The following is a 56,001-nucleotide window of genomic DNA, read 5'->3' as shown; positions in this document are numbered from 1 at the left end:
TCGTGGCTGGTGTTCGCCCTGCTCTTCTTCGTCCCCGATCTGAGCTTCCTGGCGTACCTTGCCGACGCCAAATTCGGGGCGCTGGTCTATAATGCCGCCCACAGCTACATGGCGCCGGTGACGCTGCTGACGCTGGGCTTCGGCTTCGCCTCGCCCCTCACGCTGTCCATCGCCTTGATCTGGCTCGCCCATATCGGCATCGACCGGGCGCTGGGTTATGGCCTGAAATATTCCGCCGGGTTCGGCTTCACCCATCTGGGGCGGATCGGCCGCCAAAGCGGCGCCTGACCGCGGGTGCTTTGGCGGTGGGATTAAGGCCAGTTTGTCGGCCCTCGCCCGTTGACCGGGCCGGCCGATTCAGGCTTGCTCGTGGCTCAGCGATCAGGCGCCGAATGTTGCGTGAGCCCAGTCGGTACGGCGGCGGTCATCATTTCCGGCTGTAAGCATCACCTCATGTCCGCGACGGTCGTTCCCCTGCCGCCGACCTCATCGTCCGAAACCGTCGACTTCCTGCGGCGCATGGCCAGCATGGTGTCGGGGCGGAACGGCGAGATGCTGCTGCGCGCAGCAAGCCTGATCGAATCGCTGAGCCAGCGCGCGATGTCGGCCGAGCGGCTGTTTCACGAGGCGCAGGAGGAGAGCAAGCGTCGTGCCGCGCGGCACGAGGCCGCCGAGCTCGCCTCCGATGCCATGATCGGACAGATCGAGACGCTGCGGACGCAGCTCACTGAAGTGACCACGGCAGCCACGGCGGAGCGCATCGCGTTCAACGCCGAACGGACGAAGCTGTTGCTCCTGATGCAGGATGCGGAAAGCCATATCGGCAAGCTGACAACCGAGCTCGAGACGCTTCGCGCCTCCGTCGACAGTTTTAACGACACCGTGGTCTCCGTGCCGATCGAAGCGCTGCGGCTCGCACGCACTCAGTTCGACTACCTCTCGAAGGGCTTTGCCGGCAGAGGCGATGTCGTCTCGCAGGCGATGAGCGAGATCGGCGGCTTTGCGATCGACCAGGCGCTGACGCCGAAGAAGACGGCCGACAAGGCTTGAGGTCGTCGAGGTCGTGGATGGCCGGGACAAGCCCGGCCATGACGCCGAAGTCGATAGCCGCGCGGCAAATTGACAGCACACGGGCGGGTTGTTCTACTCCCTCAAAATCATAAGGGAGGATCCGATGCCGACGGCATTCCGCGTCACTGCCACGCTCATCGCGCTCGGCGTTTCAATTGCGCTCGCCAACGCGCAATCCCTGCCCAAGGAAGTCGCCACCCGCGCCGAGATCTACCCGATCCCCTCGCTCACCCTCTCCGACCAGCAATTCCTCAGCGGCGATGCGGCCGCCGGCAGGCCGGTGACGGTCGCGGGCGAATTCCGCGTGGCCCAAGGCACCGGCAAACTTCCCGTCGTGGTGCTGATGCACGGCTCGAGCGGCGTCGGCGCGACCACCGAGGCCTGGGTGCACGCCTTCAACGCCATGGGCATCTCGACCTTCGTGATCGACGGTTTCACCGGCCGCGGGCTGACGGTGGTCGGGCCGAACCAGGCCCTGCTCGGCCGGCTCAACCTGATCATCGACGTCTACCGCTCGCTGGAGATTCTTGCGAAGCATCCCCGCGTCGATCCTGACCGCATCGTGCTGATGGGCTTTTCGCGCGGCGGACAGGCCACGCTCTATGCGAGCCTCGATCGCTTCAACAAGCTCTGGAACAAGTCCGGCATCCAGTTCGCCGCTTACATCCCGTTCTATCCGGATTGCTCGACGACCTACGTTGGCGATGCCGAGGTCGCCGCGCGCCCGATCCGGATCTTCCACGGCACGCCCGACGACTACAATCCCGTGAAGAGCTGCAAGGCTTTCGTCGAACGGCTCAAGACGGCCGGGCGCGACGTGGTGCTGACCGAATACCCCGACAGCGCGCACGGCTTCGACGGCGGCCTGCTCGGCGTCAGCACCGTCGCGGTGTCGGCCAACGCGCAGACCGTGCGCAACTGCCGCATCAAGGAAGGCGACGGCGGCGTGCTGATGAACGGCGATACGAACGCGCCCTTCACCTACAAGGATGCCTGCGTCGAGCTGAACCCGCATGTCGGCGGCAATCCCACGACGGCCGCGGAGTCGCGCAAGGCGGTGGTGGAGTTCTTGCAGGCGCTGTTCAAGCTGGGGTGAGAATGCCTGCTCCGTACGTGCTGTCGTAGGGTGGGCAAAGCGAAGCGTGCCCACGATACGTCCATGGTTTCAGAAAGATGGTGGGCACGGCGCTGCGCGCCTTTGCCCACCCTACGGTATCGCAGTTTGTCGCGAGCTTCTCGCAATGAAGAGTCCTACGGCTCGCCCGGCTTGAACGGCTCCTGCTTGTCCGGCGGCACCGTCTCCTCGGCCATCGCCAGCAGCATCGCGACCATCACGTAATTGCCAGACACCGCGGTGAGATCGACGATCTGCTGATCGTTGAACACCTTCTTCGCCCGCGCGTAGGTCTCGTCGGAAACTTTCTTGGTCGTGGTGATCTCGGTGACGAAGTCGTAGACCACGGCCTCGTCCTCGGCCATCTTCGACGGCCGCTTGTTGGTCTTCAGCTCCGCGATGATATCCGCCGACAGGCCCGCCTTGGCCGCCAGCGGCGCGTGCGCGAACCATTCCACCTGCGAGCGCCACTGCCGCCCGATGATCAGGATCGCGAACTCGTTGAGCTTGGTCGGGACCGAGGTTTCCCAGCGCAGATAGTAGAACAGATCGAACAGGCGCTGGCCGAGCACCGGGCTGCGGATCATCGGATTGTAGGGCCCGCCGATGCCGACGCTCGACACCTTCATGATCTGCTCGCCGAGCGGCTTCTGCCGGGCGTCGAGCTGGTCCATGGTCAGCTGCGGAAAGCGCGGCTCCTTGCTGGTGGCGGGTGCCGCAAACATCGTGGCTGCGAGCCAGCCGCCGGCGGCGGCCAACGCGAGCGACGGCAGCCAGAGTGGCGTTGATTTCATTTTATCCTCCCGACCTTTTCTTTTATTTGGTCGGAAGGATGCTAGCAGGTTCGTACGCGCCAGCTAGATCGCGCCGATCTCGGCAAGGCAGGCTTGCGTCAGCGGCATGCGCTCGCCGACGAGACGCGGCTCCTTGCAATCCATGTTGAGTGCGAACACGGTGTGCGCCTCGCCCTTCTCGGCCCAGCCGACCATCCAGCCCAGCGACGGCTCGCCGCGCTCGGCCCCTAACAGCCCGGACTTGGCGCGGATGACGCTGTCGCCCACCTTGGTCACCGGAAGAATGTCAGCAACGAGATCCTGGCTGCGCTTGCTGATCGGCAGCGCGCGGCGGCGCAGCCGGTCGACGAAATCAATCTGCTCAACCGGGTCGATGCGCAAATTGCCGGTGAGCCAGAACTGGTCGATGCCGCCGCCGATATCGCGATTGCCGTAGTCGAACATGTCGACATACTTTTGCATCCGCTCTTGCCCGATCCGGCGCGCGATCTCCTGATAGACCGGCACAGCGCTGACCGCGATGGCGCTGCGCATCGTGTGGTCCTTGTTCCAGGCCTCGATCGGCCGCTTCACGCCGTCCCAGGGGAATACGTCCTTGTCGGGGTCGGCGACGACGCCGGTCTCCAGCGCAATCAGCGAGTTCGGAATCTTGAAGGTCGAGGCCGGCAGCTTCGCTTCGCCCGAACGCTCCTTGTCGCTGGCGACGATCAGATAGTCCTCGACCTTGTAGCCGACGAAGGTGCCTGCCGTGCCGAGGTCGGTGAAACGCCTAGCGAGGCTGTCGCGAATCTCGTTGCGCGGCGGCGCAACGTGGGCGAGCGCACGTGACGGCATGGTGGCGGCTGCGGCGAGAAGGCCAAGGGTGGAACGGCGGGTGAGCAAGGGCGGTGTCCGTCAAACGATGACAATGGCCGCGACCATGCAGCCGATATCGTGGTGAAACGATGACAGCGCGCTCAGCGTCCCCGGCCCGACAGCCGCAGCACGAACACCAGCACTTCCGCGACGGCCTTGTAGAGGTCGGGCGGGATCTCCTCGCCGAGCTCGACCTTGGAGAGCGCGCCGGCCAGAATCTCGTTCTCCTCGATCGGGATGTCATTGGCCTTGGCGATCTCGACGATTCTTTCGCCGATCGTGCCCTTGCCCTTGGCGACAACGACGGGCGCGTTGCTGCCCTTCTCGTAATGCAGCGCGATCGCGAGCTTGGTCTCGTCGCTCATGTGGCGCGATCCAGGAAGTGGCCGGCGCGGGCCGGTGCGGGCTGCGGCGGCGTGCCGTCGCGCACCAGGATGTCGCCGGGTTTGAGCTCGGCCCGCGTCAGCGCCTGATTGAGCTCACCGATCCCGGCGCGGAGCTGCTGCGCGGTCGCCGGCCGCTCCGCCCACATCCGCACGAAAGTCTTGTCGCCGTTGAGCGTGACCAACGCATGCACGGGACCGGCCGGCTCGACATTGAGCGTGAAGCGCGCACGCCAGGCGCGCTTGGCGGGATCGGCGGATTCGTTGCCGCCATCGCGCGAGATCTCGAACTGCGCCATCGCGGTGCCCTGCGGCGTTGCAAAGGGAATCTCGAAATTCCATTGCGGCACGGTCGGGTCGATGCGGTGACCGCTGGTGTCGACACGATCGGGAAGCGAGGCGACCTGCAATAATGTCTGCCGTGCAATCGCAGCGTCGGTGTCGTCGAGCAGGCGATGCACGGTCGCAGTCAGCGGCGTATCCGGCGCGAGCGATGGCGAGGCGATCGCCTGCGGCACCGGCAGCGCGCCACGGAACGGCGGTGGCGTCGCGCGCGCGGCGGCCTCGAAGAGGTGGCCATCCGGCACGGCCTTGTTCGAACCCGGCACATTGCCGGTCAGGCGCGGCAGGTTTTGCGTGACCTCCTGCAGCAGGCTCGCGGCAAGGCCGGCGGACATGGTCCTCGGCATCGCGGCCTGCGGAGCGTTGCCGGCGATGTCGGCGAGCACAGCGGCCGCAAGATTGGCGTTCCGCGGCATCTGTGGCGATTGGGCGATCTCGGGTCCGGTTGGCGACGCGGCCTGCACGGCCTCACCTGCTACCTGAGCCGGCACGGCGGCGACCTGCGGTGTCCCCGCCGTAGCGCCGGCGGGAATCGCGGTGCCCTGTGGAGCGGCGGTCTCGATCGTGGCCAGCGTCTGGCGCAGCACCAGCAGCGCGGCCTTCAAATCCGGCATCGTGCCGGAGGTCGGCGTCGCGCCCGAGGCCAGCGAAGCTTCAAGAAACAGGCCGGACTTCTGGAAGGCGGATTCGATATCGCCGCCATCGAGCCCGGTGTTGAGCGGCGTCTGCTGCGCCAGCACGTCCAGCACCGCCTGCTTCAGTCCCGCCGGCAGATCGCTGCCGGTCACGACGGAGGCCAGATTGGCGAACAGCGGCGCCTGGCTGCCCTGCTTGGTCACGGCATCGGATGAAGCCATCGTGACGGCGATCTGCTCCGATGGCGTCAGGGTATTGCGCGCCGCCGTCGCGGACGGCGCCAGCGGCGGGCTGTCCACGAGCGAGGCCGCGCGCGGCGTCAGCGTGATCTGATCGGCGGTCGCCTCGCCTGCCCCGGTCATGACGGCGAGCCGGATGGTGCCGTCGTTCTGCGACACCGCAAGCTGGAGATTTTGCCCTGGTGTCAGCGACACCTCAGACATCACATCCATCGACAGATTGGCGATCGCGATCCGCACCAGATTGTCGGCCATCACGCTGACGACCCTTGCGTCCACGATGCTGCCGGCCTGGAGCACAAGATCGGGCGTCGCCGCATCAGCCACAGGGCTGGCAGCACTGACGGGAACGATCGAGCTTATCGGCGTCGGCATCTGAAGGGGGCCCGGGGAACGCTAGCTCCCACCTTAAGGCCGCCCTCGTAAACCTCTCGTTAAGGACCTTTGGCCACCTGCGGCTTCACGGCTGCCAGAACCGTCACGGCAGCCTCGAAGTCCCTCAGGCGTGCGGCCCGACGTGCAGCGGCCTCCTCGTCCACGCCCCATTTCTCGGCGTTCCAGTCCTCGTCGACATGGGCGGCAGCCCAGACCTGGCCGGCATCGCACACGCCATGGGCTAGCGCCAGCGCCAGCAGCGCCGAGCCGGTCAGGGTCGTGACCACGTGGAGCGCCGCGACCGACCAGGCATCCTCGGGCAGAGCCGCGCGGGCGGCCTGAACCGCCTCCTCCGGCTGCTTCACATGCATGATGCCCTCGGACAGGATGAAATGCGCGCCCAGCGTCTGCGCAGCCCAGAACAGCACGGGGTCCCAATGCGCGGCCTCGCGGGCAACCAGCCCTTCGGGGTGGCCGGCGCGATAGAACAGCAGGTCAGTCTCGAAGTATTTTGCGAGGTCGTCGGCTACGAGCTCGACGCGATCGACGACACCCTCGACGACGCTGTTCGCGATCCGCGTCAGCGGCATGGTCACGGGATCGATCGTCTCGCCCTGAGCCGCCCATTCCGCGGCCACCGCATCGGCCAGCGTGCGCGAGGGGATCACCACCTGGCGGCTGGAGGGCGTGCGGATCGGCCTGCCGTCCAGCGTGATGGCGAAGCCGCCCTCGGCCTCGGCGGCGCCCGCCTCCTTGTAGAAGCGCTTGCGCTGCGGCGTACGCGTGGACTGGCGCACCGCCTCCTGCGGATCGAGCGGGGACCGCCCCGCAACCTCATCGAACAATTCGCGCATCTTGAGTCTTCGGGCTCCGCGGCTGAATGCTAGGGTTTAAGATAAGACGGGCGGCCGATAAAGCGGGCATGAGGGAACTTGCGGCCGTCTTCCGCACCCCGGTGGCGGGGGATAGAGGCGCACGAGCAGGTCCAAATCCCGCTAGTTCGCGCAACTGCGCGCATAGGTGCCGCGATCGGCGGGGCCCAGCCCTGCGGCTGCGGCATCATCGAGACACTTCAAGACGCGGTCGCTGAATGAATTGCGCGGGAGCGGCTGATAGTTGTAGTTCGGCGGCGCGTCGAACTGCGGGATCTTCGGCACCTCGATCTTTGGCGGCGGTGGCGGTGAAGGCGGCGGCAGATTGAACCGCGAGGCGCCCGGCAGCACATACTGCGCCTGGGCGCCCTGCCCCGCGAGCAGCGCCATCGCAACCACGAAGAGGATCGAGATCCGTTTCATGGAGTATGATGTTGTGCTTCTGCGTCTCCGTTCAACCTGACTATTCTTCAGGCGCGTTCTCGATTGGATCAAACCGGCTTGCGTCGAGCCCGAGCAGGTTCCACGACTGCTGCATATGCTGCGGCAGTGGCGCGGTGGCGTCGATCACGCCGCCGCGGGGATGCGGGATGACGATGCGGCGCGCGAGCAGATGCAGCCGGTTTTGCAGCCCGCCCGGCAGCTGCCAGTTCTCGATGTTGAAATATTTGGGATCGCCAACGATGGGGTGGCCGATATGCTCCATGTGGGCCCGCAGCTGGTGGGTGCGGCCCGTCACGGGCTTGAGCGACACCCAGGTCAGCTTGTTGCCGGCGGTCTCGACCACCGCATAGTAGGTCACCGCGTGGCTGGCACCGTCGTCGCCATGCTGGGCGATGCGCATGATGGTGTCGTCCTCGCTCTCTTCTTTCGCAAGGAAGGTCGAGATGCGCCCCTGCTTCGGCTTTGGCAGCCCCGGCACCAGCGCCCAGTACGTTTTTCGCGCCGACCGCGAGCGGAAGGCACCGGTCAGATGCGAAGCCGCAAAGCGCGTCTTGGCGATCAGCAGACAGCCCGACGTCTCCCGGTCGATGCGGTGCACGAGGCGCGGCTTCTGGCCCTTGGAATCGCGCATCACCTCCAGCATCTGGTCGATGTGCCGCGTCATGCCCGAGCCACCCTGCACGGCGAGGCCGGCCGGCTTGTTCAGGACGAGGACGTCGTCGTCCTCGTAGATCGTCATCTCCTTCAGCGCGGCGAGCGTCTTTTGCGCGGCCTCCGAGAGCTCGCCGACGGCCTTTGGCGTGTCGAGCTTCAGCGGCGGAATGCGGACGCTCTGCCCCACTTCCAGCCGGTCCTTGCTGTCGACGCGCTTGCCGTCGACACGCAGCTCGCCTTTGCGGACGACGCGCTGGATGTGGGAGAACGACAGGCCGGGAAAACGCGCTTCGAGGAAACGGTCGACGCGCATGTTGTTCTCGTCGGCCGTCACCTTGACGGTCTGTACCTTGGTTGGCAGCAGCGCCTCGACGGGCTTTTCCGGCGTAGGCCTTTCCTGTGCAACCTTGGGCGGACGCCGCTCGGCGCGCTCAGCGGCAAAGCGCGGCGGCTTGACGCCGGGCTTGCCGGCCGGCCGCGGCCCAGCTGACTTCGCGCCGCGTGCCTTGAACGGACGCGCGTCATCGCGCTCGTCACGCGAACGGGGCTTTGGGTTCATTCTTTTGATGCGGCGGCTCATGGTTGCCTGCCTAGCCCAAAAGAGCCCTTTCGTCACGACGAAATGGCGGTTTTGGCTTCAGCCGCCCCGCTCCTTACGCAACTTGGCCCAGTAATCCAGCCGCTTGCGGATCTCGCGCTCGAAACCGCGCTCGGGCGGGTCGTAGAAGGTCTGGCGGCCCAGGGCTTCCGGAAAGTAGTCCTGGCCGGAGAAGGCGTCGGGAGCGTCGTGGTCGTATTCGTAGGCCGCGCCGTAGCCCTCCGACTTCATCAGCTTGGTCGGGGAATTGAGGATGTGTTTTGGCGGCAGCAGCGAGCCAGCCTGCTTGGCGACCTGCATCGCCGTTCCGAAGGCCGTATAGACCGCGTTCGATTTCGGTGCGGTGGCGAGATAGACGACGGCCTGCGCGATGGCGAGCTCGCCCTCGGGATGGCCGAGGAAGTCGAAGGCGTCCTTGGCGGCATTGGCGATGACCAGCGCCTGCGGATCGGCGAGGCCGATGTCCTCGACCGCCATGCGTACGACGCGGCGGGCCAGGAACAGCGGGTCCTCGCCGGCATCGAGCATACGCGCGAGATAATACAGCGCGGCATCGGGATCGGAGCCCCGCACCGACTTATGCAGCGCCGAGATCAGGTTGTAGTGGCCGTCGGCCGACTTGTCGTAGATCGGCGCGCGGCGTTGCAGGATCTCCTGCAACTGCGCGGCGTTGAAAATCTCGTCCGCCCGCGCCGAACGCCAGACCTCTTCGACGAGCGTCAGCGAGGCCCGACCGTCACCGTCGGCCATCCGCACCAGCACCGCCCGCGCCTCCGCATCGAGCGGCAGCTTGCGGCCTTCGACCTCCTCGGCATGCGCGAACAGCTTTTCGATCGCGGCCGCATCGAGCGAGCGAAACACCAGCACGCGCGCGCGGGACAGAAGCGCCGCGTTGAGCTCGAAGGACGGGTTCTCGGTGGTGGCACCAACCATCACGACGGTGCCATCCTCCATGACGGGCAGAAACGAATCCTGCTGCGCGCGATTGAAGCGATGCACCTCGTCGACGAACAGCAGCGTGCCCTTGCCCATCTCGCGGCGGGCGCGCGCGGCGTCGAACGCTTTCTTGAGATCTGCGACGCCGGAGAACACCGCGGAGATCTGCTCGAAATGCAGATCCGTCGCATCGGCCAGCAGCCGCGCCACCGTGGTCTTGCCGGTGCCGGGCGGGCCCCAGAACACCAGTGATCCCAGCGTGCGCGTCTCCAGCATGCGCGTCAGCGCGCCGTCGGGACCGAGGATGTGGTCCTGGCCTACGACCTCCGACAGCGCGCGCGGGCGCAGCCGGTCCGGCAGCGGATGCGGAGCCTCGTGATCGAGCCCCGCCGCGGCAAAGAGAGTTGGCGTCTCCTGTGGTCGCTTCGGACTCATCCGCCCAGCGTGACGTTGATCTGCTGGCCGCCGCGCACCAACGTGATGCGCCAGATCCGTGGGCGCTCGCCTGCGGCCTTTTCGAGGTCGCCGGTCTTGCTGATCTTCTGGTTGTTGACGGCCAGAATGATGTCGCCCTTCTGGAAGCCGACACTCGCGGCCGCGCTGTCGCCGCCGAGATCGGTCACGACGACGCCTTCAGTGTCGGCGTCCAGATGCAGCTCGTCGGCGACCGCCGGCGTGATGGTCGAGATCTTCGCGCCCTGGAACGGCGAGCGCGCGGTAATGACGAGCTCGTTGCGGCCGGAGTCGGGCGCGGTCTCGAGCGCGATCGTGACCTTGAGCGGCTTGCCGCCGCGCTGCACGTCGATCTGCGCCGTGCCGCCGAGCGGACGCGTCGCGAACCGGTAGTCGAAAGCGTTGGGATCATCCACGGTCTGGCCGTCGATCCCGGTGATGAGATCGGAGGATTTCAGGCCGGCCTTGGCCGCGGGGCCGCTCGAGATCACGCTTGCGACCAGCGCACCGGTCGGCGAGCGCAAGCCGAGGCTCTCGGCGATCTCGGGCGTCACCGCCTGCAATTTGGCGCCAAGCCAGGGACGCTTCACCGCCTTGCCGCCGCTCTTGGCGGAGGTGACGACGACGCGCACCATGTTGGCGGGGATCGCAAAGCCGATGCCCTGCGAGCCGCCGGAGCGCGAATAGATCGCAGTGTTGATGCCGGCGAGCTTGCCGCTCATGTCGACCAGCGCGCCGCCGGAATTGCCGGGATTGATCGCCGCATCGGTCTGGATGAAAAACTGGTAGTCGGTGATGCCAACCTGCGTGCGCGCGAGCGCCGAGATGATGCCGTGCGTCACGGTCTGGCCGACGCCGAAGGGGTTGCCGATCGCCATCACGACGTCACCGACCAGCAACTCGTCGGAATTGGTGAAGTCGAGCGTCGGGAACTTCTCCTTGGTGTCCTTCAGGCGCAGCACCGCGAGATCGGTGCGCGGATCCTTCAGCAGGATCTCGGCCTCGAACTCCCGCTTGTCCGACAGCGACACTTTCACCTGGTCCGCACCCTCGATGACATGGACGTTGGTGACGACGAGGCCGGAAGCATCGACGATGACACCGGAGCCGAGCGAGCGCTGCATCTGCTCGGGCTGCTGGCCCGGCACGCCGAAGAAGCGGCGGAACATCGGGTCGTCAAGCAGTGGGTTGCGGTTCTGCACCATCTTGGCGGCGTAGACGTTGACGACGGCCGGCTGCACACGCTGCACGATCGGCGCATAGGACAGCCGCAGTTCGGCGGGCGAAGACGGGACACGGCGGTCCTGCGCGGCGGCCGGATTGAAGTGGGCTGAAAACGCTATGCACAATGCCGTGATGACGGCGGTCCGGGTCGATCGAAACATTCCTACCTCTCGGAAAAGACGCCGGAATATAGGCGCGATCGCCCGCCAATAGAAGGGCGCCGGGCGGCAATATTCGGCCCCTTCCCGGTGTGTCCCAAATGCAAGCCGGACGTACGAAATGGCAAATGGCAGGGTGCAATGGATTGGCATGATGCGCGTCATCCAGCATTCTACCCGGTGGCGGATTCGGTTGCGGCGAATTGGCATCAGTGGGAACCGTGCAACCGGGCGCAGCGTCGCGGGGCAGTCATCGATCGCTCTTAAGCTCTCCCGTTACGACTTGGGGAAGTTCGTCAAACGATGGAGTCAGACGTGAGCAGGACAAGAATTGCAGCCACGGCGATTGGTCTCGCCGGCGCGCTGGCGGCCTCGCAGGCCCAGGCCCAAACGGCAAGCAGCAGCGAGCAGGAGATCGCGCTGCTGAAGCAGCAGTTGAAGATGCTGGAGCAGAAGCTCGACAAGCTCCAGAGCCAGACCGCCGCGAACACGGCGGCCACTGCGAAGGCCAAAGCCGAAGCAAAGGCTGAAGCGAAGGCCGAGGCGCGTTCGGAGGCGAAAGCCGTCGTCGCCAATGCCAACGCGGCGATCCCGCTCAAGGGACCGGTGGCTCCGTCCGGCGTCGTCGTCACGATGCCGAACAACCGTCCGACCATCTGCACTGCGGACGAGCAGAACTGTGTCGCTATCACGAGCCGCGTGCACTGGGATGTCGGCGGGTATAATTATCGTCCGAACACGGCAGCGACGACGCCGCAACAGCTCGACAGCGGCGAAAACGTTCGCCGCGCGCGTATCGGCGTCGTCGGTAAGTTCTTCGGCGACTGGAATTACTCCCTGATCTACGACTTCGGCGGCACGTCCGACGGTTTTGGCGGCACCGGCGCCGCGGGTGGCACCGCGGTGGGCTTCCTGCCGGGCGGCGGGACATCGGGCATCGAAAATGCGTATCTGAGCTACACCGGTCTCAAACCGTTCGGCGGCAAGTTGGCGATCGAGGCCGGCATCATGGATGTGCCCTGGACTCTCGACGAAGCCACTAGCTCCAACGACATCATGTTCATGGAACGCGCCTCGTCTGGCCTCATCGCGCAGAACATCGCAGCCGGCGACTTCCGCTCGGCGATCGGCACCCGCTGGTGGACTGACCAGCTCTGGATCGGCGCCTATGTCACCGGACCGACCACAGGCCAGATCCACTCTGCTTCCAGCGTCTCTCCGCCAGGCACCAGCGAGCAATATGGCGCGGTCGTCCGTGTCGCCGGCAACCCGATCAGTGGCAACGGCTATTCCGTCCATATCGGCGCCGATGCGGAATGGCTGATCCAGCCGCCGCGAAATCTGCTGACGCAGGCGCAAACGCTCACGCTGAGCGACCGGCCCGAGCTGCGGATCGATCCGACGACATTGATCTCGACGGGCGCGATCGCCAACGTATCAGGCGCACAGGTCTACGGCGTCGAGGCGGCCGCGACCTATGGCTCGTTCATCGCGCAAGGCGAATACTACTGGTTCAATGTCGACCGCAGCGCGAATACCGGTCTGCCGCCGTTCGGCGCGCAGAGCCTGAAATTCGACGGCGGCTACGCGCAGGTCGGCTACGTGCTGACCGGCGAGAGTCGCGCCTACAATCCGGCGAACGCCTCCTACGGCGGCGTCAAGCCGGCGAATCCGTTCTCACTCACCGGCGGCGGTTGGGGCGCCTGGGAAATCGCGGGACGCGTGAGCACGATGAACCTGAACGATCAGCTTGCGACCGCGGCCGGCATCGCGGGTGGACGGCAGACCATCTACACCGCCGCGCTGAACTGGTACGTCAACAACAACGTCCGCTTCATGCTCGACTATCTGCACGGCGACATCTCCAAGCAGGCCAGCGCTACCTCCGCGGTGAACACGGGCTCGTCGTTCAATGCAGTGGCAATGCGCACGCAGGTCGCTTTCTAAAACTGTCCCGTCCGGGAGCGGCATGCCGCTCCCGGATATCTACGCCGCGCGCTTCTTCTTCACGACCACCGGCGGCGGGGCGCAGGACAGCCGCTGCTGGTGGCTCTCGCCCCAGGCCTTCAAAATGTCGATCACCGGCCGCAGGCTCTCGCCAAGCTCGGAGAGGCAATATTCCACGCGCGGCGGCACCTCGGCGTAGACCTTGCGGATGACGAGCTCGTCTTCCTCCAGCGCACGAAGCTGCTTTGTCAGCATGCGCTGGGTGATGCCGGGCATCCGGCGGCGCAGTTCGCCGAAGCGCTGGGTGCCGTCCTGCAGGTGGTAGAGGATCACGCCCTTCCACTTGCCGTCGATCAGGTCCAGCGTCGCCTCGACCGAGCAGCCGGGACGCCTGGTAAAATCTCGCCGTTTCATGCGTGCTTTCCCAATAGTATCCAAACAGGGACTATATCCCCGAATTTACAGTACTTGCCAAATCGGGGCCAGCGGGACAGTTAGCAGGCCGGGCGCACATCACAAGCTGCGCGCCATCTGATGGAGACAAGCCATGAAGGCCGTCGGCTACAAGAAATCGCTTCCGATCGAGGATCAGGACGCGCTGATCGATTTCGAGACCGCAAAACCGGAGCCCAAGGGGCGCGACATCCGCGTCGCCGTGAAGGCGATCTCGGCCAATCCGGTCGATTACAAGGTGCGCAAGCGCGCCGCTCCGCCTGAGGGCGAGACCAAGATCCTCGGCTATGACGCGGCCGGCGTGGTCGATGCCGTCGGGCCCGACGTCACGCCGTTCAAGCCGGGCGACGAGGTGTTTTACGCAGGCTCGATCCTGCGCCAGGGCACCAATGCCGAATTCCATCTGGTCGACGAGCGCATCGTCGGCAACAAGCCGAAGAGCCTGTCGTTCGCGCAGGCCGCAGCCCTCCCCCTCACCTCCATCACCGCCTGGGAATTGCTGTTCGACCGGCTCGGCGCGGTGCCGGGCAAGAGCGTCGATCCGCGCACGCTCCTGATCACGGGCGGCGCCGGCGGCGTCGGCTCCATCCTGATCCAGCTCGCGCGCCGCCTCACCGGCCTCACGGTGCTCGCCACTGCGACGCGGCCGGAGTCACAAAAGTGGTGCCTCGATCTCGGCGCGCATGCGGTGATCGACCACGGCAAGCCGATGAAGGAGCAGATCGAGAGGTTGAGGCTGCCGCCGGTCGCGCTGGTGGCGAGCCTTACCTTCACCGACCAGCACTACAAGGCGATCGCCGAGCTCATGGCCCCACAGGGCCGGTTCGGGCTGATCGACGATCCCCCGGAATTCACCATGAGCACCTTCAAGGGCAAAGCGATCTCGGTGCACTGGGAATCGATGTTCACCCGCTCCTCGTTCCAGACACCGGACATGATCGCGCAGCATCACCTGCTCAACGACGTCGCCGACCTCATCGACAAGGGTGTCTTGCGCACCACGCTCGACCAGACCTTTGGCACCATCAACGCAGCCAACCTCAAGCGCGCGCATGCGCTGCTCGAGAGCGGCAAATCGCGCGGGAAGATCGTGCTGGAGGGGTGGTAGTTCACGCTCGGTGCGTAGCGTAGGCAAAGGCGCACTTGCGCCGCGCCCACCGACTTCGCAACACTCAATCAAAGTGGTGGGCACGCTTTCACTTTGCCCACCCTATGATTTCGCGGTCAACTCAATATCCGCGACAGGGCCGACAACAGCCGGTCGGTCTGCTCGTCCGTGCCGACGGTGATCCGCAAATAGTCCGAGATGCGCGGCGCCGTAAAGTGCCGGACGATCACCGCCTGCTGGCGCAGCGCCGCCGCAAGCGCGGCCCCCTCATGCGCAGGATGGCGCGCGAAGACGAAGTTGGCCCGGGACGGCAACACCTCGAAACCAGCGCTCTTCAGTCCACGGGTCAGCCGCTCCCTGCCCTCGATCACGCGAACGCGGCTCTGCTGGAAATAGGCTTCGTCCTCCAGCGAGGCGATGGCGCCGGCCTGGGCCGGCCGACCGAGCGGATAGGAATTGAAGCTGTCCTTCACACGGGTGAGCGCATCGATCAGATCGGCGTCGCCGATCGCGTATCCGATCCGCAACCCGGCCAGAGCGCGGGACTTGGACATGGTCTGGACGACCAGAAGATTGCGATGGGAGGCAACCAGCGGGATCGCAGTTTCTGCGCCGAAATCGACATAGGCCTCGTCGATGACCACCGGCACGTCCGGGTGCTCCTCCAGGAGCGCAACGATCTCGCGGCGAGACAGCGCGATCCCCGTCGGCGCGTTCGGATTTGGCACGATAAGCGCACCGGCCGGCCGCCGATAATCGGCAATGCGGATCTGCATCGACTGATCGAGCGGCACGGTCTCGTAGGCGATGCCGAACAGGCGGCAATAGACCGGGTAGAAACTGTAGGTGATATCGGGAAAGAGCAGCGGTGCATCGTGCTTCAGCAGAGCCGCAAAGGCATGAGCCAGCACTTCGTCCGAGCCGTTGCCGACGAACACCTGTTCGGGCTGCACCCGGTGATAGGTTGCCAGGGCGACCCGCAGCGCGGTGGCCTGCGGGTCCGGATAAAGGCGCAGCGTATCGACCGCCTCGCCCCGGATCGCCTCCAGCGCGCGCGGAGACGGACCAAGCGGGTTTTCATTGGTGTTCAGCTTGACCAGTTCCGCGATGCGGGGCTGTTCGCCCGGCACGTAGGGCTTCAGATCATGCGTCAAGCTGCTCCAGAAACGACTCATTGCCCTGTCCAAACCCCGTCGATTCAAGCCGGCGCTAAGCTGCCTCGACGAATCCAAGCTTCGTAGGGTGGGCGAAGGCGCGTTTGCGCCGTGCCCACCATCTTCTCAATACACGCAAATCAAGGTGGTGGGCACGCTTCGCTTTGCCCACCCTGCGATACCTCGCCTAGGCGATCGTGTTGACGATGCCGCCTTCCGCGCGCAGGGCCGCACCATTGGTCGCGGACGCTTCCTTCGACGCGACATAGACCACCATGTTGGCGATCTCGTCGACGCTGGCGAAGCGTTGGATCAGCGAGCTCGGGCGATGCTGCTTGACGAAGTTGGCCGCGGCCTCATCGACCGACTGACCGTTTTGCCTGGCGAGATCCTTCACGAAGGTCTCGACGCCTTCCGACATGGTCGGACCCGGCAGCACGGAATTCACGGTGACGCCGGTGCCGCGGGTGAGCTGCGCGAGGCCCCGCGCAACCGAGAGCTGGGCCGTCTTGCTCATGCCGTAGTGGATCATCTCGACGGGAATGTTGAGGCCGGACTCCGATGAGATGAAGACAATGCGGCCCCAGTTGCGCTTGAGCATGCCCTTCAGATAGGCGCGCGACAGCCGCACGCCGCTCATCACATTGACCTCGAAGAAGCGGCTCCAGTCCTCGTCCGGGATCTCGAAGAAGTCCTTCGGCTCGAAGATTCCGGCATTGTTGATGAGAATGTCGACTTCCGGCAGCGCCGCCACAAGCGCCTTGCAGCCCGCTGCTGTCGAGACGTCGGCGGCGATGCCGCGCACCTTGGCGCCCGCCCCTTCCAGCTTGCGCACGGCGGCATCGACCTTGTCCTGGCCGCGACCGTTGATCACGACGCTCGCGCCCGAGCCGGCAAGGCCCTTGGCAATGGCGTGGCCGATGCCGGCGGTCGAGCCGGTCACGAGTGCGGTCTTTCCGGAAAGGTCGATGTTCATGCGTCGTCTCCATTGAGGTTGGCGGAAATATCGTGCGCTGCAAACGCGGCTTCAATCACCTCTCACCGAGGCGTGACGCAAAACTCCGAAACCGTAGCGCAGCGCAGGCCCCTTCAATCACCACCCTGCGACACTATTGCCGCGCCGGCAGTGTCCGGACAAACGCGACGATCGCATCGAGATCCTGGGCCGTCATGCTGGCATAGGCAGCATAGGCCATCGGCGGCTTGAGCTTGTGGCCGTCGCGCGCGATGCCTTGCGCAATCGCACGTTTGATTTCGTCGTCGCTCCACTGGCCGAGGCCCGCTGCGGGATCCGCGGTGATGTTGGGGGAGACGGCTTCGCCCCACGGCCCCTTGAATGTCCGGCCGCCCTTGCCGCTCGCGGCCGCGAAATCATGCACGGCGGACGGGCCCTCCGGCGTGTGGCATTCCAGGCAATGCGCGATGGTCAGCAGATAACGGCCGCGCGCGAGCTTGTCGGAGAGCTCAGCCTCGGCTGCCTGCCTGCCGGCATAGGTCGGCACCTCCGGCTTCAGCGCGATCCTGTATTCCGGCGCCGGCGTCTCGTGGCGCACCGGCGGCACTGAACGCAGGTAAGCCGCGAGTGCATCGAGATCGCGGGCCGTGAGCACCGTATAGAATTCGGTCGGCATGATCGGCGCCGCCTTGGTGCCGTTCGGCCTGACGCCGCTGACCAGAAACCGCTTCAGCTCGGCATCGCTCCAGTTGCCGATGCCTGTGTCCTTGTCCGGTGTGATGTTGGAGCCGGTGACCTTGAAGGCGGGCTCATCGAAGACCTGACTGCCGCCCGAGAGCGCGCGCGAGAGATCGAGCCCCTGCGGCCCGCGCGGCGTATGGCAATTGTGGCAGACCATCACGCTGTTGACGAGGTAGGCACCGCGCTCGACCAGCGTCTCGCCGGAGGCCGGCGAGATCAACAGCGCCAGCGCAATCCCAAACACTGTCCTCATCGAAAGCCCCCCGGCCGGAATCGCGTTCACGAAACGATGCGCGGCATGAGATACCCCCGCGCCATACAAAAAAGCGGCGCCCCAGGGGCGCCGCTTTCTGAAAACTGATGGACCGGTCGGCTTACGCCGCCTCGGCTTCCTTCTCCTGCACCGGACCTGAATCCTGGCCCTTGGCATCGACGTCGCGGTCGACGAACTCGATTACGGCCATCGCGGCGTTGTCGCCGTAGCGGAAGCCGGCCTTGATGATGCGGGTGTAGCCGCCCTGGCGGTCCTTGTAACGGGGCGCCAGCACGTCGAACAGCTTCTTGACCTGGTCCTTGTCGCGCATCTCGGAGATGGCCTGGCGACGCATGGCAAGGCCACCCTTCTTGCCGAGAGTGACGAGCTTCTCGACGATCGGACGGAGTTCCTTGGCCTTGGGCAGCGTGGTGACGATCTGCTCGTGCTTGATCAGCGCGGCGCACATATTGGCGAACATCGCGCGGCGATGCTCGGCCGTGCGGTTGAGCTTCCGATGAACCTTGCCGTGACGCATGTAACTATTCCTTAGTTTGAAACTGCCGCGACGGTTCGTCGGACATGTTGCTCAGGTGGGCTGCCTGCGTTCGCCCATTAAAAATCGTGGCCGGATATCTCCGGCCACGACAGTGAAGTCGATCAGTAATGATCCTCGAAGCGCTTGGCGAGCTCGTCGATGTTCTCCGGCGGCCAGCCCGGCACTTCCATGCCGAGATGCAGACCCATCTGGGCCAGCACTTCCTTGATCTCGTTCAGCGACTTGCGGCCGAAGTTCGGGGTGCGGAGCATTTCCGCTTCGCTCTTCTGCACGAGGTCGCCGATGTAGACGATGTTGTCGTTCTTCAAGCAGTTGGCCGAACGCACCGACAGCTCGAGCTCGTCCACCTTCTTGAGGAAGGCCGGGTTGAAGGCGAGGTCCGGGATGATCTCCTGGGCGACTTCCTTGCGCGGCTCTTCGAAGTTGACGAACACGTTGAGCTGATCCTGCAGGATGCGCGCGGCGTAAGCCACCGAGTCATCCGGCGAGATCGCGCCGTTGGTCTCGATCGTCATGGTCAGCTTGTCGTAATCGAGGATCTGGCCCTCGCGGGTGTTCTCGACCTTGTAGGAGACCTTGCGGACCGGCGAGTACAGGCTGTCGACCGGGATCAGGCCGATCGGCGCGTCCTCGGGACGGTTGCGCTCGGCGGGCACGTAGCCCTTGCCGGTGGCGACCGTGAACTCCATGCGGATCTCGGCGCCCTCGTCGAGCGTGCAGATCTGGAGGTCGGGGTTGAGCACGACGACGTCACCCACGGTCTGGATGTCGCCGGCGGTGACGACGCCCGGGCCCTGCTTCTTCACGACCATGCGCTTGGGGCCTTCGCCCTGCATCTTGATCGAGATGTCCTTGATGTTGAGCACGATGTCGGTGACGTCCTCACGGACGCCCGCGATCGAGGAGAACTCGTGCAGCACGCCGTCGATGTGCACCGACTGCACCGCCGCGCCCTGGAGCGAGGAGAGCAGGATGCGGCGCAGCGCGTTGCCGAGCGTCTGGCCGAAGCCGCGCTCGAGCGGTTCGGCGACGATGGTCGCGAAACGGTTCGAGTCGCTGCCGGGCGTGACCTGGAGCTTGTTCGGTCGAATCAGTTCTTGCCAATTTTTCTGGATCGTCACTGTTTCACCCATACAGGCCAGTCAATTTGACAGTTCAAATACTGGCGTTGGAGAAAGGCCGCAGATCATTCCCGCGGCTTCGCAAAAAGTCATTGCGGGCGCCGATGCGCCCGCAACTCGGTATCAAACGCGCCGACGCTTGCGGGGACGGCAACCGTTGTGCGGGATCGTGGTCACGTCGCGGATCGAGGTGACGGTGAAGCCCGCGGCCTGAAGCGCGCGGAGCGCCGACTCGCGGCCCGAACCGGGACCGGCAACTTCGACTTCCAGCGTGCGCATGCCGTGCTCCTGCGCCTTCTTTGACACGTCTTCGGCGGCAACCTGCGCGGCGTACGGGGTCGACTTGCGCGAGCCCTTGAAGCCCATCGTACCGGCGGAAGACCAGGCAATCGTGTTGCCCTGCGCGTCGGTGATGGTGATGGTCGTGTTGTTGAACGACGAGTTCACATGCGCGACGCCGGAGGCGATGTTCTTGCGCTCACGACGACGAACGCGGGTGGCTTCCTTGCCCATAGACTACCTTTCCTGAAGATCTCAAACGCCGCCGTAATGCCAGCGGCTACACCTGATGGAACGAAAGGCGTGCGGCGAACGGGATGTCCCCTGTTCGCCGCACGCCGCGACTGAATTCGAAAACTTACTTCTTCTTGCCGGCGATGGCCTTGGCCGGGCCCTTGCGCGTGCGCGCATTGGTGTGAGTGCGCTGGCCGCGCACCGGCAGACCGCGACGATGACGCAGGCCGCGATAGCAGCCGAGGTCCATCAGACGCTTGATGTTGATGCCGACCTCACGACGCAGGTCGCCCTCGACGAGATAGTCGCGGTCGATCACTTCGCGGATCTGGAGCACTTCGGCGTCGCTGAGCTGATTGACGCGACGGTCCTCGGGGATCTTGACCTTTTCCAGGATCTCACCGGCGATCTTCTGACCGATGCCATGGATGTACTGGAGCGCGATCAGCACGCGCTTGTTGGTGGGAATGTTCACGCCGGCAATACGGGCCACGGCCTTCTCTCCTGTCGCCGATCCTCGTCAGGACCGGGCTTAAGTGCTTGTGTTCTCGGGCAGGTGTTCACAAACGCGAACACGACGCCCACCCCCGGTCTTCCTGGGGCCCGGCATCGTCTGAAACTATCCGACTTGGATGCGGGGCTTATTAGGGGATTCAGGGGGCTTTCGTCAACCGCCGCTAGCGTTTGGCTCGCTTTTTTGTGACCTTTTTTGCGGCCTTTTTGGCACCCTTTTTGACGGCCTTCCTGGTGGTCTTTTTGGCCGTTTTCTTGGCCGTTTTCTTGGTTGCCTTCTTGGCACCCTTCACGGCCTTCTTGGCGGCCTTTTTAGCGGATTTGGCAGCCTTTTTGGCCGTTTTCGTCGGCTTTTTGGCTGCCCTGGACTTCTTGGCACCCTTCTTGGCCGGCGCCGCCTTGGCCGCGCTCCGCGCATGGGTCTTGCCATGCGCCTTGCCATGCGTCTTGGGCTCGACCGCCCCGAGCGCCAGGAGCTGGCGATGAATGGCGCGGGTGACCTCGTCGATGGCCATCATGCCATCGATGGTCGAGAGCTTCCGCCGCTCGGAATAGTAGTGAATCAGCGGCTCCGTCTGGCTGCGATAGCTGGCTAACCGCTTGGTCAGGACCTCCGGGGTGTCGTCGACCCGAACCTCCTCCCCGCGCTCCCGCATCTGGGCGACGCGAGTCTCGACGCGACTCAGCAGCGCGCTCTCGTTGACACGGAGCTCGACCACGGCGTCGAGCTTGAGATGTTTGTGCTTGAGCAGATCATCGAGCGCCTCGGCCTGCGGCACGGTGCGCGGGAAGCCGTCGAGGATGAAACCGTTCTTGGCGTCCGGCTGGTCGATGCGATCGGAGATGATCCCCACCACGACTTCGTCGGGCACGAGGCCGCCGCTGGCCATGATCTCCTTGGCCTTCAGCCCAACCGGTGTTCCGGCCGCAACGGCCGCGCGCAGCATCTCGCCGGTCGAGAGCTGGACGATGCCATAGCGCTGCACCAGCAGCTGCGCCTGGGTCCCCTTGCCCGACCCCGGCGGTCCCAGAAGTATAATTCTCATCGGCGTACGCCCCCCGATTGGTGAGCGATACGTCGCGCACCTGTGTTTGAACTCCAAGAACAGTGCAAATCATAATCGGCGTCGCACCGCTACCCATATCATAGGGGGGCAAATGCCAGGACGCCAAGAAGGCCTTTGAAATCAGTGATTGCGTCGCAGGGAGAGCCCTGCCGATGTGATGGGAATGCCCGACCGGTCGCCTCGGCGGGCGCCGCGCGTTGCCCGCGCGGCGAATCGGCGGCGCTGCCGCGCTGCCTTTGGAGAACGCCGCGCTTAGCGGCGGCGGCCGCGCAGCTTCGACTTCCGGATCAGGCCTTCATACTGATGCGCCAGCAGATAGCCCTGCACCTGTGCCACCGTGTCCATGGTGACGCTGACGACGATCAGCAGCGAGGTGCCGCCGAAATAGAACGGCACCGAGGCGTAGGAGATCAGGATTTCCGGGATCAAGCAGACGATCGCCAGATAAATCGCGCCGAGCACGGTGATGCGAGACAGCACGTAGTCGATATATTCCGCGGTGCGCTCGCCCGGACGGATACCCGGAATGAAGCCGCCATGCTTCTTCAGATTGTCCGCGGTCTCGGTGGGGTTGAACACGATCGCGGTGTAGAAGAACGCGAAGAACACGATCAGCGCGAGATACAGGATCAGGAACAGCGGACGGCCGTGACCGAGCTGGGTCGTGATCCACTGGAACCATTCCGGCCCGCTGCCGGCGTTGAAGTTGGCAACCGTGGTCGGCAGCAGCAGCAGCGAGGACGCGAAGATCGGCGGGATCACGCCCGAGGTGTTGAGCTTGAGCGGCAGATGCGAGGACTGGCCCTCGAACATCTTGTTGCCGACCTGGCGCTTCGGATACTGGATCAGCAGCCGGCGCTGGGCGCGCTCCATGAACACGATGAAGGCGATCACGGCGACCGCCATGATGATGACGACCAGGATGAGGCCGGTCGACATGGCGCCCTGACGGCCGAGCTCGAGCATGTTGGCGAGCGCCGCGGGCAGCTCGGCGACGATGCCGGCGAGAATGATCAGCGAGATGCCGTTGCCGATGCCGCGCGAGGTGATCTGCTCACCCAGCCACATCAGGAACATGGTGCCGCCGGTCAGCGTGATCGCCGTGGACAGGCGGAAGAACATGCCGGGGTCGCTGACGACGTTGCCGGCGCCTTCGAGGCCGACTGCAATGCCGTAGGACTGGAACGCGGCCAGGATCACGGTGAGATAGCGGGTGTACTGGTTCAGCAGCTTGCGGCCGGACTCGCCTTCCTTCTTCAGCGCCTCGAGCTGCGGCGAGACGGTGGTGAGGAGCTGGATGATGATCGATGCCGAGATGTACGGCATGATGTTCAGCGCGAAGATCGCCATGCGGTGGATGCCGCCGCCGGCGAACATGTTGAACATGCCGAGGATGCCGCCCGCCTGGGAGCGGAACACCTGCTCCCAGATGTTGGGATCGATGCCCGGAAGCGGGATGTAGGTCCCGAGCCGATAAACGAGCAGCGCACCCAGGGTGAACCAGATGCGCTTCTTCAGTTCGTCAGCCTTGGCAAACGCACCGAAATTGAGATTGGCTGCCAGTTGTTCCGCTGCAGAGGCCATCTTGGACTTTCTCCCGCCGCCTTTTGCGCCGTTATGCCCGCGGCCGGGCTACTTTAGCGGACGCCGGACATTATCTGGGGCTCGGCTTCGATAAGTCCACGTCCCGCATGCGTAAAGGCCCGCGAGCCGCGGGCCAATGACGCAGTTGTTACGCCGCCTCGCCTTCTTCCTTGGCAGGGGCAAGGATCTTCACCGAACCGCCGGCCTTCTCGACCGCGGCAATCGCGGTCTTGGTGGCGCCATGCACTTCGATGTTGAGCTTGGACTTGAGCTCGCCGCGGCCGAGCAGCCGCAGGCCGGCCTTGGCGCGGCGCAGCACGCCGCCCTTCACCAGGGCCTCGACGTTCACGACGCTGCCGGCGTCGATCTTCTTGGCATCGACCGCTTCCTGGAGCCGGTCGAGATTGATCTCGGCGAACTCGACGCGGAAGATGTTGTTGAAGCCGCGCTTGGGCAGACGGCGATGCATCGGCATCTGGCCGCCTTCGAAACCCTTGATGCGCACGCCCGAACGTGCGGTCTGGCCCTTGCCGCCGCGGCCGGACTGCTTGCCCTTACCCGAACCGATGCCGCGGCCGACGCGCATACGCTTTTTGCGCGAGCCGGCGTTGTCGGCGATATCGCTGAGCTTCATCGCCCTGCTCCTTGTTTCTTGCGCATGATCTTCGCCGAAAACGGGTGCCCGTTTTTCGGGATCCTGCGCCTTTGCTTACTTCTCGTCGACGATGCGAACGAGATGGTGAACCTTCTCGATCATGCCACGAACCGCCGGGGTGTCCGGCAGTTCGCTGGTGCGGCCGATCTTGTTGAGCTTGAGCCCGATCAGCGTCGAACGCTGCGAGTGATGGCGGCGGATCGCGCTGCCGGTCTGCTCGAGCTTGATCGTCTTTGCGGCCTTGGCCATGGGAGTCTACTCCGAAAAGCTTCCGTTAGTCGGCAGCCGCCTCGGCGTCACCGCCGATACGGCGGGACTGGAGGGTGGACACCTTGATGTTGCGGCGGGCTGCGACCGAACGCGGCGAATCCTGATGCTTCAGCGCGTCGAAGGTCGCGCGAACCATGTTGTACGGGTTCGACGAGCCGATCGACTTCGCGACCACGTCCTGGACGCCGAGCGTCTCGAACACGGCGCGCATCGGACCACCGGCGATGATGCCGGTACCGGCCGGGGCTGCACGCAGGTAGACACGGCCCGCGCCGTGACGGCCGGCGATGTCGTGATGGAGCGTGCGGCCCTCGCGCAGCGAGACGCGGGTCAGGTTGCGCTTGGCGGACTCGGTTGCCTTGCGGATCGCCTCAGGCACTTCGCGCGCCTTGCCGTGACCGAAGCCAGCGCGGCCCTTCTGGTCGCCGATCACGACGAGCGCTGCGAACCCGAAGCGCTTGCCGCCCTTGACGACCTTGGCCACGCGGTTGATGTGGACGAGCTTGTCGACGAACTCGCTGTCGCGCTCCTCGCGCTCCCTGCGTTCACGTCCGCCGCCGCGTTGATCGCGTCCACCACGTTGTTCGCGTTCAGCTGCCATGGTTTTTCCAATCCTTCAGAGGCTTGCGCCTCAATCCTCAAATTCTGTTAGAAGCTCAGCCCGCTCTCACGTGCCGCATCGGCAAGAGCCTTGACGCGCCCGTGATAGAGATAGCTGCCGCGATCGAACACGACTTCCTTGACACCCTTCTCGGCCGCGCGCTCGGCCAGCAGCTTGCCGACCGCCTTCGCCGCATCGATGTCGGCGCCGGTCTTGCCGCCGTCGCGCATCGACTTCTCGAGCGACGAGGCAGAGGCCAGCGTCTCGCCCTTCAGGTCGTCGATGACCTGGGCGTAGATGTGCTTGGACGAGCGGAACACCGACAGGCGCGGACGGCCACCACCGGAGCGGCGCAGCTTCAGCCGCACACTCCGCTTGCGCCGGGCATTCGTAACCTTGGCTTTCGACATGACCGGCTCCGTTACTTCTTCTTGCCTTCCTTGCGGAAGATGAATTCGCCAACATACTTCACGCCCTTGCCCTTGTAGGGCTCCGGCGGACGATAGGAGCGAATCTCGGCGGCGACCTGGCCGACGCGCTGGATGTCGCTGCCGGTCACCGTGATCTCGGTCGGCTTCGGCACGGTGATCGTGATCCCTTCCGGGATCGCGTAGACCACGTCGTGGCTGTAGCCGAGCGCGAGCTGCAGGTTCTTGCCCTGCATCGCGGCGCGGTAACCGACGCCGGTGATTTCGAGCTTCTTCTCGAAGCCCTTGGTGACGCCTTCGACCAGATTCGCGACCTGGGCGCGAGCGGTACCGTAAAGGGCCCGCGCGCGGTTGGTCTCAAGCCGCGGCTTGACCTTGATCTGGCCGCTCTCGAGCTTCACCTCGACGTCGTCATGGACGACGAACTGAAGCTGGCCCTTCGGCCCCTTCATCTTGACGGTCTGCCCATCGACGGTCGCGGTAACACCCGACGGAACCGCCACAGGCCTTTTGCCAACACGTGACATGGATCAAAAATCCTTCTCAGAACACCGTGAAGAGGACTTCACCGCCCACATTCGCGTCGCGCGCGCTGTGGTCGGCCATGATCCCCTTCGGCGTCGACAACACCGAAATGCCGAGCCCGTTGTTGACCCGCGGCAGGTTCTTCACCGAGGCGTAAACGCGACGCCCGGGCTTGGAGACACGTTCGATCTCGCGGATGACGGGCTCGCCGTCGAAATACTTCAGCTCGATCTCGATCTCGCTGCGGCCCGAGGAGTGCTCGAGCGTGGCGTAACCGCGGATGTAACCCTCGGACTTGAGGACCTCCAGCACGTTCTCGCGCATCTTCGAGCCAGGCGTGGACACCTTGGTCTTGGAGCGCATCTGCGCGTTGCGGATGCGGGTGATCAGATCGCTGATTGGATCGTGCGTAGACATCTAAACGACCCTCCTTACCAGCTCGACTTCACGAGGCCCGGGACCATGCCCTTGGAGCCAAGGTCGCGCAGCGCGATACGCGACAGCTTGTTCTTGCGGTAGTTCGAGCGCGGGCGGCCCGACAGCTCGCAACGCAGACGGATGCGGGTCGCCGACGAATTGCGCGGCATTTCCGCAAGCTTCAGGGTCGCGGCGAACCGCTCCTCCATCGGCAGCGTCTTGTCGGCGATGATCGCCTTCAACCGCTCGCGCTTCGGGGCGGCGTTCTTCACCATCCGCTTGCGCCGGTTGTTCTTCTCGACTGAACTCTTCTTTGCCATGCTTGGCTCCTGGGTATCCGCGTTTGAGAGGCTTTAGGTCAGCGTCTCACTGCCGGAACGGGAAATTGAAAGCGGTCAACAAGGCCCTCGCCTCTTCGTCGGTCTTGGCCGTGGTGCAGACGGTGATGTCCATACCGCGGGCTTCCGTGACCTTGTCGAAGTCGATCTCAGGGAAAATGATGTGCTCCTTGATGCCGAGCGAGTAGTTGCCGCGGCCGTCAAAGCTCTTCGGGTTCAGGCCGCGGAAGTCGCGGACGCGCGGCAGCGCGACCGTCACCAGGCGATCGATGAACTCGTACATGTGGGCCTTGCGCAGCGTGACCTTGCAGCCGATCGGCTGGTTCTCACGCAGCTTGAAGGTCGCGATCGCGATACGCGAATAGGTCACGATCGCCTTCTGGCCGGCGATCTGGGTCAGCTCGGCAGCGGCGGTCTCGGCCTTCTTGCGGTCGTTGACGGAATCGCCAACGCCCATGTTCAGTACGACCTTGTCCAGGCGCGGAACCTGCATGACGTTCTCATAACCGAACTTCTCGGTCATGGCCGTGCGGATCTTCGCATCGTATTCCGCGCGCAGGCGCGGCGTGTAAGCGGCCTCAGCCATCGATCTCAGCTCCCGAGCTCTTGGCGATGCGGACCTTCTTGCCGTCCGCCAGAATCTTGAATCCGACGCGGGTCGGCTTTCCGTCCTTGCCGACATACGCGATGTTGGACAGTTGGATCGGCGACTCCTTCGAGATGATGCCGCCCTCCTGGGCCTGCGTCTGCTTCTGGTGACGCTTGACCATGTTGATGCCGCGCACGAGCGCCGTGCCGGCGTCGGGACGCACTTCGAACACCTCTCCGGTGCGGCCCTTGTCGCGACCGGTCAGCACGATGACCTTGTCGCCCTTGCGGATCTTCGCAGCCATCACAGCACCTCCGGCGCGAGCGAGATGATCTTCATGTGGTTCTTGGCGCGCAGCTCGCGCGGCACGGGCCCGAAGATACGGGTGCCGACCGGCTCGGACTGGTTGTTGATCAGGACGGCGGCGTTGCGGTCGAAGCGGATGACCGAGCCGTCGGCGCGGCGGATGTCCTTGCGGACGCGCACCACGACGGCCTTCATGACGTCGCCCTTCTTCACCTTGCCACGCGGAATCGCTTCCTTGATCGAGACGACGATGATGTCGCCGATCGTGGCGTAGCGGCGCTTGGAGCCCCCGAGCACCTTGATACACATGACACGGCGTGCGCCAGAATTGTCGGCCACGTCGAGGTTGGTCTGCATCTGAATCATTGATGCACCTCGTCCTCTTTCTCTTTGCGCCAGCCCAGCCGGCGCTCAACATTTCCCTGAAGTCAGTCGGCTAAAGCCAACAGATCAGGCGCTTTTCTTGTGTTCGCCCCGGATCACGACCCAGCGCTTCAACTTCGAAATCGGCTTCGATTCCTCGATCCACACCATGTCGCCCGGCTTGAACTCGTTGCTCTCGTCGTGCGCGTGGTAGTTCTTCGAACGGCGGATCGTCTTCTTGTAGATCGGGTGCGTGAAGCGGCGATCGACGCGCACCACGATGGTCTTGGCTTGCTTGTCGCTGACGACCACGCCCTGCAAAGTACGTTTCGGCATCTTCGTAAGCCTCTTACTTCTTCTTCGCGCGCGTCTGCGCGGCGACGGTCTTGATCCGGGCGATGTCACGGCGAGCCTCGCGCAGGCGCGAGGTGTTCTCGAGCTGCCCGGTGGCGCGCTGGAAGCGCAGGTTGAAGCGCTCCTTCTTCAGATTCAGGATGGCGTCATCCTGCTGGTCGGGGCTCATCGCGCGGATGTCTTCGATCTTCATCTGTGCCATGGCCATTACTCCGCAATGCGCTCGACGAAGCGCGTCTTGATCGGCAGCTTGGCGGCCGCCAAGGTCAGCGCCTCACGCGCCGTCTGGGTGTTGACGCCGTCGATCTCGAACAGCACCCGGCCCGGCTTGACGCGCGCCACCCACAATTCCGGCGAACCCTTGCCGGAGCCCATGCGGACTTCGGCCGGCTTCTTCGACACCGGAACGTCGGGGAACACGCGGATCCAGACGCGGCCGGCGCGCTTCATGTGGCGGGTCAGCGCGCGGCGAGCGGCTTCGATCTGGCGCGCAGTGACGCGCTCAGGCTCGGTCGCCTTCAGGCCGAACTGGCCGAACGCCAACGTCGCGCCCGAAGACGCAACGCCGTGGATGCGGCCCTTGTGCGCCTTCCGGAACTTCGTTTTCTTAGGTTGCATCATGGCTTTAAGCCCTCAAATTCCTGTGCTGGCTCAGGCCGCAGCCGTATCGCGGCGCTGACGGCCACCACGATCACCACTGCCACCCGTCTCGCCTTCGGCCATTCTCTTGTCCTGGGCCATCGGATCGTGCTCGAGGATCTCACCCTTGAAGATCCAGACCTTGACACCGCAGGTGCCGAAGGTCGTGAACGCGGTCGCGACGCCATAGTCGATGTCGGCGCGCAGCGTGTGCAGCGGCACGCGACCTTCGCGGTACCACTCCATGCGCGCGATTTCCGCACCGCCCAGACGACCCGAGCAGTTGATGCGGATGCCTTCCGCGCCGAGACGCATCGCCGACTGAACGGCGCGCTTCATGGCGCGGCGGAACGCAACGCGGCGCTCCAGCTGCTGCGCGATCGACTCGGCCACCAGCGTCGCATCGAGCTCCGGCTTGCGGATTTCGACGATGTTGATGACGACGTCGGACGAGGTGATGTCCGCGACCTTCTTGCGAAGCTTGTCGATGTCGGCGCCCTTCTTGCCGATCACCACGCCCGGACGGGCCGAGTGGATGGTGACGCGGCACTTCTTGTGCGGACGCTCGATCACGATGCGGGCGACGGCCGCCTGCTTGAGCTCCTTGTGCAGGATCTCACGGATCTTGACGTCCTCGTGCAGCAGCTTGCCGTATTCCTGCTTGCCGGCGAACCAGCGGGAATCCCAGGTTCGGTTGATGCCGAGACGCAGACCGATCGGATTGATCTTTTGACCCATCGTGTGCTCCTGCGTCCCTTAGGCCGCTGCTTCGGCTTCGACCTGACGAACGATGATCGTCAGCTGCGAAAATGGTTTGTAGACGCGGCCCGAGCGGCCACGGCCGCGGGCGGCAAAACGCTTCATCACGAGGCCGTTGCCGACGAAGGCCTGCGCCACGACGAGATCGTCGACGTCGAGGTCGTGGTTGTTCTCGGCGTTTGCGATAGCCGATTCCAGACACTTCTTCACGTCAACCGCGATCCGCTTGCGCGAAAACTGCAGGTCGGCGAGCGCAGCAGCCGCCTTCCGGCCGCGAATGAGCTGGGCGACCAGGTTGAGCTTCTGCGGGCTCACCCGCAGCATCCGGGCGACCGCCTTGGCCTCATTCTCGGCGAGGCTCCGTTCGCGCTTAGGTTTGCTCATCGTTTAATCCTCAAGCCTTCTTGGCTTTCTTGTCGCCGGAGTGGCCATGGAAGGTCCGGGTCGGCGAGAACTCGCCGAACTTGTGACCGACCATTTCCTCGTTGACGGCCACCGGCACGTGCTTCTGACCGTTGTAGACGCCGAAGGTCAGGCCGACGAACTGCGGCAGGATCGTCGAGCGACGGCTCCAGATCTTGATGACGTCGTGACGGCCGGACGCGCGCGCGGCATCTGCCTTCTTGAGCAGAGAACCCTCGACGAACGGGCCTTTCCAGACTGAACGAACCATGTCCGGCGTTCCTTACTTCTTCCGCTTGTGGCGGCTTAGGAGAATGAATTTGTTGGTCGACTTGTTGGAGCGGGTCTTCTTGCCCTTGGTCGGCTTGCCCCACGGAGTGACCGGGTGGCGACCGCCCGAGGTACGACCTTCACCACCGCCGTGCGGATGGTCGATCGGGTTCATCGAAACGCCGCGATTGTGCGGCTTGCGGCCCAGCCAACGGTTGCGGCCGGCCTTGCCGATCGAGGTGTTCATGTGGTCCGGGTTCGACACCGCGCCGATCGTGCCGCGGCAACGGCCGTGCACGAGACGCTGCTCACCCGAGTTCAGGCGGACGATGACGTAATCCTGGTCGCGGCCGACGAGCTGGGCGTAGGTGCCCGCGGAACGAGCCAGCTGGCCCCCCTTCCCGATCTTGACCTCGATGTTATGGATGATCGTGCCGACCGGCATGTTGCCGAGCGGCATGACGTTGCCCGGCTTCACGTCGACGTAGTTGCCGGCGACGATGGTGTCGCCCACGGCCAGGCGCTGCGGCGCCAGGATGTAGGCCTGCTCGCCGTCCTGATACTTGATCAGCGCGATAAACGCAGTGCGGTTCGGATCGTATTCCAGCCGCTCGACCGTCGCGGGTGCATCGACCTTGTCGCGCTTGAAGTCGACGATGCGCAGCGTCTGCTTGTGACCGCCGCCGCGGAAACGCACGGTGATGCGACCGGTGTTGTTGCGGCCGCCCGAGGAGTGCTTGCCCTCGGTGAGCGCCTTGACCGGCTTGCCCTTGTAGAGGGCCGAACGATCGACCATGACCAGCTGGCGCTGGCCCGGCGTCGTGGGATTGAATGTCTTCAGTGCCATCGTCGTGCGACCTTACAGACCGGTGGTGACGTCGATCCGGTGGCCCTCTTCGAGGGTCACGATCGCGCGCTTGCTGTTCGACTGCGAGCCGAGATTACCGCGGAAGACCTTGGTCTTGCCCTTGCGGACCAGCGTGTTGACGCTCTTGACCTTGACGTCGAACAGCTTCTCGATCGCTTCCTTGATCTGCGGCTTGGTCGCCTTGGCGGCCACCTTGAACAGGACCTTGTTGTGCTCCGAGGCGATCGTGGCCTTTTCGGTCACGACCGGCGACAGGATCACGTCGTAGTGGCGAGGCTCGATGTTCTTCGTCATTTGAAGCGCGCCTCCAGCGCATCGATGGCGGCCTTGGTCAGAACGAGCTTCTGACGGCGCAGGATGTCATAGACGTTGATGCCCTGGATCGGCAGCACGTCCATGTTCGGGATGTTGCGGGCCGCGGCGGCAAAGCCGTTGTTGAGCTCGGCGCCGTCGATGATCAGCGCGTTGGTCAAGCCGAGACCCGAGAAGTGACCGAGCAGCGCCTTGGTCTTCGCGGCTTCCAGCGCGGCCTTGTCGATCACCAGCAGATCGCCGTCCTTGGCCTTGGCCGAGAGCGCATGCTTGAGAGCAAGCGCGCGGACCTTCTTCGGCAGGTCGGTGGCGTGCGAACGCACCACCGGACCGAAGGCACGGCCACCGCCGCGGAACTGCGGCACGCGGGCCGAGCCGTGACGAGCACCGCCGGTGCCCTTCTGCTTGTACATCTTCTTGCCGGTGCGCCAGATCTCGGCGCGGCCCTTGGCCTTGTGAGTGCCGGCCTGACGCTTGTTGAGCTGCCACTGCACACAACGCGCAATGATGTCCTGGCGCGGCTCGAGGCCGAAAATGGCGTCGGAAAGCTGGACCGAGCCGGCTTCCTTACCTTCGAGGGTCGTGACCTTCAATTCCATCTCACGCCTCCTGCGCAGCCGGAGCGGCTTCCGCTTCGCCAGCAACCTTGAACTTGCCGGGCTTCGGAGCTTCCTTCGGCAGCGGCTTCTTGACGGCGTCGCGCACGCGGATCCAGCCGCCCTTGGAGCCGGGAACGGCACCTTCGACGAGGATCAGGCCGCGCTCGACATCGAGCTGAACGACTCGAAGGTTGAGCGTGGTGATGCGGTCGACACCCATGTGGCCGGGCATCTTCTTGTTCTTCCAGGTCTTGCCGGGGTCCTGACGGCCACCGGTCGAACCGATCGAGCGGTGCGAGATCGACACACCGTGCGTGGCGCGCAGACCGCCGAAGTTCCAGCGCTTCATACCGCCGGCGAAGCCCTTACCGACCGAGGTGCCGGTGACGTCGACGAACTGGCCGACGACGAAGTGATCGGCAAGGATCTCGGCACCAACGGGGATCATGGCATCCGCGGAGACGCGGAATTCCTCGACCCGACGCTTCGGCTCGACCTTGGCGACCGCGAACTGGCCGCGCTCAGCCTTGGGCATGTAAACGGTCTTGCGGCTGCCAGAACCAAGCTGGAGCGCGACGTAACCGTTCTTCTCTTCAGTGCGGTGGCCTACGACCTGGCAATTGCCGAGCTTCAGCACGGTCACGGGGATATGTTCGCCGGCCTCCGTAAAGACCCGCGTCATCCCGACCTTTTGTGCGATCACTCCGGAGCGCATCGGCGTGCTTCCTGTTCTTTCTGTCCGCTAGTCGCGAACGTGATCCAAAAATCTTAGAGCTTGATCTCGACGTCGACACCGGCGGCCAGGTCGAGCTTCATCAAAGCATCGACGGTCTGCGGGGTCGGATCGACGATGTCGAGCAGGCGCTTGTGAGTGCGCATCTCGAACTGCTCGCGGCTCTTCTTGTCGACGTGGGGCGAACGGTTGACGGTGAACTTCTCGATGCGGGTGGGCAGCGGAATGGGTCCGCGGACCTGCGCGCCGGTGCGCTTCGCCGTGTTCACGATCTCGCGGGTCGACGTATCGAGGATACGATGGTCGAACGCCTTGAGACGGATACGAATGTTTTGGCCGTTCATTGCCGTGGTCTCTCTTCAGTGGGGGGTGGCGAATAGCGAATAGCGAATGTCACCACTCGCTACGCGCCAATCCCTATTCTCGTAATTACTCGATGATCGAGGCGACGACGCCGGCGCCGACGGTGCGGCCGCCTTCGCGGATCGCGAAGCGGAGCTTCTCTTCCATCGCGATCGGCACGATCAGGTGCACTTCCATCGCGATGTTGTCGCCCGGCATCACCATCTCGGTGCCTTCCGGCAGGTGCACGACACCGGTCACGTCGGTGGTGCGGAAGTAGAACTGCGGACGGTAGTTGGTGAAGAACGGGGTGTGGCGGCCGCCCTCTTCCTTGGTGAGGATGTAGGCCTCAGCCTTGAACTTGGTGTGCGGCTTGACCGAACCCGGCTTGCACAGCACCTGGCCGCGCTCGACGTCCTCGCGCTTGGTGCCGCGGAGCAGCGCGCCGATGTTGTCGCCGGCCTGGCCCTGATCGAGCAGCTTGCGGAACATTTCGACGCCGGTGACCGTGGTCTTCTGCGTGGCACGCAGACCGACGATCTCGATTTCCTCGCCGACCTTGACGATGCCGCGCTCGACGCGGCCGGTCACGACGGTGCCGCGGCCGGAGATCGAGAACACGTCTTCAACCGGCATCAGGAACGGCTGGTCGACCGGACGCTCCGGCTGCGGGATGTACGAGTCGACGTTCTTCATCAGCTCGATGATGGCGTCGTGGCCGAGCTTCTTGTCGGAATCTTCGAGAGCGGCGAGCGCCGAACCCTTGATGATCGGGATCTTGTCGCCCGGGAAGTCGTACTTCGAGAGCAGCTCGCGGACTTCGAGCTCGACGAGCTCGAGGAGCTCCGGATCGTCGACCATGTCGCACTTGTTGAGGAACACGACGAGCGCGGGCACGCCGACCTGACGGGCGAGCAGGATGTGCTCGCGGGTCTGCGGCATCGGGCCGTCAGCGGCCGACACGACCAGGATCGCACCGTCCATCTGGGCGGCGCCGGTGATCATGTTCTTCACGTAGTCGGCGTGGCCGGGGCAGTCGACGTGGGCGTAGTGGCGGTTCGGCGTCTCGTACTCGACGTGCGCGGTCGAGATGGTGATGCCGCGCGCCTTCTCTTCCGGCGCCTTGTCGATCTGGTCGTACGCGGTGAACGTCGCACCGCCGGCTTCGGCGAGAACCTTGGTGATCGCCGCGGTCAGCGACGTCTTGCCATGGTCGACGTGACCGATGGTGCCGATGTTGCAGTGCGGCTTGTTACGTTCAAACTTTGCTTTGGCCATTTGACTCTCCGTTCAATCGTCAGCTCTAGACCGACGACAATCAGGCAAACTTCTTCTGGACTTCTGCCGACACGTTGGCCGGCGCTTCTGCGTAGTGGTCGAACTGCATGGTGAAGGTCGCGCGACCCTGGCTCATCGAGCGCAGGTTGTTCACGTAACCGAACATGTTCATGAGCGGCACCATCGCGTTGATGACGTTGGCGTTGCCGCGCATGTCCTGACCCTGGATCTGACCGCGCCGGGAATTCAGGTCGCCGATGACCGAGCCGGTGTAGTCTTCCGGGGTCACCACTTCGACCTTCATGATTGGCTCGAGCAGGACGGACTTGCCCTTCTGCAGCGCTTCGCGGAACGCCGCGCGCGATGCGATTTCGAAGGCGAGCGCCGACGAGTCGACGTCGTGGTACTTGCCGTCGACGAGCTGAACCTTGACGTCGACCACGGGGAAGCCCGCGACGACACCGGAGCTCATCACGCTGTTGAGGCCCTTTTCGACGCCGGGGATGTATTCCTTCGGAACCGCACCGCCGACGATCTTGGACTCGAACTCGTAGCCCTTGCCGGGCTCGTTCGGCTCGACCACGATCGACACTTCCGCGAACTGACCGGTACCGCCGGTCTGCTTCTTGTGGGTGTACTTGACCTCGGCCTTCTTGGTGACGCGCTCACGGAACGCAACCTGCGGCGCGCCGATGTTGGCGTCGACCTTGTAGGTACGCTTGAGGATGTCGACCTTGATGTCGAGATGGAGTTCGCCCATGCCCTTGAGGATGGTCTGGCCGGACTCCTGGTCGGTCGACACGCGGAAGGACGGATCCTCCGCGGCGAGCTTTGCCAGCGCCACGCCCAGCTTTTCCTGGTCGGCCTTGGACTTCGGCTCGATCGCGATCTCGATGACCGGCTCGGGGAATTCCATTTTCTCCAGGATCACCTGCTTGTCGGGATCGCACAGCGTGTCACCGGTGCGCGCTTCCTTCAGGCCGGCCAGCGCGACGATGTCGCCGGCATAGGCTTCCTTGATGTCCTCGCGGTTGTTCGCATGCATCAGCAGCATGCGCCCGATGCGCTCCTTCTTCTCGCGCGTCGAGTTCACGACGCCGGTGCCGCTCTGGAGGATGCCCGAATAGATGCGGCAGAAGGTGATGGTGCCGACGAACGGGTCGTCCATGATCTTGAACGCGAGCAGCGCCAGCGGCTCCTTGTCGTCCGCCTTGCGCACGACCTCGTTGCCGCGGTCATCGGTGCCCTTGATCGCGGGCACGTCGATCGGCGACGGCAGATAGTCGACGACGGCGTCGAGCAGCGGCTGCACGCCCTTGTTCTTGAAGGCCGAGCCGCACAGCACGGGATAGAACGCGCCGGTCAGCACCGCCTTGCGGATCAGCCGCTTCAGCGTCGCTTCGTCCGGCTCGTTGCCGTCGAGGAAGGCGGCCAATGCGTCGTCGTCGAGCTCGACGGCGGCTTCCACCATCTTCTCGCGGTATTCCTTGGCCTGCTCGACCAGATCTTCCGGGATGTCGACATAGTCGAACTTCGCGCCGAGCGATTCATCGTTCCAGACGATGCCCTTCATCTTCACGAGGTCGACGAGACCCTTGAAGTTGTTCTCGGCACCGATCGGAAGCTGGATCGCGATCGGCTTGGCGCCGAGACGGTCGACGATGTCGGACAGGCACTTGAAGAAGTCGGCGCCGGTCTTGTCCATCTTGTTGGCGAAGACGATGCGCGGAACCTTGTACTTGTCGCCCTGGCGCCAGACGGTCTCGGTCTGGGGCTCGACGCCCTGGTTCGAGTCGAGCACACAGACGGCGCCGTCGAGCACGCGCAGCGAACGCTCGACTTCGATGGTGAAGTCGACGTGGCCGGGAGTGTCGATGATGTTCAGGCGCTTGCCGGCCCAGAAGGCGGTGGTCGCAGCCGAGGTGATCGTGATGCCACGCTCCTGCTCCTGCTCCATCCAGTCCATCGTCGCGGCACCTTCGTGCACTTCGCCGATCTTGTGGCTCTTGCCGGTGTAATAGAGGATGCGCTCGGTCGTCGTCGTCTTGCCGGCGTCGATATGCGCCATGATACCGAAGTTACGGTAGTCCTCGATGGCATGTTGGCGGGGCATGGGGTGTTCCTTGCGAGTCCGTTTGTTTCGCCGTTACCAGCGATAGTGCGAGAAGGCGCGGTTGGCTTCCGCCATCCGGTGCACATCCTCACGCTTCTTCACGGCGTTGCCACGGTTGTTCGATGCGTCCAGGAGCTCGGCCGAGAGACGCTCGGTCATCGTCTTCTCGTTGCGCTCGCGCGCCGCCGAAATCAGCCAGCGGATGCCCAGAGCCTGACGGCGGGTCGAACGAACTTCGACCGGGACCTGGTAGGTCGCGCCACCGACGCGGCGGGAGCGCACTTCGATCGTCGGCATGACGTTCTCGAGCGCCTGCTCGAACACGCCGAGCGGGCTCTGCTTGGTCTTGGCCTCGATGATACCGAACGCACCGTAGACGATGCCTTCGGCGACCGACTTCTTGCCGGCGTACATCACCGAGTTCATGAACTTCGTCACGATGATGTTCCCGAACTTCGGATCGGGAAGAACTTCGCGCTTTTCCGCTGAGTGGCGACGAGACATTGAGCTGGTTCCCGCTTACTTCGGACGCTTCGCGCCGTACTTCGAACGACGCTGCTTACGGTTCTTGACGCCCTGGGTATCCAGAACGCCGCGGAGGATGTGGTAGCGCACGCCGGGCAAGTCCTTGACGCGGCCGCCGCGGATCATGACCACCGAGTGCTCCTGAAGGTTATGGCCCTCACCCGGGATGTAACCGATCACCTCGAAGCCGTTGGTCAGGCGCACCTTGGCGACCTTACGAAGCGCCGAGTTCGGCTTCTTCGGGGTCGTGGTGTAGACGCGGGTGCAAACACCACGCTTCTGCGGCGACTGCTGCAGCGCCGGCACCTTCTTGCGCGACTTCTGCACTTCACGCGGTTGAGCGATCAGCTGGTTGATCGTCGGCATCCTGGCCTTACCCTTTGTTCTGCCGCGAACCCTTCCGGATCCGCTGTCTTGCTGCGGCCCGTTGTCGGGACCGCAAATTCTTTCGAGCCACCCGCCCGATTGGGCCGCCCTGCACGGAACAATCCGCACAAAGCGAAATTGCGCCAACCGCTCCATCAACGAGCGGAAAGCGCTTCGACGCCACAGAGGACCGCAGTATTGGGACCGATCAGCGTAAAGCCGCGGCCCGCGCACCGAGGTCATGCATCCGAATTCGATCTCGAGAGAACAAGCTCAAGAGACCTAAAATCGCACTGGCATTGCCTAGCTATGATCGACAGCGTTTGAGCGGCATTCGTCGAGGTTGGTGCCCGTCTTAGCGACCCCTGGGGGTCAACGGGTGGCCCGTTCCGACGCTGGCGATGCTCACCGCCTGTCGTTAAGTGAGGCGCTTTCTATAAGTGAGAATCGGTCAAGTCAAGGTGAAACGACAGTCGGAAAACGCTTCTGGCACCTGACGAAATCGCTGTTTGCCCGCACTCACCGCGCATGCCGGATATGGGTACCGGACATCTGTTCCGCCAGCCCAAAAACATTTTATATCCGGGCAAAATGTACTTTTATGACCCTTGCTAAGGCTTTTTTTCCTCTTGATGCGTCAATCTGCCGCCTTCGGCAGAGATTTGCACCATGCGGTACACCGACGTTGCCATTATCGGCGGGGGATTGTCCGGCTCGACCGCCGCCGCAATGCTCGGCCGCGCCGGCATTTCGGCGGTGTTGATCGACCCGCATGAGAGCTATCCGGCCGACTTCCGGGTCGAAAAACTCAGTGGTCGCGTACAGGTCGAGCGATTCCTGAGGACCGGAATCGGAGAATCGGTGCTCCGCCGCGCGACCTTTGCCGGCGAAAACTGGATCGCCCGCTTCGGCCACTTGCTCGACAAGGCGCCGAGCCGGCAGTTCAACATCCTCTACGATTCCCTCGTCAACGCCGTCCGCGACGAGATCGCTGCTGACGTCGAACGCATCTGTGCCAAGGCGGTCTCGCTCGAGACGAGCCCGAAGCGGCAAAAGATCACGCTCTCCAATGACGAGACGATCTCCGCCCGCCTGGTCGTGCTCGCCAACGGCCTGAATGTCGGCCTGCGTCACCAGCTCGGCATCGCGCGAAAGATCATCAGCGCCTGCCATTCGATCTCGATCGGGTTCGACGTGGTGCCGGCGGGGCGGAGTTCATTCGACTTCCCGGCGCTGACCTATTTCTCGGAACGGCCGAGCGACCGCATCCCCTACATCACGCTGTTTCCGGTCGGGACGCGGATGCGCGCCAATCTGTTCGTCTACCGCGGCTTCGACGATCCCTGGCTGCGCGAGCTGCGCCGTGCGCCGGCCGAGACATTGAACGCCGCCCTGCCCCGGCTCAAGCTCATCACCGGCGCCTTCGACATCCCCGGCGAGATCAAGATCCGCCCGGTCGATCTCTACGTGAATGACGCAAGCGACCGGCCCGGCCTCGTGCTCGTGGGCGATGCCTTCTCGACCTCCTGCCCCGTCGCCGGCACCGGCTGCGACAAGGTCTTCACCGACGTCGAGCGGCTCTGCAATGTCTACATCCCGCAATGGCTCGCTTCCGACGGGATGGATGCGGACAAGATCGCCGCGTTCTACGCCGATCCGGTCAAGCGAGGTTGCGACGAATGGTCGGCGGCGAAGGCCTTCGACTTCCGCTGCGTCTCGACCGCGACGAGCCCATACTGGACGGCACAGCGCTGGGCGCGCTTCATCGCATGGTCGGTCCAGGGACTATTGCGGCCGTTCGGAGGAGCGCTTCATCTGGAACCGAATTTCCTCGGTCACTCCTCCTCGTCGTCCTCGTCCTCATCATCCTCGAGGTCGTCTTCATCCTCGTCGTCATCGTCGTTGTCGTCATCGGCCTGAGCCACAGCGCCATGCGGCTGGTGGATCTGGTCGTTCCACAGCTTGCGATAGGTGCCGTTCCTGGCGAGCAACTCGGCGTGCGAGCCGCGCTCGATCGCCCTGCCCCCTGAAATCACGATGATCTCGTCCATTTCGACCACCGAGGTCAGGCGGTGGGTCGACCAGATCATGGTGCGGCCCTTGGCGACCTTCAGCAGCGTACGGTTGATCGCCGCTTCCGTGGTCTGGTCGAGCGCCGAGGTGGCTTCGTCCAGCAGCAGCACGGAAGGGTTGCGGATGATCGCGCGCGCGATCGCGATGCGCTGGCGCTGGCCGCCCGAGAGCGTATCGCCGCGCTCGCCGACCGCCGTGTCGTATCGCTGCGGCAGACTCATGATGTAGCGGTGGATCTCGGCCTTCTTGGCGGCGTCCTCCACCTCCTCGTCGGTCGCGCCTTCCTTGCCGAGCCGGATGTTCTCGCGGATCGACATGTTGAACAGCATGTTCTCCTGGAACACCACCGCCATGCTCCGGCGCAGCGAATCCAGCGTCACCTTGCGGACGTCGACGCCGTCGATGGTGACGCGCCCCTCGTCGGGCACGTACAGCCGCAGGATCAGATTGAGCAGCGTGCTCTTGCCCGAGCCCGAGGGGCCGACGATGGCGATGCGCTTGCCGACATTGAGCTTGAGGCTGAGATTGTCCAGCACCGGCGTCTGGCTGCCTTCGTACTGGAACGTGACGTGGTCGAAGGTGATGTCGTTGGTGATGCGCGGCAGATCGGGCGCGCCGGGACGATCGGCGCCGCGCGTCGGCTCGTCCAGCAGCTCCTGCATGTGGCGGATCGCGGCGGCCGAGGAGATCGACACCGGGATGAAGTGCATCACGTGGGCGATGTTGTAGGAGACCTCCCAGAACGCGCTCTCGAAGGTGACGAAGGTGCCGATGGTGATCTGGCCCTTGGTCGCGAGATAGGCGCCGATCGCGAGCACGACGAGGTGCAGCAGCAGCACCGAGATGGTGACCGTCCGCTCCACCATGGTCGAGAGGAACGCGGCCGAAGCGATCTTGTGGCGCGTCTCGGTATTACGGAAGGTGAAGAAGCCGAACATCTTGCGCTGCAGGCTGAACGCCTTGATCACGGCCTGCGCGGCCACGTTCTCCTGCACCATGCCGAGCAGCGCGCTCTCGTTCTGCTTCTGCTCGTAATTGGCCTGCACCGCCTTCGGGGTGAGGATGCGAGGCCCGATCAGCGTGATCGGGAACACCAGCAGCGCGACCGCGGCGAGCTGCCAGTTCAGGAACACCATCAGGATGATGCCGGCGATCAATTCCAGAAACGGCAGCGCTGCACTGTTGGCGAAGGTCTTGACCGAGCCCTCGAAGGCCGAAAGATCGACGGAAAAGCGCGACAGGATCTCGCCGCGCTTGGTGCGGCCGAAATAGGCCGCCGGCAGGTCCTGGACGTGCTCGAACAGGCGCTTGCGGACGTCGGAGATGATGCAGGCAGCCAGCCGGGCGTCCCAGCGCTCGTACCAGACCGCGACGATCGAGGTGAAGATGCCGGCGACCGCGAGCACGCCGAGGATCTTGTAGAGCGCCTGGAAATCCTCCTCGCCGAGCGCGTCGTCGATCAGGTACTTCAGGCTGAGCGGCATGATGACGTTGAACAGCGTCTCGACGAAGACGCCGAACGCCACGAATGACAGCATCCGCTTGTAGTTGGACAGGAAGGGCTTGACGAAACCCAGGATGGTCGCGAGCGCGCCGGCGGCTTCGCGCGCAGTGAAGACGACGAGGTCCTCGTCCTCATCGTCGTCGTCGAGCTCCAGCTCGTCATCCTTCTCGTCTTCGTCGTCCTCGTCGTCTTCGAGGTCAGGCTTGGCGGCGACAAGCTTGTCGTCGAGCTCGGCCGCCTCTTCCGCGGAGAGCTTCTGTTTGTCGGGCGGGAGGGGCTTGGACGCCATGAAACCAACCGATGCTGACGGCCGGCATGACCGCGGAGAAAGCAGGAAATAGCGGCAACCGCTATCGCACCGATTCTATGCGATCATGATGAATTCGGCAAAGCAATTGGCTAGGCCGGTCCGATCCTGTCTCTAGTCGTCGTCCTCATCCTCGACCTTGTCGAAGAAGGAATAACGCAGGCTGTCGGCGTCGGCGTACCACTGGCCCGGACCCTTGTTGGCGGCAAGCGTCGCCTCCCAGAGCGCATCGGTGCAGTCCTTGCGGTGCATCGACAGCTCGAAGCCGTTGCCGAAGAACAGCTCGGACCATTCCCACCAGGTGCCGAGCTTCTTGACGCCGCGCAGCAGGTCGTAGCGGTCGATCACCACTGAAGCCATGTCCGAGGTGATCGAGCCGAACACGAGGCCGGTCTTGACCACGCGATTCAGTTCGCGGATCGCGCGGACCACCTGCTTCGGGGAAACATGGCAGAGGCTGGTCTCGAACACGAAGTCGAAGGCGCCGTCCTTGAACGGCATGTCGGTGATCGAGCCGAGCTTGTTGTACTTCTTCAGCGCCTTCGGCGTCCTGGCGTGGATGGCGCGGTTGCTCTCGATGCCGAAGGCATCGATGCCGCGATCGCGCAGCGCGCCGACCAATTCGCCGCTCGCCGAGCCCGCGACCAGGAGCTTGGCGCCCCTGGCCTTGCCCCAGACGATGCCGATCAGCTTGGTGAGATAATCGGGATCGGTGAAGTGGCTCCAGGCCTCGCTGTAGGGACCGAGGCCGCGATAATTCTCGAAATAGTCGCGGTCGATCTTGTCCGAGACCGGCTTGCCCTCCTCCTGTGCGCGCTCGCGGCGCAGGCGCATCATCTCGGTCAGGATGATGTCGGTCGCCGCGTCCGAGGAGTCGAGCAGACCGTTCAGCGTGGAGTCGAACAGATAGTCGCCGACCACCACGATGCCGGGATGCTCCTTCGGCTCCGGCCGGTGATTGGTCATGACGTCACGCACGGGCAGACCGCCCGGGATAGCATTCACCGACGACAGCCAGCGGTGGATCTTGCCTTCCACGAAATGCGAACGCGCATCGCCGAGCGAGGCCGGCAGCGATTTCAGCGCGGCGTCGATCAACTCCTGGTCCGACAGATTGGCGAAAGCCAGCGCGTCTGAGCCGGGAATGAGCCAGTTCAGCACGCCGTGCTTGCCGACGTCATGGCGCGCGCCCTCATTGTAGACGCAGCAGCCGCCGAAGGCTTCCGACATGAACCAGGCGCCGGAAATCTTCTCGCCCCAGAACGGGGTGTCGAACAGGATCGAGACGCGCAGATAATGCGCGGGACGATCGAAATACGAGACGTGCTTGACCATCGACTTGCGGAGCTGCTCTCCTTCCCAGCCCATGGTCGCGAGCCAGGAATGCGGCAGGCAGACCAGCACCAGGTCGAAGTCGCGCGTCTCCGGCCCCTTGCCGTTCATCATCTTGAGCTGGTAGCGGCCGGTCGGCGCCTTGCCGACGGTCAGCACGCGATGATTGAGCTGGATGTCGGCGTTGACCTCCGACTGGAGGCAATCGATCAGCTGCTCGTTGCCGTTCTGGATGGAATAGAGACCGATATAGCCGTCGACATCCATCAGATAGTTCTTGAGCGCGTTGAGCCCGTTGGTGTTGTGGCTCTCGGTCGCGATGTCGGAGCGCGCCATCACCTTGAAGAAACGCTTTGCGGTTTCGTCCTCGACCTCCTCGTCGAGCACCTGCTCGGCGGTCTTGTAGGCCCAGGGATTCTCGTTGTCGTGCGCGCCGACGCCCTCGTAATATTCGATCGGCGACATCGCCTCGGCGCAGCGCGTGCGGAAACCCTCGATCGCCGCCGCGGTCTTGGCGCCGAATTTGCGGCGCATGCCTGCGACGTCGTTGAGCAGCTCGCCGCCGAACTGCACCTGCTCGGCGTCCATCGGAATCGTCTGCAGTCCGAAATGCTGGATCAGTTCGCGCAGCGGATCGGGACCGGTCATCGAGTAGTCGTAGATCTCCGCAACGCCGGCCTCGTACATCGCCGGCGCGGAATCGAATTTGCGCGTGACGATCTTGCCGCCGAGCCGGTCGGAGGCCTCGTAGATGGTGACGCGGCAGAGGTCGCCGAGCTTACGCTTCAGGTACCAGGCGCTCATCAGCCCGCCGGGGCCGCCGCCTACGATTGCGAGATCAAGCATATGAGTTCCGTGGTCTCCGGCCCTGCCCCCGTCACGGGACCACCGGTCTAAGTTCCCTTAGCAGAAGCGCTTTTGCGCCTGAAGGAAAGATGAACAAAGGTTGATCGTGCACCGCAACAGGGAAACAAAGCAGCAAAAAGGCCGGCTTTCGCCGGCCTTTTCGTTGTCCTCGGTATTCCTACGGATGAACGATCATTCCGCGGGCGGCAGCGCGGGAAGCTCGGCTTCCGGCGCGGGCGACACGACGGCCGCCTGCTTCTCGCGTTCGTCCAGAATCAGCTTGTCGCGCTTCATCGCGACTTCGCGGATCTTGGCCATGGAGGCGCCGGTGCCCGCCGGGATCAGCCGGCCGACGATGACGTTCTCCTTGAGGCCTTCGAGCGGATCGACCTTGCCGTTGACCGCCGCTTCCGTGAGGACGCGTGTGGTCTCCTGGAACGAGGCCGCCGAGAAGAAGGAGCGGGTCTGGAGGCTCGCCTTGGTGATGCCGAGCAGAACCGGCGTTCCCGTGGCGATCTTCTTGCCCTCTTCCTTGGCCTTCTCGTTGAGCGCGTCGAACTCGATCTTGTCGACCTGCTCGCCGGAGATCATGTCCGTGTCGCCCTGGTCGGTGACTTCCACCTTCTGGAGCATCTGACGGACAATCACCTCGATGTGCTTGTCGTTGATGAGCACGCCCTGGAGCCGGTAGACCTCCTGGATTTCGTTGACCAGATAGGCCGCGAGCTCCTCGATGCCCTTGACCGCAAGGATGTCGTGCGGCGCCGGGTTGCCTTCCACGATGAAGTCGCCCTTTTCGACGACGTCGCCGTCCTGAAGGTGGATGTGCTTGCCCTTCGGGATCAGGTACTCGCGCGGCTCGTCGGTCTTGTCCATCGGCTCGATCGAGATGCGACGCTTGTTCTTGTAGTCGCGCCCGAACCGGATGGTGCCCGCGATTTCGGCGATGATCGCCGCATCCTTCGGACGCCGTGCCTCGAACAGTTCCGCCACCCGCGGCAGACCGCCGGTGATGTCACGCGTCTTGGCGCTTTCGGTCGAGACACGGGCGAGGATGTCGCCCGGATTGACCTTGGCTCCGACGTCGACCGAGAGAATGGCATCGACCGACAGCATGTAGCGGGCATCGCCGCCACGGGCGAGCTTGAGCACCTTGCCGTCCTTGCCCTTGACCACGATGGCCGGACGCAGGTCCGAGCCGCCGCGGGTCGAGCGCCAGTCGATGACCACGCGCTTGGCGATACCGGTAGCCTCGTCGAGCGTTTCCGAGATCGACTGCCCCTCGACCAGATCCTCGAAGCCGATGGTACCTTCGACTTCGGTGAGGAGCGGACGGGTGTAGGGATCCCACTCGACGATGCGCTGGCCGCGCTTGACGTTGTCGCCCTCGTCGACGTGCAGGCGCGAACCGTACTGAATACGGTGCGTCGCACGCTCGGTGCCGTCGGCATCGACGATCGCCACCACCATGTTGCGGACCATCGCGACCAGGTGACCTTCGCTGTTGCGGGCGATGGACTTGTTCCGGATCACGATCTTGCCGTCGAAGTTGGATTCGACGAACGACTGCTCGTTGAGCTGCGCCGCACCACCGATGTGGAAGGTGCGCATGGTCAGCTGGGTGCCCGGCTCGCCGATCGACTGCGCCGCGATGACGCCGACGGCCTCACCGTGGTTGACCGGCGTGCCGCGGGCGAGGTCGCGGCCGTAGCACATGCCGCAGATGCCGTTGACGAGCTCGCAGGTCAGAGCCGAACGGATCTTCACCTCCTGCACACCACCCTGGTGGATGGCATCCAGATGGCTCTCTTCCATCAGCGTACCGCGCTTGATGATCACCTTGCCGGAGCTGTCACGCACGTCTTCGCAGGCCGTACGGCCTAGGATGCGCGAGCCGAGCGAGGCGACCACGGTGCCGGCATCGACGATGGCGCGCATCTTGATGCCGAGCTTGGTGCCGCAGTCGTTCTGCGTGATGATGCAGTCCTGCGCGACGTCGACGAGACGACGGGTCAGGTAGCCGGAGTTCGCGGTCTTCAACGCGGTGTCCGCGAGGCCCTTGCGGGCGCCGTGGGTCGAGTTGAAGTACTCGAGCACCGAGAGGCCTTCCTTGAAGTTCGAGATGATCGGCGTCTCGATGATCTCACCCGACGGCTTGGCCATCAGGCCGCGCATGCCGGCGAGCTGGCGCATCTGGGCCGGCGAACCGCGGGCACCGGAGTGAGCCATCATGTAGATCGAGTTGATGTCGGCGTCGGCTCCGCTCGCCGTCTTCTTGGTGGCGGAGATCTCCTTCATCATCGCCTTGGCGATTTCTTCCGTGGCCTTCGACCAGGCGTCGACGACCTTGTTGTACTTCTCACCATGGGTGATCAGACCGTCGTTGTACTGCTGCTCGAAATCCTTCGCCAGCGTACGGGTGGTGTCGACGATCTTCCACTTGCCGTGCGGCACGACCATGTCGTCCTTGCCGAACGAGATGCCGGCCTTGAACGCGTTGTAGAAGCCGAGCGCCATGATGCGGTCGCAGAAGATCACCGTCTCCTTCTGGCCGCAGTGGCGGTAGACCTGGTCGATGACGCCGGAAATCTCGCGCTTGGTCATCAGCTTGTTGATGATCTCGTACGAAATCCGCGGATTCTTCGGCAGCAGATTGCCCAGCATGACGCGGCCAGCGGTGGTCTCGATCCACCGCGTCGAGACCTTGCCGGTCTCATCCATGCCTTGCCACCGATACTTGATCTTGGTGTGGAGGTGGATGACCCTCGCATGCAGCGCGTGCTCGAGCTCGGCCATGTCGCCGAAGATCTTGCCCTCGCCGGGCAGGCCTTCGCGCATGATCGAGACGTAGTAGAGACCGAGCACGATGTCCTGCGACGGCACGATGATCGGCTGGCCGTTCGCCGGATGCAGGATGTTGTTGGTCGACATCATCAGGACGCGCGCTTCGAGCTGCGCTTCGAGCGACAGCGGAACGTGCACGGCCATCTGATCGCCGTCGAAGTCGGCGTTGAACGCGGCGCAGACCAGCGGGTGAAGCTGGATCGCCTTGCCCTCGATCAGCACGGGCTCGAACGCCTGGATGCCGAGGCGATGCAGCGTCGGTGCGCGGTTGAGCAGCACCGGATGCTCGCGGATGACCTCGTCCAGGATGTCCCAGACCTCGGGCCGCTCCTTCTCGACCAGCTTCTTGGCCTGCTTCACGGTGGTGGACAGGCCCTTGGCGTCAAGCCGCGAATAGATGAACGGCTTGAACAGCTCGAGCGCCATCTTCTTCGGCAGGCCGCACTGATGCAGGCGCAGCTCGGGACCGACCACGATCACCGAACGGCCCGAATAGTCGACGCGCTTGCCGAGCAGGTTCTGGCGGAAGCGGCCCTGCTTGCCCTTGAGCATGTCGGCGAGCGACTTCAGCGGACGCTTGTTGGCGCCCGTGATGACGCGGCCACGGCGGCCGTTGTCGAACAGCGCATCGACCGCTTCCTGAAGCATGCGCTTCTCGTTGCGGATGATGATGTCAGGCGCACGCAGCTCCATCAGCCGCTTCAAGCGGTTGTTGCGGTTGATGACGCGGCGGTAGAGGTCGTTGAGGTCCGAGGTCGCGAACCGGCCGCCGTCCAGCGGCACCAGCGGACGCAGGTCCGGCGGGATCACCGGAACCACGGTCATGATCATCCATTCCGGCTTGTTGCCGGAGTGGCGGAACGCTTCCACGATCTTCAGGCGCTTGGCGAGCTTCTTGTGCTTGATGTCGGAGTCGGTCTCCTGCATCTCGAGGCGCAAGGTGGCTTCGAGCTTCTCGAGGTCCATGCCCTTGAGCAGCTCGCGGATCGCTTCCGCGCCGATCATGGCGGTGAAGCTGTCCTGGCCGTACTCGTCCTGTGCCTTCAGATACTCGTCTTCCGACAAGAGCTGACGGTCCTTCAGCGCGGTGAGGCCCGGCTCCAGCACGACGTAGTATTCGAAGTAGAGGATCCGCTCGAGATCCTTCAGCGTCATGTCCAGCAGAAGGCCGATGCGCGAGGGCAGCGACTTCAGGAACCAGATGTGGGCGACGGGGGCTGCGAGCTCGATATGGCCCATGCGCTCGCGCCGGACGCGCGACAGCGTGACCTCGACCGAGCACTTCTCGCAGATGATGCCCTTGTACTTCATGCGCTTGTACTTGCCGCACAAGCACTCGTAGTCCTTGATCGGCCCGAAGATGCGGGCGCAGAACAGGCCGTCGCGCTCGGGCTTGAAGGTACGGTAGTTGATGGTCTCCGGCTTCTTGATCTCGCCGTAGGACCAGGACAGAATCTTCTCTGGAGACGCGATCGAGATCCGGATCTGGTCGAAGACCTGAGCCGGCGTCGTCGGGTTAAAAAGATTCATAATTTCTTGGTTCATCGTCTTCTCCTCGCGTGCCGGTCGCCTACGGCCGCAAATTCGAAAATCACTCAAGCGGGGCGCCCTGCCCTCAAGGCCTCGGGAGGGGCGCCAATGCCCGGCCGTGAAGGCCGGGCATGAAAGGTCGAATTACTCGGCCGCTTCCGACGTCGGCGCCGGACCCATCTTGGAGTTGTGCAGGTCGACGTTGAGGCCGAGCGAGCGCATTTCCTTGACCAGCACGTTGAACGATTCCGGAATACCGGCCTCGAACGTGTCGTCGCCGCGCACGATCGCCTCGTAGACCTTGGTGCGGCCGGCGACGTCGTCCGACTTCACCGTCAGCATCTCCTGGAGCGTGTACGCCGCGCCGTAAGCCTCGAGCGCCCACACCTCCATTTCGCCGAAGCGCTGGCCGCCGAACTGCGCCTTGCCGCCCAGCGGCTGCTGGGTGACGAGCGAGTACGGACCGATCGAGCGCGCGTGGATCTTGTCGTCGACCAGATGGTGCAGCTTGAGCATGTAGATGTAGCCCACCGTCACCTTGCGATCGAACGGATCGCCGGTGCGGCCGTCATAGACGGTCGACTGCCCCGAAGCGTCGAGACCGGCAAGCTTCAGCATCTCCTCGATGTCGGCTTCCTTGGCGCCGTCGAACACCGGCGTCGCGATCGGCACGCCGCGGCTCAGATTGTGGCCGAGCTCGATCAGTTCGTTGTCGTTGAGCGACTTGATCGTCTCGTCCTCGCCATAGACCTTCTTCAAGGTTTCCTTCAGCGGCTTGATGTCCTGCTTCGACAAATAGGCATCGACCGTCTGGCCGATACGCTTGCCGAGGCCGGCGCAGGCCCAGCCGAGATGGGTTTCGAGGATCTGTCCGACGTTCATGCGCGAGGGCACGCCGAGCGGATTGAGCACGATGTCGGCATGCGTACCGTCTTCGAGGAACGGCATGTCCTCGATCGGCACGATCTTCGACACCACGCCCTTGTTGCCGTGGCGGCCGGCCATCTTGTCACCGGGCTGGATCTTGCGCTTCACCGCGACGAAGACCTTGACCATCTTCATCACGCCGGGCGGCAATTCGTCACCGCGCTGAAGCTTCTCGACCTTGTCGAGGAAGCGCTGTTCCAGCCCCTTCTTCGACTCGTCGTACTGCTTCCGCATGGCCTCGATCTCGGCCATCAGCTTGTCGTTCGGCGAAGCGAACAGCCACCATTGCGACTTCGGGTACTCCTCGAGCACCGCGCGGGTGATCTTGGTGTCCTTCTTGAAGCCCTTCGGGCCCGCAATGCCCTGCCGTCCCTCGAGCAGCTCGGCGAGACGGTTGTAGACGTTGCGGTCCAGGATCGCCTGCTCGTCGTCGCGGTCCTTGGCCAGACGCTCGATCTCTTCCCGCTCGATCGCCAGCGCACGCTCGTCCTTGTCGACGCCGTGACGGTTGAACACGCGCACTTCCACGATCGTGCCCTGCACGCCCGGAGGAACGCGCAGCGAGGTGTCGCGAACGTCGGAGGCCTTTTCGCCGAAGATGGCGCGCAGAAGCTTTTCTTCCGGCGTCATCGGGCTTTCGCCCTTTGGCGTGATCTTGCCGACCAGGATGTCGCCGGCGCGCACTTCCGCGCCGATGTAGACGATACCGGCTTCGTCGAGGTTCTTCAGCGCTTCTTCCGAGACGTTCGGAATGTCGCGGGTGATTTCCTCGGGTCCGAGCTTGGTGTCGCGGGCCATCACCTCGAATTCTTCGATATGGATCGAGGTGAAGACGTCTTCCTTCACGATCCGCTCGGAGAGCAGGATCGAGTCTTCGAAGTTGTAGCCGTTCCACGGCATGAACGCGACGAGCACGTTGCGCCCCAGAGCGAGCTCGCCGAGATCGGTCGACGGACCGTCGGCGATGATGTCGCCCTTCTTGACGATGTCGCCGACCTTCACCAGCGGACGCTGGTTGATGCAGGTCGACTGGTTGGAGCGCTGGTACTTCATCAGGCGGTAGATATCGACGCCCGACTTGGTCGGATCGAGATCTTCCGTGGCGCGGATGACGACGCGGGTGGCGTCGATCTGGTCGATCACGCCCGAACGGCGCGCCGCGATCGCAGCACCCGAGTCACGCGCAACGACGCCTTCCATGCCGGTGCCGACGAACGGCGCCTCGGCGCGAACCAGCGGCACCGCCTGGCGCTGCATGTTCGAGCCCATCAGCGCGCGGTTGGCGTCGTCGTTCTCGAGGAACGGGATCAGGGCTGCCGCGACCGAAACGAGCTGCTTCGGCGACACATCCATGTAGTCGACCTTGTCCGGCGTCACCGGCAGGACTTCGCCGGCGTGACGGCAGACCACGAGGTCTTCGGTGAAGCGGCCCTTCGGGTCGAGCGGCACGTTGGCCTGCGCGACCGTGTAGCGGCCCTCTTCCATCGCCGAGAGGTACACGACCTCGTCGGTGACGCGACCGTCCTTGACCTTGCGGTACGGCGTCTCGACGAAGCCGTACTTGTTCACGCGCGCGAAGGTCGCGAGCGAGTTGATCAGGCCGATGTTCGGACCTTCCGGCGTCTCGATCGGGCAGATGCGGCCGTAATGGGTCGGATGCACGTCGCGCACCTCGAAGCCGGCGCGCTCGCGGGTCAGACCACCCGGTCCAAGCGCGGACAGGCGGCGCTTGTGGGTGATCTCCGACAGCGGGTTGGTCTGGTCCATGAACTGCGAGAGCTGCGAGGAGCCGAAGAACTCGCGCACGGCGGCAGCCGCCGGCTTCGCGTTGATCAGGTCCTGCGGCATGACCGTGTCGATGTCGACCGAGGACATGCGCTCCTTGATCGCGCGCTCCATGCGCAGGAGGCCGATGCGGTACTGGTTCTCCATGAGCTCGCCGACCGAGCGCACACGGCGGTTGCCGAGATGGTCGATATCGTCGATCTCGCCCTTGCCGTCGCGCAGATCCACCAGCGTCTTGATGACGGAGAGGATGTCTTCCTTGCGCAGCGTACGCTGGGTGTCGGGCGCATCGAGGTCGAGGCGCATGTTCATCTTGACGCGGCCGACCGCGGACAGGTCGTAGCGCTCGGCATCGAAGAACAGCGACTGGAACATCGCCTGCGCCGAATCCAGCGTCGGCGGTTCGCCCGGACGCATCACGCGGTAGATGTCGAACAGCGCGTCCTCGCGCGTCATGTTCTTGTCGGCCGAGAGCGTGTTGCGGATGTAGGCGCCGACATTGACGTGGTCGATGTCGAGCAGCGGCAGTTCCTTGTAGCCCTGCTCGTTGAGGGCCTTCATCGACTTGTCGGTGATCTCTTCACCGGCTTCCGCGTGGATCTCGCCGGTCTTCGGGTTGACGAGGTCCTCGGCGAGATAGTTGCCGACGAGCTCCTCATCGGACAGGCGCAGCGCCTTCAGGCCCTTCTCCTGCATCTGACGCGCACCGCGCACGGTGAGCTTCTTGCCGGCCTCGAGCACGACCTTGCCGGTGTCGGCGTCGATCAGGTCGTTGATGGTCGAGTAGCCGCGGAAACGGTTGGCGTCGAACGGAACGCGCCAGCCTTCCTTGGTCCGCTTGTAGAGAATCTTCTTGTAGAACGTGCTGAGGATCGCCTCGCCGTCGAGGCCGAGCGCGAACATCAGCGACGTCACCGGAATCTTGCGGCGACGGTCGATACGCGCATAGACGATGTCCTTGGCGTCGAACTCGATGTCGAGCCAGGAGCCGCGATACGGGATGACGCGGGCGGCGAACAGCAGCTTGCCCGAGGAATGGGTCTTGCCCTTGTCGTGGTCGAAGAACACGCCGGGCGAACGGTGCATCTGGGAGACGATGACGCGCTCAGTGCCGTTGACGATGAAGGTGCCGTTCATCGTCATGAGCGGGATGTCGCCCATGTAGACGTCCTGCTCCTTGATGTCCTTCACCGACTTGGCGCCGGTTTCCTCGTCGATATCGAACACGATGAGGCGCAGCGTCACCTTGAGGGGTGCCGCGAAGGTCATGCCGCGCTGGCGGCACTCGTCGACGTCGTATTTCGGCGGCTCGAACTCGTAGCGGACGAATTCCAGCATCGAGGTGCCCGAGAAGTCGGAGATCGGGAACACCGAGCGGAACACCGCCTGCAAGCCCTCATCGGACCGCCCGCCCTGGGGTTCGTCGACCATCAGGAACTGGTCATAGGACGCCTTCTGAACCTCGATGAGGTTCGGCATCTCGGCGACTTCCTTGATGTGTCCGAAGAACTTGCGAACGCGTTTGCGACCGGTGAATGTCTGCTGCGCCATCGTGGCCTCTCATTTTCGTCGCCCGCTCTGGGCGCGCCGTCCGGAACGCGGCTGCCACCGCTCCCCGGGTTGAATTTTTCGAACCCGCTTTGGGGGCCGGAGACTCAGTTCAGGCGGGAATGTCCTGAATCTGTTCTTCAGACCTTCAAAACGCAAAACGACGCGCGGGGCGCAGGAGCGCGCCCGCCCGTCACAACGATCGTCTTCACGGACTGCAAAAGCCCGAAATAGCCTGCTCTCCCAACGGCTTACAGGGAAATCCGGCATCCCTGCCCACCGCGCTTTCGTGCTGCCGAACCGATATGGGGCGACAATAGTGGAGATTCGAGGGGTAAACCCTCAAATCCCCACACTTTTTCGTGTTCGGCCTGCGTCGGGACGTTCCGTCGCACGCCTTTTGCATCCGGTCCATCCCTTTTGTGGATGGACCAGGATCCCGGGCCTCGCTGACGCGCGCCCGGGATCTTGGCCAGCAAGCGCCGCTTACTTGAGCTCGACCTTGGCGCCAGCCTTCTCGAGCTGGACCTTGATTTTGTCGGCTTCTTCCTTGTTCACGCCTTCCTTGACAGGCTTCGGCGCGCCCTCGACGAGGTCCTTTGCTTCCTTCAGGCCCAGGCCGGTGATGGCGCGGACTTCCTTGATGACCTCGATCTTCTTGTCGCCGGCGCTGGCGAGAACGACCGTGAACTCGGTCTTCTCTTCCGCCGGAGCGGCGGCAGCGCCACCACCAGCCGGGCCGGCCACGGCGACAGCCGCGGCAGCCGAAACGCCCCACTTCTCTTCGAGGAGCTTCGCGAGTTCGGCAGCTTCGAGCACGGTGAGGCTCGAGAGGTCGTCAACGATCTTCTGCAAGTCAGCCATTGTTCAGTTTCCTTGAGTGTAAGTCTGGTTCGGGTTTGAGTTTTGCGAAGGGCGTCAGGCCGCTTCGCCCTTTGAGGCATGAGCCTGGATGACGCGCGCGAGCTTGCCCGCGGGCGCATTGGCGAGCTGAGCAAGCTTGGTCGCCGGGGCCACAAGCAGGCCGACGATCTTGCCGCGCAGTTCATCAAGCGACGGCAGCGAGGCAAGCGCCTTCACGCCGTCGACATTCAGGACGGTCTTCCCCATCGAGCCGCCGACGATGACGAACTTTTCGTTCGCCTTGGCGAATTCGATGGCGACCTTTGGCGCCGCTACCGGATCGTTCGAAGTGGCGATCACGGTCGGTCCCTTCAGCATGGGGCCGATGGCAACGACGTCAGTGCCTTCAAGAGCAATTTTGGCGAGACGGTTCTTCGAGACCTTCACCGAGGCGCCAGCCTGCTTCATCTGCATACGCAGCTTCTGCATCTGGGCAACGGTCAGGCCGGAATATTGAGCAACGACCGCGACGCTCGTGGTCTTGAAGACCCCATTGAGCTGTTCGACCGCTTCCTTTTTTGCCGCTCGTTCCACAGCAAGCTCTTTCCGGTTGGCGGTCATCGCGAGAAGCGGGACCGCCGGGTTGCACCCATCGTCCCACCCAAAACCTGAACCTCGGGGCCAAAACCCCCAGGACACGCGCCGGGCGAGACGACAATTTAAAGCCTGCCCTCCGGGAGCCCTTAAGGCCCACGGCGTGTCGAGGTCCGAACCAGACCCGTTTCGCAAGCCAGCCGTTAAAGCTGGGCGCGAAGTGAAATCCGGTCTTCACCCGTCTATGCAGGCCATGCGATTAAGCCGTTGAGAAATCGAAACTTCCCGCGGGCGCCTGCAGTCTTGGACAGGACGAGGTCAGCCGGCGAACCGCCCGACCCCTGCCCGCACTCCACCAACCGACGGGTTTTCCTTCCTTTTCGGGCAAATCCTCACGGACGTCCTGAAAAGGAATGATCTCCTGCCTTGTAGGGTTTTCGGAATGCGTGCACGAACGCGCCAGCCTTAGCCGGCACGTCCGGAAGCGGTTCTTTAACCGCTCCGAGCCCGATTGCCAAGAGCAAAATTCACACCAGTTCCAATCGATTGCCGGCGGGGATTGACCCAGGCCAACAAGGGCCGATTCAGGCCGATTTGACCGCATAAGGCAGCGGCTTACCCTCGAAGAATGCGCTCAGGTTCGCGAGCACGCAGCCCTGCATGGCGACGTGCGATTCGAGGGTATGGCCTCCGATATGGGGGGCGAACACGACGTTGGGCAGCGCAGTCAACGCATCGGGGGCGTGCGGTTCCTTTTCGAAGACGTCTAGGCCGGCGCCGGCGATGGTCTTGTCGGTCAGCGCCGCGACCAGGGCCTTCTCGTCGATCACTGAGCCGCGGGAGATATTGACGACATAGCCATCCGCGCCGAGGCGCCTGAGGATGTCGGCGTCGACGACGTGCTGGGTGTCGGCCCCCGCCCGCACCGCGATCATCAGCACGCTGCACCAGTCGGCGAGCGCCTCCAGCGTCGGGAAATATTGATACGGCAGATCGTATTGGCTGCGGCTGAAATAGCCGACCTCGCTCTCGAAGGCGGCGCAGCGCGCCGCGATCTTGCGGCCGATCTCTCCCATGCCGTAGACGCCAATGCGGCGGCCGGGCATGCCGGCCTGCGGGCGCATCATCGGCGACTGCTTTGACGATGCCCAATCGCCGCTGCGGACATATTGGTCGGCAACCAGGATCCGCCGCGTCGTTGCCAGCATCAGGGTCATCGCGATGTCGGCGACGGAGGCAGCATTGGCGCCAGGGCTGTGGCCGACCGCGATGTTGCGGGCGGCAGCCGCCTTCAGGTCGACGCCGTCATAGCCGGTTCCGTAGCAGACGATGGCGCCGAGCTTTGGAAACAGGTCCATCGCCTCTGCGCCGAGCGGCGAGCCGCCGGCCGTCAACAGCGCGCGGATGCCACTGAGCTCCTCCACCGGAAACATGTCGCGGGCCGGCTTGCCGCCGGTGTCGAGCAGCTCGAACCGCTCGGCGAAGCGCGCCATCATCGTCTTGGGAAAGCGCGAATAGATCAGGACCTTGTCAGCCATTGTTCTTGTTTCCGGTAAGCGCCGCGACAAACGACGAGGGGCGGAATCGGTTGCCCAATTCCGCCCCTCGCCTCATGCAATTTCCAAACCTTAGCCGAGAATGGTGCCCGGCTCGACCTTCACGCCCGGGCCCATCGTCGAGGACACCGCAACGCGCTGGATGTAGGTACCCTTGGAGCCGGCCGGCTTCGCCTTCGAGACAGCATCGGCGAGAGCCTTGATGTTCTCGACCAGCTTCTCCTCGGAGAACGAGGCCTTGCCGACGCCGGCCTGCAAGATGCCGGCCTTCTCGACGCGGAACTCGACCGAGCCGCCCTTGGCGCCCTTCACCGCACCGGTGACGTCCATGGTCACGGTGCCGATCTTCGGGTTCGGCATCAGGCCACGCGGGCCCAGCACCTTACCGAGACGGCCGACCAGCGGCATCATGTCGGGGGTGGCGATGCAGCGGTCGAACTCGATCGAACCGTTCTGCACCTTCTCGACCAGGTCCTCGGCGCCGACGACGTCGGCACCCGCAGCCTTGGCCTCATCGGCCTTGGCGCCGCGGGCGAACACGCCGACGCGGAGCGTACGGCCGGTGCCGTTCGGCAGGGTCACGACGCCGCGGACCATCTGGTCGGCGTGACGCGGATCGACGCCGAGATTGATCGCGACCTCGATGGTCTCGTCGAACTTCGCCTTGGCGCGTTCCTTGACCATCTTGATGGCGTCCGCGAGCGGGTAAAGCTTTTCGCGGTCAACACCTTCGCGGGCTTTGTTCAAACGCTTTCCGATTGCCATGAGCCCTTACCCCGCCACTTCCAGACCCATCGAACGGGCAGAGCCCTCGACCATCTTCATGGCCGACTCGATGGAATCGCAATTGAGATCCTTCATCTTCTTCTCGGCGATCTCGCGCACCTGCGCCTTGGTCACCTTGCCGGCCTTGTCGCGGCCCGGCGCCTTCGAGCCGGACTGGATCTTGGCGGCCTGCTTGAGGAAGAAGGACATCGGGGGCGTCTTCATCTCGAACGTGAACGAACGATCGGCATAGATCGTGATCACGACGGGAATCGGGGTGTTCTTCTCTTCCTTCTGGGTCTGGGCGTTGAACGCCTTGCAGAACTCCATGATGTTGAGACCGCGCTGACCAAGCGCGGGACCGATCGGGGGCGAAGGA

59 protein-coding genes (2 of these 59 only partly in view) are annotated in these 56,001 nt (G+C 64.0%); 6 read left to right on the top strand and 53 right to left on the bottom strand.

Annotated features, from left to right (window positions below; translation table 11 throughout):
* From JQ627_RS23345 to JQ627_RS23335, 3 genes are all read left to right on the top strand, one after another.
* Positions 1-288, top strand: the 3' portion of a protein-coding gene (locus JQ627_RS23345; RefSeq protein ID WP_212486449.1) for a DUF4260 domain-containing protein. Its footprint begins 117 nt before the window's first position; the window shows 288 of its 405 coding nt (coding positions 118-405); its start codon lies beyond the left edge, outside the window; it ends in the stop codon at positions 286-288.
* A 165-nt stretch (positions 289-453) separates the two neighbouring features.
* Entirely contained in the window at positions 454-1,050 is a 597-nt protein-coding gene (locus JQ627_RS23340) for a hypothetical protein (RefSeq protein ID WP_212486448.1), read from the top strand.
* Between the two features lie 124 nt (positions 1,051-1,174).
* Complete coding sequence (locus tag JQ627_RS23335; RefSeq protein WP_212486447.1) at positions 1,175-2,167, top strand: dienelactone hydrolase family protein; 993 nt, start codon at positions 1,175-1,177, stop codon at positions 2,165-2,167.
* A gap of 155 nt (positions 2,168-2,322) precedes the next feature.
* Here JQ627_RS23335 and JQ627_RS23330 read toward each other — a convergent pair whose 3' ends face one another.
* The 9 genes from JQ627_RS23330 to JQ627_RS23290 form a co-directional block, all read right to left on the bottom strand.
* Positions 2,323-2,979, bottom strand: a complete 657-nt coding sequence (locus JQ627_RS23330) for a carboxymuconolactone decarboxylase family protein (protein ID WP_212486446.1) — start codon at positions 2,977-2,979, stop codon at positions 2,323-2,325.
* Positions 2,980-3,042: 63 nt separating this feature from the next.
* The gene (gene blaOXA / locus JQ627_RS23325; protein ID WP_212486445.1) at positions 3,043-3,861 is read right to left on the bottom strand and encodes a class D beta-lactamase; all 819 of its coding nucleotides are present in this window, start codon (positions 3,859-3,861) and stop codon (positions 3,043-3,045) included.
* Positions 3,862-3,935: 74 nt separating this feature from the next.
* A complete protein-coding gene (locus JQ627_RS23320) occupies positions 3,936-4,199 on the bottom strand; it encodes an EscU/YscU/HrcU family type III secretion system export apparatus switch protein (RefSeq protein ID WP_212486444.1) in 264 nt (87 codons plus the stop codon).
* A complete protein-coding gene (locus tag JQ627_RS23315; RefSeq protein WP_212486443.1) occupies positions 4,196-5,809 on the bottom strand; it encodes a flagellar hook-length control protein FliK in 1,614 nt (537 codons plus the stop codon). The genes JQ627_RS23320 and JQ627_RS23315 overlap by 4 nt, the downstream gene beginning before the upstream one ends.
* Before the next feature lie 59 nt (positions 5,810-5,868).
* Entirely contained in the window at positions 5,869-6,663 is a 795-nt protein-coding gene (locus tag JQ627_RS23310; RefSeq protein ID WP_212486442.1) for an ATP12 family chaperone protein, read from the bottom strand.
* Between the two features lie 141 nt (positions 6,664-6,804).
* A complete protein-coding gene (locus tag JQ627_RS23305) occupies positions 6,805-7,104 on the bottom strand; it encodes a hypothetical protein (protein WP_212486441.1) in 300 nt (99 codons plus the stop codon).
* Positions 7,105-7,144: 40 nt separating this feature from the next.
* A complete protein-coding gene (locus tag JQ627_RS23300; protein WP_212486440.1) occupies positions 7,145-8,359 on the bottom strand; it encodes an RluA family pseudouridine synthase in 1,215 nt (404 codons plus the stop codon).
* A gap of 57 nt (positions 8,360-8,416) precedes the next feature.
* A complete protein-coding gene (locus JQ627_RS23295) occupies positions 8,417-9,748 on the bottom strand; it encodes a replication-associated recombination protein A (protein WP_212486439.1) in 1,332 nt (443 codons plus the stop codon).
* Complete coding sequence (locus JQ627_RS23290) at positions 9,745-11,151, bottom strand: DegQ family serine endoprotease (protein ID WP_212486438.1); 1,407 nt, start codon at positions 11,149-11,151, stop codon at positions 9,745-9,747. Before JQ627_RS23290 ends, JQ627_RS23295 begins: the two co-directional genes overlap by 4 nt.
* Before the next feature lie 312 nt (positions 11,152-11,463).
* Between JQ627_RS23290 and JQ627_RS23285 the strand changes: the two genes are divergently transcribed.
* The gene (locus JQ627_RS23285; protein WP_212486437.1) at positions 11,464-13,095 is read left to right on the top strand and encodes an OprO/OprP family phosphate-selective porin; all 1,632 of its coding nucleotides are present in this window, start codon (positions 11,464-11,466) and stop codon (positions 13,093-13,095) included.
* A gap of 39 nt (positions 13,096-13,134) precedes the next feature.
* On the opposite strand, the gene JQ627_RS23280 is transcribed toward JQ627_RS23285, so the two are convergent.
* Positions 13,135-13,509 carry a helix-turn-helix domain-containing protein gene (locus JQ627_RS23280; protein WP_212486436.1) on the bottom strand — a complete coding sequence of 125 codons (375 nt, stop codon included), beginning with the start codon at positions 13,507-13,509 and terminating at the stop codon, positions 13,135-13,137.
* 133 nt (positions 13,510-13,642) lie between these two features.
* Between JQ627_RS23280 and JQ627_RS23275 the strand changes: the two genes are divergently transcribed.
* A complete protein-coding gene (locus JQ627_RS23275) occupies positions 13,643-14,656 on the top strand; it encodes a zinc-binding alcohol dehydrogenase family protein (RefSeq protein ID WP_212486435.1) in 1,014 nt (337 codons plus the stop codon).
* 116 nt (positions 14,657-14,772) lie between these two features.
* On the opposite strand, the gene hisC is transcribed toward JQ627_RS23275, so the two are convergent.
* The 34 genes from hisC to rpsL all read right to left on the bottom strand — a co-directional run bounded on the left by hisC (position 14,773) and on the right by rpsL (position 37,168).
* Complete coding sequence (gene hisC / locus JQ627_RS23270; protein ID WP_212486434.1) at positions 14,773-15,831, bottom strand: histidinol-phosphate transaminase; 1,059 nt, start codon at positions 15,829-15,831, stop codon at positions 14,773-14,775.
* Positions 15,832-15,997: 166 nt separating this feature from the next.
* Entirely contained in the window at positions 15,998-16,786 is a 789-nt protein-coding gene (locus tag JQ627_RS23265) for an SDR family NAD(P)-dependent oxidoreductase (RefSeq protein ID WP_212486433.1), read from the bottom strand.
* Between the two features lie 133 nt (positions 16,787-16,919).
* A complete protein-coding gene (locus tag JQ627_RS23260) occupies positions 16,920-17,759 on the bottom strand; it encodes a c-type cytochrome (RefSeq protein ID WP_212486432.1) in 840 nt (279 codons plus the stop codon).
* 121 nt (positions 17,760-17,880) lie between these two features.
* Positions 17,881-18,297 carry a 50S ribosomal protein L17 gene (gene rplQ, locus JQ627_RS23255; protein ID WP_018322277.1) on the bottom strand — a complete coding sequence of 139 codons (417 nt, stop codon included), beginning with the start codon at positions 18,295-18,297 and terminating at the stop codon, positions 17,881-17,883.
* 122 nt (positions 18,298-18,419) lie between these two features.
* Positions 18,420-19,451 carry a DNA-directed RNA polymerase subunit alpha gene (locus JQ627_RS23250; RefSeq protein WP_008136316.1) on the bottom strand — a complete coding sequence of 344 codons (1,032 nt, stop codon included), beginning with the start codon at positions 19,449-19,451 and terminating at the stop codon, positions 18,420-18,422.
* A 111-nt stretch (positions 19,452-19,562) separates the two neighbouring features.
* The gene (rpsK, locus tag JQ627_RS23245; protein ID WP_007603045.1) at positions 19,563-19,952 is read right to left on the bottom strand and encodes a 30S ribosomal protein S11; all 390 of its coding nucleotides are present in this window, start codon (positions 19,950-19,952) and stop codon (positions 19,563-19,565) included.
* 124 nt (positions 19,953-20,076) lie between these two features.
* On the bottom strand, positions 20,077-20,445 hold the full coding sequence (rpsM, locus tag JQ627_RS23240) for a 30S ribosomal protein S13 (protein ID WP_014494511.1): 369 nt from the start codon (positions 20,443-20,445) through the stop codon (positions 20,077-20,079).
* Positions 20,446-20,629: 184 nt separating this feature from the next.
* Complete coding sequence (locus JQ627_RS23235; RefSeq protein ID WP_212486431.1) at positions 20,630-21,511, bottom strand: adenylate kinase; 882 nt, start codon at positions 21,509-21,511, stop codon at positions 20,630-20,632.
* A 273-nt stretch (positions 21,512-21,784) separates the two neighbouring features.
* Positions 21,785-23,116 carry a preprotein translocase subunit SecY gene (secY, locus tag JQ627_RS23230; protein WP_014494509.1) on the bottom strand — a complete coding sequence of 444 codons (1,332 nt, stop codon included), beginning with the start codon at positions 23,114-23,116 and terminating at the stop codon, positions 21,785-21,787.
* Between the two features lie 148 nt (positions 23,117-23,264).
* Complete coding sequence (gene rplO / locus JQ627_RS23225) at positions 23,265-23,750, bottom strand: 50S ribosomal protein L15 (protein ID WP_018322273.1); 486 nt, start codon at positions 23,748-23,750, stop codon at positions 23,265-23,267.
* A 75-nt stretch (positions 23,751-23,825) separates the two neighbouring features.
* Complete coding sequence (rpmD, locus tag JQ627_RS23220) at positions 23,826-24,020, bottom strand: 50S ribosomal protein L30 (protein ID WP_011088137.1); 195 nt, start codon at positions 24,018-24,020, stop codon at positions 23,826-23,828.
* 25 nt (positions 24,021-24,045) lie between these two features.
* Positions 24,046-24,642 carry a 30S ribosomal protein S5 gene (rpsE, locus tag JQ627_RS23215; RefSeq protein WP_014494507.1) on the bottom strand — a complete coding sequence of 199 codons (597 nt, stop codon included), beginning with the start codon at positions 24,640-24,642 and terminating at the stop codon, positions 24,046-24,048.
* Between the two features lie 47 nt (positions 24,643-24,689).
* The gene (gene rplR, locus JQ627_RS23210) at positions 24,690-25,052 is read right to left on the bottom strand and encodes a 50S ribosomal protein L18 (RefSeq protein WP_007603036.1); all 363 of its coding nucleotides are present in this window, start codon (positions 25,050-25,052) and stop codon (positions 24,690-24,692) included.
* A gap of 11 nt (positions 25,053-25,063) precedes the next feature.
* The gene (gene rplF / locus JQ627_RS23205) at positions 25,064-25,597 is read right to left on the bottom strand and encodes a 50S ribosomal protein L6 (RefSeq protein ID WP_028152982.1); all 534 of its coding nucleotides are present in this window, start codon (positions 25,595-25,597) and stop codon (positions 25,064-25,066) included.
* Between the two features lie 16 nt (positions 25,598-25,613).
* Complete coding sequence (rpsH, locus tag JQ627_RS23200; protein ID WP_018322269.1) at positions 25,614-26,012, bottom strand: 30S ribosomal protein S8; 399 nt, start codon at positions 26,010-26,012, stop codon at positions 25,614-25,616.
* Positions 26,013-26,026: 14 nt separating this feature from the next.
* Positions 26,027-26,332 (bottom strand): 30S ribosomal protein S14, encoded by a 306-nt coding sequence (gene rpsN / locus JQ627_RS23195; RefSeq protein ID WP_057745473.1) that lies wholly within the window; start codon positions 26,330-26,332, stop codon positions 26,027-26,029.
* Positions 26,333-26,378: 46 nt separating this feature from the next.
* Entirely contained in the window at positions 26,379-26,936 is a 558-nt protein-coding gene (gene rplE / locus JQ627_RS23190; protein ID WP_018322267.1) for a 50S ribosomal protein L5, read from the bottom strand.
* Complete coding sequence (gene rplX, locus JQ627_RS23185; protein ID WP_212284088.1) at positions 26,929-27,243, bottom strand: 50S ribosomal protein L24; 315 nt, start codon at positions 27,241-27,243, stop codon at positions 26,929-26,931. The genes rplE and rplX overlap by 8 nt, the downstream gene beginning before the upstream one ends.
* Positions 27,243-27,611, bottom strand: coding sequence for a 50S ribosomal protein L14 (rplN, locus tag JQ627_RS23180; RefSeq protein WP_007603030.1), 369 nt, complete (start codon positions 27,609-27,611; stop codon positions 27,243-27,245). The genes rplX and rplN overlap by 1 nt, the downstream gene beginning before the upstream one ends.
* Positions 27,612-27,695: 84 nt before the next feature.
* On the bottom strand, positions 27,696-27,944 hold the full coding sequence (gene rpsQ / locus JQ627_RS23175; protein ID WP_007603028.1) for a 30S ribosomal protein S17: 249 nt from the start codon (positions 27,942-27,944) through the stop codon (positions 27,696-27,698).
* A 13-nt stretch (positions 27,945-27,957) separates the two neighbouring features.
* Entirely contained in the window at positions 27,958-28,164 is a 207-nt protein-coding gene (gene rpmC, locus JQ627_RS23170; protein ID WP_011088144.1) for a 50S ribosomal protein L29, read from the bottom strand.
* Positions 28,165-28,169: 5 nt separating this feature from the next.
* Positions 28,170-28,583 (bottom strand): 50S ribosomal protein L16, encoded by a 414-nt coding sequence (gene rplP, locus JQ627_RS23165; protein ID WP_008136349.1) that lies wholly within the window; start codon positions 28,581-28,583, stop codon positions 28,170-28,172.
* 30 nt (positions 28,584-28,613) lie between these two features.
* Complete coding sequence (rpsC, locus tag JQ627_RS23160; protein WP_014494500.1) at positions 28,614-29,339, bottom strand: 30S ribosomal protein S3; 726 nt, start codon at positions 29,337-29,339, stop codon at positions 28,614-28,616.
* A gap of 18 nt (positions 29,340-29,357) precedes the next feature.
* The gene (rplV, locus tag JQ627_RS23155) at positions 29,358-29,744 is read right to left on the bottom strand and encodes a 50S ribosomal protein L22 (RefSeq protein ID WP_008136353.1); all 387 of its coding nucleotides are present in this window, start codon (positions 29,742-29,744) and stop codon (positions 29,358-29,360) included.
* A gap of 10 nt (positions 29,745-29,754) precedes the next feature.
* Positions 29,755-30,033: a 30S ribosomal protein S19 gene (gene rpsS, locus JQ627_RS23150; protein ID WP_008136357.1), complete on the bottom strand. Its 279-nt coding sequence runs from the start codon at positions 30,031-30,033 to the stop codon at positions 29,755-29,757.
* 12 nt (positions 30,034-30,045) lie between these two features.
* Entirely contained in the window at positions 30,046-30,879 is an 834-nt protein-coding gene (gene rplB / locus JQ627_RS23145; protein ID WP_212486430.1) for a 50S ribosomal protein L2, read from the bottom strand.
* Between the two features lie 12 nt (positions 30,880-30,891).
* On the bottom strand, positions 30,892-31,194 hold the full coding sequence (locus JQ627_RS23140; RefSeq protein ID WP_008136362.1) for a 50S ribosomal protein L23: 303 nt from the start codon (positions 31,192-31,194) through the stop codon (positions 30,892-30,894).
* On the bottom strand, positions 31,191-31,811 hold the full coding sequence (gene rplD, locus JQ627_RS23135) for a 50S ribosomal protein L4 (protein ID WP_011088150.1): 621 nt from the start codon (positions 31,809-31,811) through the stop codon (positions 31,191-31,193). Before rplD ends, JQ627_RS23140 begins: the two co-directional genes overlap by 4 nt.
* A gap of 1 nt (position 31,812) precedes the next feature.
* Positions 31,813-32,526, bottom strand: coding sequence for a 50S ribosomal protein L3 (gene rplC / locus JQ627_RS23130; RefSeq protein WP_212486429.1), 714 nt, complete (start codon positions 32,524-32,526; stop codon positions 31,813-31,815).
* A 53-nt stretch (positions 32,527-32,579) separates the two neighbouring features.
* The gene (gene rpsJ, locus JQ627_RS23125) at positions 32,580-32,888 is read right to left on the bottom strand and encodes a 30S ribosomal protein S10 (protein WP_002712302.1); all 309 of its coding nucleotides are present in this window, start codon (positions 32,886-32,888) and stop codon (positions 32,580-32,582) included.
* An 85-nt stretch (positions 32,889-32,973) separates the two neighbouring features.
* Entirely contained in the window at positions 32,974-34,164 is a 1,191-nt protein-coding gene (gene tuf, locus JQ627_RS23120; protein ID WP_212486428.1) for an elongation factor Tu, read from the bottom strand.
* Positions 34,165-34,204: 40 nt separating this feature from the next.
* Entirely contained in the window at positions 34,205-36,277 is a 2,073-nt protein-coding gene (fusA, locus tag JQ627_RS23115; protein WP_135178089.1) for an elongation factor G, read from the bottom strand.
* A gap of 33 nt (positions 36,278-36,310) precedes the next feature.
* On the bottom strand, positions 36,311-36,781 hold the full coding sequence (gene rpsG / locus JQ627_RS23110; protein ID WP_028152987.1) for a 30S ribosomal protein S7: 471 nt from the start codon (positions 36,779-36,781) through the stop codon (positions 36,311-36,313).
* Between the two features lie 15 nt (positions 36,782-36,796).
* On the bottom strand, positions 36,797-37,168 hold the full coding sequence (gene rpsL, locus JQ627_RS23105; protein ID WP_007603006.1) for a 30S ribosomal protein S12: 372 nt from the start codon (positions 37,166-37,168) through the stop codon (positions 36,797-36,799).
* Positions 37,169-37,837: 669 nt separating this feature from the next.
* On the opposite strand from rpsL, the gene JQ627_RS23100 reads away from it, so the two are divergent.
* The gene (locus JQ627_RS23100; protein WP_212486427.1) at positions 37,838-39,088 is read left to right on the top strand and encodes an NAD(P)/FAD-dependent oxidoreductase; all 1,251 of its coding nucleotides are present in this window, start codon (positions 37,838-37,840) and stop codon (positions 39,086-39,088) included.
* Here the strand turns inward: JQ627_RS23100 and JQ627_RS23095 are convergent.
* The 9 genes from JQ627_RS23095 to rplK all read right to left on the bottom strand — a co-directional run.
* On the bottom strand, positions 39,004-41,034 hold the full coding sequence (locus JQ627_RS23095; RefSeq protein ID WP_212486426.1) for an ABC transporter ATP-binding protein: 2,031 nt from the start codon (positions 41,032-41,034) through the stop codon (positions 39,004-39,006). The genes JQ627_RS23100 and JQ627_RS23095 overlap by 85 nt on opposite strands.
* 132 nt (positions 41,035-41,166) lie before the next feature.
* Positions 41,167-43,230 carry an FAD-dependent oxidoreductase gene (locus tag JQ627_RS23090; protein ID WP_212486425.1) on the bottom strand — a complete coding sequence of 688 codons (2,064 nt, stop codon included), beginning with the start codon at positions 43,228-43,230 and terminating at the stop codon, positions 41,167-41,169.
* Between the two features lie 192 nt (positions 43,231-43,422).
* Complete coding sequence (gene rpoC, locus JQ627_RS23085; RefSeq protein WP_212486424.1) at positions 43,423-47,619, bottom strand: DNA-directed RNA polymerase subunit beta'; 4,197 nt, start codon at positions 47,617-47,619, stop codon at positions 43,423-43,425.
* A 129-nt stretch (positions 47,620-47,748) separates the two neighbouring features.
* Entirely contained in the window at positions 47,749-51,867 is a 4,119-nt protein-coding gene (gene rpoB / locus JQ627_RS23080; protein WP_212486423.1) for a DNA-directed RNA polymerase subunit beta, read from the bottom strand.
* A 483-nt stretch (positions 51,868-52,350) separates the two neighbouring features.
* A complete protein-coding gene (rplL, locus tag JQ627_RS23075) occupies positions 52,351-52,728 on the bottom strand; it encodes a 50S ribosomal protein L7/L12 (protein WP_212092210.1) in 378 nt (125 codons plus the stop codon).
* Positions 52,729-52,782: 54 nt separating this feature from the next.
* Complete coding sequence (rplJ, locus tag JQ627_RS23070) at positions 52,783-53,301, bottom strand: 50S ribosomal protein L10 (protein ID WP_128951213.1); 519 nt, start codon at positions 53,299-53,301, stop codon at positions 52,783-52,785.
* A gap of 584 nt (positions 53,302-53,885) precedes the next feature.
* A complete protein-coding gene (locus tag JQ627_RS23065) occupies positions 53,886-54,839 on the bottom strand; it encodes a 2-hydroxyacid dehydrogenase (protein WP_212486422.1) in 954 nt (317 codons plus the stop codon).
* A 90-nt stretch (positions 54,840-54,929) separates the two neighbouring features.
* On the bottom strand, positions 54,930-55,622 hold the full coding sequence (gene rplA / locus JQ627_RS23060) for a 50S ribosomal protein L1 (protein ID WP_212486421.1): 693 nt from the start codon (positions 55,620-55,622) through the stop codon (positions 54,930-54,932).
* 6 nt (positions 55,623-55,628) lie between these two features.
* A protein-coding gene (gene rplK / locus JQ627_RS23055) for a 50S ribosomal protein L11 (RefSeq protein WP_006611824.1) crosses the window boundary here: on the bottom strand, positions 55,629-56,001 show its 3' portion. It continues 56 nt past the right edge of the window; 373 of the gene's 429 nt are visible here — the last part of the coding sequence; its start codon lies beyond the right edge, outside the window; it ends in the stop codon at positions 55,629-55,631.

Origin of the sequence: Bradyrhizobium liaoningense, assembly GCF_018130785.1 — a bacterium.
Classification (GTDB): Bacteria; Pseudomonadota; Alphaproteobacteria; order Rhizobiales; family Xanthobacteraceae; genus Bradyrhizobium; species Bradyrhizobium liaoningense_A.
This window is presented reverse-complemented; position numbering and strand designations above follow the sequence as displayed.

Bases quoted from the DNA above. Each gene is read 5' to 3' on its own strand.
- rplQ (WP_018322277.1), bottom strand. From the start codon at position 18,297: ATGCGTCACGGCAAGGTTCATCGGAAGCTCAACCGCACGGCCGAGCAT.
- rpoC (WP_212486424.1), bottom strand. From the start codon at position 47,619: ATGAACCAAGAAATTATGAATCTTTTTAACCCGACGACGCCGGCTCAG.
- rplX (WP_212284088.1), bottom strand. From the start codon at position 27,243: ATGGCTGCGAAGATCCGCAAGGGCGACAAGGTCATCGTGCTGACCGGT.
- rplL (WP_212092210.1), bottom strand. From the start codon at position 52,728: ATGGCTGACTTGCAGAAGATCGTTGACGACCTCTCGAGCCTCACCGTG.
- rpsJ (WP_002712302.1), bottom strand. From the start codon at position 32,888: ATGAACGGCCAAAACATTCGTATCCGTCTCAAGGCGTTCGACCATCGT.
- hisC (WP_212486434.1), bottom strand. From the start codon at position 15,831: ATGAGTCGTTTCTGGAGCAGCTTGACGCATGATCTGAAGCCCTACGTG.
- JQ627_RS23250 (WP_008136316.1), bottom strand. From the start codon at position 19,451: ATGGGTGAAACAGTGACGATCCAGAAAAATTGGCAAGAACTGATTCGA.
- JQ627_RS23305 (WP_212486441.1), bottom strand. From the start codon at position 7,104: ATGAAACGGATCTCGATCCTCTTCGTGGTTGCGATGGCGCTGCTCGCG.
- rplC (WP_212486429.1), bottom strand. From the start codon at position 32,526: ATGCGCTCCGGAGTGATCGCACAAAAGGTCGGGATGACGCGGGTCTTT.
- rplP (WP_008136349.1), bottom strand. From the start codon at position 28,583: ATGATGCAACCTAAGAAAACGAAGTTCCGGAAGGCGCACAAGGGCCGC.
- rplN (WP_007603030.1), bottom strand. From the start codon at position 27,611: ATGATTCAGATGCAGACCAACCTCGACGTGGCCGACAATTCTGGCGCA.
- JQ627_RS23260 (WP_212486432.1), bottom strand. From the start codon at position 17,759: ATGAGGACAGTGTTTGGGATTGCGCTGGCGCTGTTGATCTCGCCGGCC.
- rpmD (WP_011088137.1), bottom strand. From the start codon at position 24,020: ATGGCCAAGGCCGCAAAGACGATCAAGCTCGAGCAGACCGGCAGCGCG.
- rplD (WP_011088150.1), bottom strand. From the start codon at position 31,811: ATGGAATTGAAGGTCACGACCCTCGAAGGTAAGGAAGCCGGCTCGGTC.
- JQ627_RS23315 (WP_212486443.1), bottom strand. From the start codon at position 5,809: ATGCCGACGCCGATAAGCTCGATCGTTCCCGTCAGTGCTGCCAGCCCT.
- rplF (WP_028152982.1), bottom strand. From the start codon at position 25,597: ATGTCACGTGTTGGCAAAAGGCCTGTGGCGGTTCCGTCGGGTGTTACC.
- JQ627_RS23100 (WP_212486427.1), top strand. From the start codon at position 37,838: ATGCGGTACACCGACGTTGCCATTATCGGCGGGGGATTGTCCGGCTCG.
- rpsL (WP_007603006.1), bottom strand. From the start codon at position 37,168: ATGCCGACGATCAACCAGCTGATCGCTCAACCGCGTGAAGTGCAGAAG.
- JQ627_RS23140 (WP_008136362.1), bottom strand. From the start codon at position 31,194: ATGACGAAGAACATCGAGCCTCGCCACTACGACGTGATCCTGTCGCCG.
- JQ627_RS23065 (WP_212486422.1), bottom strand. From the start codon at position 54,839: ATGGCTGACAAGGTCCTGATCTATTCGCGCTTTCCCAAGACGATGATG.
- rpsS (WP_008136357.1), bottom strand. From the start codon at position 30,033: ATGGTTCGTTCAGTCTGGAAAGGCCCGTTCGTCGAGGGTTCTCTGCTC.
- JQ627_RS23235 (WP_212486431.1), bottom strand. From the start codon at position 21,511: ATGAGAATTATACTTCTGGGACCGCCGGGGTCGGGCAAGGGGACCCAG.
- JQ627_RS23335 (WP_212486447.1), top strand. From the start codon at position 1,175: ATGCCGACGGCATTCCGCGTCACTGCCACGCTCATCGCGCTCGGCGTT.
- rplO (WP_018322273.1), bottom strand. From the start codon at position 23,750: ATGAAGCTCAGCGATATCGCCGACAACGCCGGCTCGCGCAAAAAGCGT.
- JQ627_RS23275 (WP_212486435.1), top strand. From the start codon at position 13,643: ATGAAGGCCGTCGGCTACAAGAAATCGCTTCCGATCGAGGATCAGGAC.
- rpsE (WP_014494507.1), bottom strand. From the start codon at position 24,642: ATGGCAGCTGAACGCGAACAACGTGGTGGACGCGATCAACGCGGCGGC.
- JQ627_RS23280 (WP_212486436.1), bottom strand. From the start codon at position 13,509: ATGAAACGGCGAGATTTTACCAGGCGTCCCGGCTGCTCGGTCGAGGCG.
- rplB (WP_212486430.1), bottom strand. From the start codon at position 30,879: ATGGCACTGAAGACATTCAATCCCACGACGCCGGGCCAGCGCCAGCTG.
- rpsC (WP_014494500.1), bottom strand. From the start codon at position 29,339: ATGGGTCAAAAGATCAATCCGATCGGTCTGCGTCTCGGCATCAACCGA.
- JQ627_RS23300 (WP_212486440.1), bottom strand. From the start codon at position 8,359: ATGAGCCGCCGCATCAAAAGAATGAACCCAAAGCCCCGTTCGCGTGAC.
- fusA (WP_135178089.1), bottom strand. From the start codon at position 36,277: ATGCCCCGCCAACATGCCATCGAGGACTACCGTAACTTCGGTATCATG.
- JQ627_RS23330 (WP_212486446.1), bottom strand. From the start codon at position 2,979: ATGAAATCAACGCCACTCTGGCTGCCGTCGCTCGCGTTGGCCGCCGCC.
- rpsH (WP_018322269.1), bottom strand. From the start codon at position 26,012: ATGTCTACGCACGATCCAATCAGCGATCTGATCACCCGCATCCGCAAC.
- JQ627_RS23290 (WP_212486438.1), bottom strand. From the start codon at position 11,151: ATGTTTCGATCGACCCGGACCGCCGTCATCACGGCATTGTGCATAGCG.
- JQ627_RS23295 (WP_212486439.1), bottom strand. From the start codon at position 9,748: ATGAGTCCGAAGCGACCACAGGAGACGCCAACTCTCTTTGCCGCGGCG.
- rpsQ (WP_007603028.1), bottom strand. From the start codon at position 27,944: ATGCCGAAACGTACTTTGCAGGGCGTGGTCGTCAGCGACAAGCAAGCC.
- JQ627_RS23265 (WP_212486433.1), bottom strand. From the start codon at position 16,786: ATGAACATCGACCTTTCCGGAAAGACCGCACTCGTGACCGGCTCGACC.
- rplV (WP_008136353.1), bottom strand. From the start codon at position 29,744: ATGAGCAAACCTAAGCGCGAACGGAGCCTCGCCGAGAATGAGGCCAAG.
- rpsG (WP_028152987.1), bottom strand. From the start codon at position 36,781: ATGTCTCGTCGCCACTCAGCGGAAAAGCGCGAAGTTCTTCCCGATCCG.
- rplA (WP_212486421.1), bottom strand. From the start codon at position 55,622: ATGGCAATCGGAAAGCGTTTGAACAAAGCCCGCGAAGGTGTTGACCGC.
- rpoB (WP_212486423.1), bottom strand. From the start codon at position 51,867: ATGGCGCAGCAGACATTCACCGGTCGCAAACGCGTTCGCAAGTTCTTC.
- rplR (WP_007603036.1), bottom strand. From the start codon at position 25,052: ATGTCGAAAGCCAAGGTTACGAATGCCCGGCGCAAGCGGAGTGTGCGG.
- rpsN (WP_057745473.1), bottom strand. From the start codon at position 26,332: ATGGCAAAGAAGAGTTCAGTCGAGAAGAACAACCGGCGCAAGCGGATG.
- rpmC (WP_011088144.1), bottom strand. From the start codon at position 28,164: ATGGCACAGATGAAGATCGAAGACATCCGCGCGATGAGCCCCGACCAG.
- rpsK (WP_007603045.1), bottom strand. From the start codon at position 19,952: ATGGGCAAGGAAGCCACCCGCGTTCGTCGTCGTGAGCGCAAGAACATC.
- JQ627_RS23095 (WP_212486426.1), bottom strand. From the start codon at position 41,034: ATGGCGTCCAAGCCCCTCCCGCCCGACAAACAGAAGCTCTCCGCGGAA.
- secY (WP_014494509.1), bottom strand. From the start codon at position 23,116: ATGGCCTCTGCAGCGGAACAACTGGCAGCCAATCTCAATTTCGGTGCG.
- tuf (WP_212486428.1), bottom strand. From the start codon at position 34,164: ATGGCCAAAGCAAAGTTTGAACGTAACAAGCCGCACTGCAACATCGGC.
- JQ627_RS23340 (WP_212486448.1), top strand. From the start codon at position 454: ATGTCCGCGACGGTCGTTCCCCTGCCGCCGACCTCATCGTCCGAAACC.
- rplE (WP_018322267.1), bottom strand. From the start codon at position 26,936: ATGGCTGAGGCCGCTTACACGCCGCGCCTGCGCGCGGAATACGATGCG.
- JQ627_RS23310 (WP_212486442.1), bottom strand. From the start codon at position 6,663: ATGCGCGAATTGTTCGATGAGGTTGCGGGGCGGTCCCCGCTCGATCCG.
- JQ627_RS23320 (WP_212486444.1), bottom strand. From the start codon at position 4,199: ATGAGCGACGAGACCAAGCTCGCGATCGCGCTGCATTACGAGAAGGGC.
- JQ627_RS23090 (WP_212486425.1), bottom strand. From the start codon at position 43,230: ATGCTTGATCTCGCAATCGTAGGCGGCGGCCCCGGCGGGCTGATGAGC.